Annotated in this window: 46 protein-coding genes and 1 tRNA gene (2 of these 47 running past the window's edge); 29 read left to right on the plus strand and 18 right to left on the minus strand. The window is 66.6% G+C overall.

The genetic code is table 11. The features are described from left to right. From AC5JBD_RS11500 to AC5JBD_RS11510, 3 genes are all read left to right on the plus strand, one after another. Positions 1-1,537, plus strand: the 3' portion of a protein-coding gene (locus AC5JBD_RS11500) for a M2 family metallopeptidase (RefSeq protein WP_495721932.1). 329 nt of this gene lie to the left of the window's left edge; 1,537 of the gene's 1,866 nt are visible here — the last part of the coding sequence; its start codon lies beyond the left edge, outside the window; its stop codon occupies positions 1,535-1,537. Continuing rightward, positions 1,525-2,265 carry an SIMPL domain-containing protein gene (locus AC5JBD_RS11505; protein WP_495721933.1) on the plus strand — a complete coding sequence of 247 codons (741 nt, stop codon included), beginning with the start codon at positions 1,525-1,527 and terminating at the stop codon, positions 2,263-2,265. Before AC5JBD_RS11500 ends, AC5JBD_RS11505 begins: the two co-directional genes overlap by 13 nt. 109 nt (positions 2,266-2,374) lie before the next feature. Then, the gene (locus tag AC5JBD_RS11510) at positions 2,375-2,875 is read left to right on the plus strand and encodes a YbjN domain-containing protein (protein ID WP_495721934.1); all 501 of its coding nucleotides are present in this window, start codon (positions 2,375-2,377) and stop codon (positions 2,873-2,875) included. On the opposite strand, the gene AC5JBD_RS11515 is transcribed toward AC5JBD_RS11510, so the two are convergent. Both AC5JBD_RS11515 and AC5JBD_RS11520 read right to left on the minus strand, forming a co-directional pair. Then, positions 2,876-4,048 (minus strand): SDR family oxidoreductase, encoded by a 1,173-nt coding sequence (locus AC5JBD_RS11515; protein ID WP_495721935.1) that lies wholly within the window; start codon positions 4,046-4,048, stop codon positions 2,876-2,878. It abuts the gene before it with no gap. Positions 4,049-4,166: 118 nt separating this feature from the next. Continuing rightward, positions 4,167-4,649, minus strand: a complete 483-nt coding sequence (locus AC5JBD_RS11520; RefSeq protein WP_495721936.1) for a peroxiredoxin — start codon at positions 4,647-4,649, stop codon at positions 4,167-4,169. 108 nt (positions 4,650-4,757) lie between these two features. Between AC5JBD_RS11520 and AC5JBD_RS11525 the strand changes: the two genes are divergently transcribed. Then, a complete protein-coding gene (locus tag AC5JBD_RS11525; RefSeq protein WP_495721937.1) occupies positions 4,758-5,318 on the plus strand; it encodes a YqgE/AlgH family protein in 561 nt (186 codons plus the stop codon). A gap of 11 nt (positions 5,319-5,329) precedes the next feature. Here the strand turns inward: AC5JBD_RS11525 and AC5JBD_RS11530 are convergent, their stop codons facing one another. Next, entirely contained in the window at positions 5,330-6,067 is a 738-nt protein-coding gene (locus AC5JBD_RS11530) for a helix-turn-helix transcriptional regulator (protein ID WP_495721938.1), read from the minus strand. A gap of 177 nt (positions 6,068-6,244) precedes the next feature. Here AC5JBD_RS11530 and AC5JBD_RS11535 point away from each other — a divergent pair, with 177 nt between their 5' ends. From AC5JBD_RS11535 to addB, 10 genes are all read left to right on the plus strand, one after another. Further along, positions 6,245-6,892: a PEPxxWA-CTERM sorting domain-containing protein gene (locus tag AC5JBD_RS11535; RefSeq protein ID WP_495721939.1), complete on the plus strand. Its 648-nt coding sequence runs from the start codon at positions 6,245-6,247 to the stop codon at positions 6,890-6,892. Between the two features lie 114 nt (positions 6,893-7,006). Next, positions 7,007-8,419, plus strand: coding sequence for an adenosylhomocysteinase (gene ahcY / locus AC5JBD_RS11540; RefSeq protein WP_495721940.1), 1,413 nt, complete (start codon positions 7,007-7,009; stop codon positions 8,417-8,419). 239 nt (positions 8,420-8,658) lie between these two features. Then, on the plus strand, positions 8,659-11,823 hold the full coding sequence (locus AC5JBD_RS11545) for a TonB-dependent receptor domain-containing protein (protein WP_495721941.1): 3,165 nt from the start codon (positions 8,659-8,661) through the stop codon (positions 11,821-11,823). Between the two features lie 92 nt (positions 11,824-11,915). Then, positions 11,916-13,001, plus strand: a complete 1,086-nt coding sequence (locus AC5JBD_RS11550; protein ID WP_495721942.1) for a TIGR03032 family protein — start codon at positions 11,916-11,918, stop codon at positions 12,999-13,001. 154 nt (positions 13,002-13,155) lie between these two features. Continuing rightward, positions 13,156-16,245, plus strand: coding sequence for a TonB-dependent receptor plug domain-containing protein (locus tag AC5JBD_RS11555; protein ID WP_495721943.1), 3,090 nt, complete (start codon positions 13,156-13,158; stop codon positions 16,243-16,245). A gap of 104 nt (positions 16,246-16,349) precedes the next feature. Next, complete coding sequence (locus AC5JBD_RS11560) at positions 16,350-18,713, plus strand: sensor histidine kinase (protein WP_495721944.1); 2,364 nt, start codon at positions 16,350-16,352, stop codon at positions 18,711-18,713. After that, complete coding sequence (gene tsaE / locus AC5JBD_RS11565; protein ID WP_495721945.1) at positions 18,713-19,150, plus strand: tRNA (adenosine(37)-N6)-threonylcarbamoyltransferase complex ATPase subunit type 1 TsaE; 438 nt, start codon at positions 18,713-18,715, stop codon at positions 19,148-19,150. Before AC5JBD_RS11560 ends, tsaE begins: the two co-directional genes overlap by 1 nt. After that, positions 19,147-20,139 carry an aminoglycoside phosphotransferase family protein gene (locus AC5JBD_RS11570; protein ID WP_495722005.1) on the plus strand — a complete coding sequence of 331 codons (993 nt, stop codon included), beginning with the start codon at positions 19,147-19,149 and terminating at the stop codon, positions 20,137-20,139. Before tsaE ends, AC5JBD_RS11570 begins: the two co-directional genes overlap by 4 nt. A gap of 62 nt (positions 20,140-20,201) precedes the next feature. Further along, positions 20,202-20,900, plus strand: coding sequence for a nucleotidyltransferase family protein (locus AC5JBD_RS11575; protein WP_495722006.1), 699 nt, complete (start codon positions 20,202-20,204; stop codon positions 20,898-20,900). A gap of 28 nt (positions 20,901-20,928) precedes the next feature. After that, positions 20,929-23,895, plus strand: a complete 2,967-nt coding sequence (addB, locus tag AC5JBD_RS11580) for a double-strand break repair protein AddB (RefSeq protein ID WP_495721946.1) — start codon at positions 20,929-20,931, stop codon at positions 23,893-23,895. 22 nt (positions 23,896-23,917) lie between these two features. Here addB and AC5JBD_RS11585 read toward each other — a convergent pair whose 3' ends face one another. After that, the gene (locus tag AC5JBD_RS11585) at positions 23,918-24,301 is read right to left on the minus strand and encodes a hypothetical protein (protein WP_495721947.1); all 384 of its coding nucleotides are present in this window, start codon (positions 24,299-24,301) and stop codon (positions 23,918-23,920) included. A 115-nt stretch (positions 24,302-24,416) separates the two neighbouring features. Then, positions 24,417-25,244 (minus strand): phytanoyl-CoA dioxygenase family protein, encoded by an 828-nt coding sequence (locus AC5JBD_RS11590; protein WP_495721948.1) that lies wholly within the window; start codon positions 25,242-25,244, stop codon positions 24,417-24,419. Between the two features lie 95 nt (positions 25,245-25,339). Here AC5JBD_RS11590 and AC5JBD_RS11595 point away from each other — a divergent pair, with 95 nt between their 5' ends. Continuing rightward, positions 25,340-25,486 (plus strand): hypothetical protein, encoded by a 147-nt coding sequence (locus AC5JBD_RS11595; RefSeq protein ID WP_495721949.1) that lies wholly within the window; start codon positions 25,340-25,342, stop codon positions 25,484-25,486. A gap of 106 nt (positions 25,487-25,592) precedes the next feature. Beyond that, a complete protein-coding gene (locus AC5JBD_RS11600) occupies positions 25,593-26,543 on the plus strand; it encodes a retroviral-like aspartic protease family protein (RefSeq protein ID WP_495721950.1) in 951 nt (316 codons plus the stop codon). Here AC5JBD_RS11600 and AC5JBD_RS11605 read toward each other — a convergent pair. From AC5JBD_RS11605 to AC5JBD_RS11615, 3 genes are read right to left on the minus strand one after another with little or no spacing between them, the layout of a single operon-like run. After that, a complete protein-coding gene (locus AC5JBD_RS11605) occupies positions 26,528-27,007 on the minus strand; it encodes a DUF2382 domain-containing protein (protein WP_495721951.1) in 480 nt (159 codons plus the stop codon). The two genes, AC5JBD_RS11600 and AC5JBD_RS11605, sit on opposite strands and share 16 nt — an antisense overlap. A gap of 57 nt (positions 27,008-27,064) precedes the next feature. Next, entirely contained in the window at positions 27,065-27,241 is a 177-nt protein-coding gene (locus tag AC5JBD_RS11610; protein ID WP_495721952.1) for a hypothetical protein, read from the minus strand. A gap of 54 nt (positions 27,242-27,295) precedes the next feature. Next, on the minus strand, positions 27,296-28,480 hold the full coding sequence (locus AC5JBD_RS11615) for a hypothetical protein (protein ID WP_495721953.1): 1,185 nt from the start codon (positions 28,478-28,480) through the stop codon (positions 27,296-27,298). Positions 28,481-28,637: 157 nt separating this feature from the next. Here AC5JBD_RS11615 and AC5JBD_RS11620 point away from each other — a divergent pair, with 157 nt between their 5' ends. The 4 genes from AC5JBD_RS11620 (at position 28,638) to trxA (ending at position 34,045) form a co-directional block, all read left to right on the plus strand. Further along, a complete protein-coding gene (locus AC5JBD_RS11620) occupies positions 28,638-28,832 on the plus strand; it encodes a hypothetical protein (RefSeq protein ID WP_495721954.1) in 195 nt (64 codons plus the stop codon). Positions 28,833-29,459: 627 nt separating this feature from the next. Then, a complete protein-coding gene (locus AC5JBD_RS11625; protein WP_495721955.1) occupies positions 29,460-30,140 on the plus strand; it encodes a L,D-transpeptidase family protein in 681 nt (226 codons plus the stop codon). Between the two features lie 89 nt (positions 30,141-30,229). Further along, positions 30,230-33,673, plus strand: a complete 3,444-nt coding sequence (gene addA, locus AC5JBD_RS11630) for a double-strand break repair helicase AddA (RefSeq protein ID WP_495721956.1) — start codon at positions 30,230-30,232, stop codon at positions 33,671-33,673. Positions 33,674-33,724: 51 nt separating this feature from the next. After that, positions 33,725-34,045 carry a thioredoxin gene (gene trxA, locus AC5JBD_RS11635; protein ID WP_495721957.1) on the plus strand — a complete coding sequence of 107 codons (321 nt, stop codon included), beginning with the start codon at positions 33,725-33,727 and terminating at the stop codon, positions 34,043-34,045. On the opposite strand, the gene AC5JBD_RS11640 is transcribed toward trxA, so the two are convergent. After that, positions 34,042-34,485, minus strand: a complete 444-nt coding sequence (locus tag AC5JBD_RS11640; RefSeq protein WP_495721958.1) for a GFA family protein — start codon at positions 34,483-34,485, stop codon at positions 34,042-34,044. The two genes, trxA and AC5JBD_RS11640, sit on opposite strands and share 4 nt — an antisense overlap. A 142-nt stretch (positions 34,486-34,627) precedes the next feature. Between AC5JBD_RS11640 and secA the strand changes: the two genes are divergently transcribed. Next, complete coding sequence (secA, locus tag AC5JBD_RS11645; RefSeq protein WP_495721959.1) at positions 34,628-37,354, plus strand: preprotein translocase subunit SecA; 2,727 nt, start codon at positions 34,628-34,630, stop codon at positions 37,352-37,354. 57 nt (positions 37,355-37,411) lie between these two features. On the opposite strand, the gene AC5JBD_RS11650 is transcribed toward secA, so the two are convergent. Then, on the minus strand, positions 37,412-38,044 hold the full coding sequence (locus AC5JBD_RS11650; RefSeq protein WP_495721960.1) for a hemerythrin domain-containing protein: 633 nt from the start codon (positions 38,042-38,044) through the stop codon (positions 37,412-37,414). Positions 38,045-38,269: 225 nt separating this feature from the next. Here AC5JBD_RS11650 and AC5JBD_RS11655 point away from each other — a divergent pair, with 225 nt between their 5' ends. The 5 genes from AC5JBD_RS11655 to AC5JBD_RS11675 all read left to right on the plus strand — a co-directional run bounded on the left by AC5JBD_RS11655 (position 38,270) and on the right by AC5JBD_RS11675 (position 41,541). Further along, complete coding sequence (locus AC5JBD_RS11655; RefSeq protein ID WP_495721961.1) at positions 38,270-39,439, plus strand: zinc-dependent alcohol dehydrogenase; 1,170 nt, start codon at positions 38,270-38,272, stop codon at positions 39,437-39,439. Positions 39,440-39,453: 14 nt separating this feature from the next. Beyond that, complete coding sequence (locus tag AC5JBD_RS11660) at positions 39,454-40,008, plus strand: hypothetical protein (RefSeq protein ID WP_495721962.1); 555 nt, start codon at positions 39,454-39,456, stop codon at positions 40,006-40,008. Between the two features lie 80 nt (positions 40,009-40,088). After that, positions 40,089-40,310 (plus strand): hypothetical protein, encoded by a 222-nt coding sequence (locus tag AC5JBD_RS11665; RefSeq protein ID WP_495721963.1) that lies wholly within the window; start codon positions 40,089-40,091, stop codon positions 40,308-40,310. Positions 40,311-40,379: 69 nt separating this feature from the next. Beyond that, positions 40,380-40,454: transfer RNA gene (locus tag AC5JBD_RS11670), tRNA-Asn, on the plus strand. 148 nt (positions 40,455-40,602) lie between these two features. Continuing rightward, a complete protein-coding gene (locus AC5JBD_RS11675; RefSeq protein WP_495721964.1) occupies positions 40,603-41,541 on the plus strand; it encodes a PAS domain-containing protein in 939 nt (312 codons plus the stop codon). A gap of 7 nt (positions 41,542-41,548) precedes the next feature. Here the strand turns inward: AC5JBD_RS11675 and AC5JBD_RS11680 are convergent, their stop codons facing one another. After that, positions 41,549-42,331 (minus strand): NAD kinase, encoded by a 783-nt coding sequence (locus tag AC5JBD_RS11680; RefSeq protein WP_495721965.1) that lies wholly within the window; start codon positions 42,329-42,331, stop codon positions 41,549-41,551. Between the two features lie 103 nt (positions 42,332-42,434). On the opposite strand from AC5JBD_RS11680, the gene AC5JBD_RS11685 reads away from it, so the two are divergent. After that, a complete protein-coding gene (locus AC5JBD_RS11685) occupies positions 42,435-44,531 on the plus strand; it encodes a putative bifunctional diguanylate cyclase/phosphodiesterase (protein WP_495721966.1) in 2,097 nt (698 codons plus the stop codon). 3 nt (positions 44,532-44,534) lie between these two features. On the opposite strand, the gene AC5JBD_RS11690 is transcribed toward AC5JBD_RS11685, so the two are convergent. From AC5JBD_RS11690 to AC5JBD_RS11710, 5 genes are all read right to left on the minus strand, one after another. After that, on the minus strand, positions 44,535-45,641 hold the full coding sequence (locus tag AC5JBD_RS11690; RefSeq protein ID WP_495721967.1) for a class I SAM-dependent methyltransferase: 1,107 nt from the start codon (positions 45,639-45,641) through the stop codon (positions 44,535-44,537). A gap of 167 nt (positions 45,642-45,808) precedes the next feature. Then, positions 45,809-45,952 carry a hypothetical protein gene (locus tag AC5JBD_RS11695; protein ID WP_495721968.1) on the minus strand — a complete coding sequence of 48 codons (144 nt, stop codon included), beginning with the start codon at positions 45,950-45,952 and terminating at the stop codon, positions 45,809-45,811. Positions 45,953-46,032: 80 nt separating this feature from the next. Further along, positions 46,033-48,651 carry a TonB-dependent receptor gene (locus tag AC5JBD_RS11700; RefSeq protein WP_495721969.1) on the minus strand — a complete coding sequence of 873 codons (2,619 nt, stop codon included), beginning with the start codon at positions 48,649-48,651 and terminating at the stop codon, positions 46,033-46,035. Positions 48,652-48,824: 173 nt separating this feature from the next. After that, positions 48,825-52,259, minus strand: a complete 3,435-nt coding sequence (gene mfd / locus AC5JBD_RS11705) for a transcription-repair coupling factor (RefSeq protein ID WP_495722007.1) — start codon at positions 52,257-52,259, stop codon at positions 48,825-48,827. Positions 52,260-52,357: 98 nt separating this feature from the next. Then, on the minus strand, positions 52,358-52,624 hold the full coding sequence (locus AC5JBD_RS11710; protein ID WP_495721970.1) for an FAD assembly factor SdhE: 267 nt from the start codon (positions 52,622-52,624) through the stop codon (positions 52,358-52,360). 77 nt (positions 52,625-52,701) lie between these two features. On the opposite strand from AC5JBD_RS11710, the gene recG reads away from it, so the two are divergent. Further along, a complete protein-coding gene (gene recG / locus AC5JBD_RS11715) occupies positions 52,702-54,759 on the plus strand; it encodes an ATP-dependent DNA helicase RecG (protein WP_495721971.1) in 2,058 nt (685 codons plus the stop codon). On the opposite strand, the gene tyrS is transcribed toward recG, so the two are convergent. Continuing rightward, positions 54,745-55,977: a tyrosine--tRNA ligase gene (tyrS, locus tag AC5JBD_RS11720; protein WP_495721972.1), complete on the minus strand. Its 1,233-nt coding sequence runs from the start codon at positions 55,975-55,977 to the stop codon at positions 54,745-54,747. The genes recG and tyrS overlap by 15 nt on opposite strands. 92 nt (positions 55,978-56,069) lie before the next feature. On the opposite strand from tyrS, the gene AC5JBD_RS11725 reads away from it, so the two are divergent. Then, on the plus strand, positions 56,070-57,062 hold the full coding sequence (locus AC5JBD_RS11725) for an aspartyl/asparaginyl beta-hydroxylase domain-containing protein (RefSeq protein ID WP_495721973.1): 993 nt from the start codon (positions 56,070-56,072) through the stop codon (positions 57,060-57,062). Here AC5JBD_RS11725 and AC5JBD_RS11730 read toward each other — a convergent pair. Continuing rightward, positions 57,059-57,671 carry the 3' portion of a vWA domain-containing protein gene (locus AC5JBD_RS11730; protein ID WP_495721974.1) on the minus strand. Its footprint extends 566 nt past the window's final position, so the window shows 613 of its 1,179 coding nt (coding positions 567-1,179); the start codon falls outside the window, past its right edge — the gene reads right to left on this strand; the stop codon is at positions 57,059-57,061. The genes AC5JBD_RS11725 and AC5JBD_RS11730 overlap by 4 nt on opposite strands.

Consider the following 57,671-nt stretch of genomic DNA (forward strand, 5'->3'; position numbering starts at 1 on the left):
TCCGGGGCTCAGCTACGACACCAAGCGCAAGCTCGACATGCTGCGCGGCGGCCTCGTTCTGCCGGCGCCCACCACGGAAGGCGCCGCGGCCGAGCTCAGCCAGATCACCACCCGCCTCCAGTCCATGTACGGCAAGGGCAAGGGCACACTTCGCGGCCAGCCGATCAGCGGCAGCGACATCGAGGCGGCGATGGGGACCAATCGCAACCCGGCCGAACTGAAGGAGATGTGGACGAGCTGGCACACCAATGTCGGTGCGCCGATGCGGAACGATTATACCCGCATGGTCGAGATCGCGAATGCGGGCGCCAAGGAGCTCGGCTATGCCGATGTCGGGGCCCTCTGGCGGTCCAAATATGACATGCCGCCGGACGAGTTCGCCGCGCTCACGGATAAGCTCTGGACCCAGGTGAAGCCGCTCTACGACCAGCTCCACTGCTTCACTCGCGCCGAGCTCAACAAGGAGTATGGCGATGCGGTCCAGCCCGAGAGCGGCCCGATCCGCGCCGACCTGCTCGGCAATATGTGGGCCCAGGAATGGGGCAACATCTACTCCATCGTCGCACCGGCCGGAGCCGGCGACATCGGCTACAACCTCACCGATCTCCTCAAGCAGAAGCAGTACACGCCCGAGAAGATCGTCCGCACCGGCGAGAGTTTCTTCAGCTCGCTGGGTTTCGAGCCGCTGCCGGAAACCTTCTGGACCCGCTCGATGATCACCAAGCCGGAGGATCGCGAGGTCGTCTGCCACGCCTCGGCGTGGGACGTCGACAATGTCGAGGACCTGCGCATCAAGATGTGCACCAAGGTCAATGCGGACGACTTCGTCACCGTCCACCACGAGCTCGGCCACAATTACTACCAGCGCGCCTATAACGATCAGCCCTTCCTCTATCTCGACAGCGCCAACGACGGTTTTCACGAGGCGATCGGAGACATGATCGCGCTCTCCGTCACGCCGGAATATCTGGTGCAGACGGGGCTGCTCGAGCGCTCGAAGGTGCCGGCGGCGAGCAAGGATGTTGGCCTGCTGCTTCGCCAAGCCATGGACAAGGTCGCTTTCCTGCCGTTCGGCCTGCTGGTCGACCGCTGGCGCTGGGGCGTGTTCAACGGCGAGATCACGCCGGCCAATTACAACCAGTCGTGGAACGACCTGCGCCGGCAATATCAGGGTATCACCCCGCCGGTGGAGCGGAGCGAGGCCAATTTCGACCCGGGCGCCAAGTTCCACATCCCTGGCAACACGCCCTACACGCGCTACTTCCTCGCTCGCATCTTGCAGTTCCAATTCTACAAGGCAGCCTGCGAGCAGGCGGGCTGGACCGGCCCGCTCCACCGCTGCTCCTTCTACGGCAACAAGGAAGTCGGCCAGCGGCTGAATGCGATGCTGGCGATGGGCGCCTCGCGTCCTTGGCCGGATGCGCTCGAAGCGTTCACCGGCAGCCGTGAGATATCGGGTGAGGCGATGATCGAGTATTTTCGCCCGCTCCAGACTTGGCTGGAACAGCAGAATCGCGGCCGCCAGTGCGGTTGGTAATCGCGGCCGCGCTTGCGGTCGCAGGTGTGGGCGCAGCGACGGCGGCGGGCGCCCAGGCGGTCCAGATTGAGCTGCGGCCGGGCGAGGTCCTGCTCAAGGTCGAGGCGCAAGGCGAGGACCGCTCCCGTCCGGACGTCGTCACGATCGTCGCCGGCGCGGTGACTGCCGGCGGTACGGCGCGAGAGGCGCTTCAGACGAACAATGCGCTCGCCACGCGGCTGATCGAGGCGGCGCGCGCGAGCGGCGTGCAGCCGGCCGACGTGCGCACCGTCGGCCTGTCGGTGACGCCCCGCTTCAACCCGGGCGAGGATGGCCGAGCCGAAATGGAGGGACGCCGGCCCCGCATCACCGGCTACGTCGCCACGAACGAGGTCGAGTTGCGCCTCCGCGACGTCGGCCGCGCAGGCGATGTCGTCGGCGCGCTCTTCGCAGCAGGCGCAAATCAGGTGAGGGGACCGGACTTCTCCCATTCCGATCCCAAGCCTGCGCAGGACCGGGCGCGCAGGGACGCCGTCACCAATGCGCAGGCCGAAGCGAGCGCCTATGCAGACGCGCTCGGAATGCGCGTGAGCCGCGTGCTTCGCGTCAGCCAGCGCGGCAGCTTCGATGAAGACGAGCGCAACGTGATCGTCGTCACCGGCAGCCGAATGTCGAGGGCCCCGATCGAGCCGGGCGAGATCAGCACGCGCGTCAAGGTGTGGGTGGATTACGCTCTGTTGCCGCGCTGACCCTAGGAAAGCCGGTCCGGGCAGGTTAGGCGGGTCGTCGCCGGGGGGCTTTCCGGCATCCTGATCTTTCGAACCTGAGGAGTCGCGCGTGACAGGCGCTGCGCTAGCCATGCTGATTCTGGCGTCCAACGCCGCCGCTCCGGCCGTGCGCTGGAATCCCAAGGCGCCGGAAAACACGCAGGTCCTACCTGCCTTCAGCTTCGCCACGCTGGAGCCGGTGCTGAGCGCAATCGGGGCGCGCTACCAGCGCTCCGGCAGCGCGGCCAAGCCGGAGCTGCTCGTCAGCTTCGCAAACAATCGCAAGGCCGTCCTCATGATGAACGCGTGCGAAGGGGAGAGCGGCTGCAAGGCGCTGAGCATCCAATCCTACTGGACCCCGATCGCCAATTCGCCGGCTGAGCGCACCGCACAGGCAATTGACGGCTTCAACCAGCGTTATGCCTTTGCCAAAGCTTATATCGCGCCCGACGGCCGGCCGGCGCTGCAGCGCTACCTCACCGCGGACTATGGCATCCTCCGCGGCAATCTCGCCGTCAATCTGCTCGTTTTCTCTCGCCAGGCGGACCAATTCGCGGCCGACGTGCTGCGCCCGCTGGAGGCCAAGCGCTGATCAGCGCACCCTGATCGACGGTTCCACCGGCGTCGTCGGCTCCGACAGCGCCCGGGAGGCGGCCAGCGTCGTCGGCTCCGACAGCGCCTGCGCGGCGGCGAGATCGCAGGCGGTGATCGCCGTCTCCATCACCGAGTTCAGGGGCTTCCCCTCGCGCTTGCGAGCGGCGAGCGCGCGTGGGCCGAAGAAGGCGCCGGCGGCGGCCGCAGCCGCGCCGCCGATGATCGCGGCGGTGGCGACCGGATGCATCTGCGCCTTCAGCGTCATGCTGGTGCGGCGGACATATTGGTCCTGATTGGAGTCGATCCGGCCGTCCTTGCGCGGCTCGAACAGATTGTCCTCGGTGCCGGGCTCCGGCGGCTGCGTGGTGGACTGGCCGCTCTCGCCGAAGAAGGTCTCCATCACCTTGTCGGCGGTGCGCGCCATCATGTCGCCGGCTGTGACCATGAAGCCGCCGCCGCCGACGGTCAGCTCGCGCTTCGGGTGCGAGGCCGCGAACAGGATCGCCTCGGCCACGAGGCGGGGATCGTAGACGACCGGCGGCACCCGCGCCGGCTCATCCATCTTGTTGCGGGCATGCTCCGGATAGGGCGTGTCGATCGAGGTCGGCTTGATGAGGGTGACGGAGATCGGCGCCTCCTCCATCTCCAGCTCCATGCGCAGCGTATCGGTGAAGCCCTTCACCGCATGCTTCATCGCCGAATAGGCGCCTTGCACGGGCACAGCCCGCTCCGACAGCACGGAGCCGACGTTGATGATTGCGCCGCCGGTGCTGCGGAGCTGCTCGGCCGCGTAGAGCGACGCTTTCACGAAGCCGAAATAGCCGACTTCGAACACGCGCCGGTGCTCCTCGATGCGGGTGTCCCGGAGCCTCGCGTAGAGGGTCACCGCGGCATCGTTGACCCAGGTGTCGAAGCCGCCGAAGGCCCGGCGCGCTTCCTCGCCGATCCGTGCGGGGGCGTCGTCGTCGGCCATGTCGGCGGCGACGAAGATCGCCTTGCCGTCATTCGCAATCTCACCGGCGATCTCGCGCAGCGCCTCCTCGTTGCGGGCAACGAGCACCACCGATGCGCCGCCTGCGGCCGCCATCTTGGCTGTGGCGAGGCCGATGCCGCTCGAGGCGCCGGTGATGACGATGCGTTGCTGGTCGAGCGGCTTGAGCGAAAGCGCCATGATGCAAGTCTCCTGGAGGCTGGGAATTTTCCCAATCAATGCAGGAGAGTGGGCGCCGGTTTCACTGCCTCAGGCAGGAAGGTGCAGGGCAGGGGCAGGCCGAATCCGGCCCGCCCGGTTAGAGCCGTTCGAGCATGTAATCGGCGCTGGAGACGTTGAAGGCGCCCGGCTCCTCGATGTTCAGCTGCTCGACGACGCCGTCGTTAACGACCATCGAGTAACGTTGGCTGCGGCGGCCCATGCCGAACTTGCCGGCGTCGAATTCGAGCCCGATCGCGCGAGCGAAATCGCCATTGCCGTCGGCCAGCATCGTCACCTTGTCCGTTGCTTCGCCATTCTGCGCCCAGGCGCCGAGCACGAAAGCATCGTTGACGGATGTGCAGGCGATCTCGTCGACGCCCTTGGCCTTCAGCTGGTCGGCTTTCTCGACGAAGCCGGGGAGGTGGCGCGCGGAACAGGTCGGCGTGAAGGCGCCGGGCACGGCGAAGAGCGCGACGCGGCGGCCCTTGAAGAAGCTGTCGCTGTCGACCGGCTTGGGTCCTTCCGCTGTGGCCTGGATGAAGGTGGCCTCGGGGATCCGCTCGCCGACGCTGATGCTCATTTTCCGTTCTCCACCTCTGCAGCCGCGGGCGCTGTAGCAATGCGGTCCGTCGCGGGAAAGGGGCTTGCCCGGTTGTTCCGGCCGCTGCGCCGGGCCTATAGGCAGGCCATGGAAGAGCCGAAATTCCTCACCGGCCAGCTGCTTCTCGCCATGCCCGGGATCGGCGATCCGCGCTTCGAACGGGCGGTGATCGCAATGTGCTCGCATGACGAGGATGGTGCGCTCGGCATCGGCCTGGGGCGGCTGATCCCGCGCATTCATTTCCACGATCTGCTCCGGCAGCTCGACATCGATCCTGGCGTCGCTCCGGACGTGCCGATCCACCTTGGCGGACCGGTCGAGCCGCAGCGCGGCTTCCTGCTCCATTCGCTCGACTGGGGCGGTCAGGACAGCCTGCAGGTGAGCAATCGCTGGGCGCTCTCCGCGACGCTCGACATCCTGCGCGCCATCGCTGAGGGGAAGGGGCCGACCCGCTGGATCGCCGCCTTGGGCTATGCCGGGTGGGGCGCCGGCCAGCTCGAGGAGGAGATGTGCGGCAACGGCTGGTTCGCCACGCCGGGCGACGACGCCTTACTCTACGAATGCGACGTCAATTCGCGCTGGGCAGCGGCATTCAAGAGCGCCGGCATCGACACGCGTCTCCTCACGGCAGAGTCCGGCACCGCCTGAGCGGCGGGCCCTTAGTGGGGACCAGAGGCGCCGAGGAATCGGGCGACGGCGTGCGCGCGATTGACGGCGCCGAGCTTGCGGCGCGCATTGTCGACATGAAAGCGCGCCGTCGTTTCGGATACGCCGAGGATGGTCGCGATCTCCCAGTCGGTCTTGCCCTCGGCAACGAAGCTGAGGCTGTCGCGTTCGCGGCCGGTCAGCGCCGGCCCCGGCTCATTCGCCCCCTCGCTTCGGTCGGACTCGATCAGCTTCTCGACGAGCATCGCTCCCGCCATCCGCAGCATCGGCTCCACATGGGGGCTCATCTCTCTTGTCCCGAAGCCGAGATGCAGGGACGCGATCCGGTCGCCGCTGGCGTAGGCCGTCGCGCAATAGGCGTCGGCGATGCCCGCTTCCCCCATCGCTTCCCAATAGATGCCGAACGCGCGCACATTGTGCGGCGCGAAGTCGCTGAACCGATAGCGAGTGAGGCCGCGACGGATCGCTTCGACCAGGGGATTGCACTCAAGACAGACATAGTTGAAGGCCGCGCTCCCGTCCCACGAGGACGGCGCCTCGCGAACGACGACTCCGCCCGCGCGCAGGTGCGAGTGCGGCGTCAGCGAGCCGCGTGGGCGGCGATAGAGGCGCGTCTGCAGGTAGGTTGCGCCGAACTCGGCGGCCGCAGTCTTGAAGAAAAGGCGACTGGCCCCCTCGGCCGACGCAGCCGCGACGACGGGTTCCATGACGGACATCAGACGGTCGAGCATGTGCCGGCCCCACCCGGAGAAGCATCAAGCCTATCAGCGGGTTAACGACGGGTCAACGAGCCGGGGGCAACCGTCCCGCGGTCGCACAATCTGCTCGGCCTCTCGGTTCCGAGAGGTGCAGCGGCCGCCAGCCCGATGGTAGATTTGCGAAGATCAAGCTCAATCGGGGGACACATCATGACCTGCTCGGGAAATCTCGCCCGCTATGCCTTGCTCGGAAGCCTCGCGTTCTCGGCCGCCGCAGTTTCCATCTCGGCCGATGCCGCGACGATCATCGTCCAGGCGAGCGGGCAGGTCGCGAACACCACCTACGGCTCGTTCGTCGCGAACGGCAGAAGCTACCAGACCGGAACGCTCATCCTCGACCCGCTCGATCCGCTCCCGTTCGAGGTGAATGACGGCGACACGATCCAGTTCTCGATCAGCCTGGACGGCCTGTTCGGCGTGCCGGGCGCAGGCGAGCAGTTCTTCGGGGTCAACTTTTACGGGGCGGAGGATCAGGAGGCTGCCGGCGCCTCCAACGAGGGCTCGATCCTCTTCCAGAATGCATCCGGCCTCCCGGCCAATCCGGTCGATGCCGGTTGCGGCAATTGCCTGTCGCTCATCTATGGCGCGAACAATGCCGCTGCGTTCAGCTTCGATGGGCTGAGCGGGTCGACGCTCGTGTCGCTGTCGACGCCTTATTTCGTCGACCAGATTTCGATCAGCTACCAGGTTTCTGACGCGATTCCCGAGCCGGCGTCGTGGATGATGCTGATCGCCGGATTCGCCATCGTCGGCGGAGTGATCAGGCGACGTCCGCTCTCCCGGGCTGCGCTCGCCTGAGGGGCTGGTCAGCCACATATAAAGATATCTTTATATTTGCATCTCTGATGTGAGGAGGGTAAGGGAGCCGCTCATAGGGCTCACCTTTCCCTCACTTTTGATCAGGAGCAACCCGTGGCGACTCAGCCTCAGCCGACCTTTACCGACTATGTCGTTCGCGACCTCAACCTTGCCGGCTTTGGCCGCAAGGAGATCGAGATCGCCGAGACCGAGATGCCGGGCCTGATGGCGCTGCGCCAGGAATATGGCGCGTCGAAGCCGCTGAAGGGCGCGCGGATCACCGGCTCCCTGCACATGACGATCCAGACCGCGGTGCTGATCGAAACCCTGATCGAGCTCGGCGCCGAGATCCGCTGGGCCTCGTGCAACATCTTCTCGACGCAGGACCACGCCGCCGCCGCCATCGCCGCGCGGGGCATTCCGGTCTTCGCCGTCAAGGGCGAGACGCTCGAGGAATATTGGGATTACGTCGTCCGCATCTTCGACTGGGGCCGCGACCAGACCTGCAACATGATCCTGGACGATGGCGGCGACGCCACCATGTTCGCGCTCTGGGGCGCGCGCGTCGAGGCTGGTGAGGAACTGCTGACACCGGAGAATGAGGAAGAGGAGATCTTCGTCGCGACGCTGAAGCGCTTCGTCGCCGAGCGTCCGGGCTACCTCACCAAGACGGTCCAGGCGATCAAGGGCGTCTCCGAGGAGACCACCACCGGTGTCCACCGCCTCTACGAGCTCGCCAAGAAGGGCAAGCTCCCGTTCCCGGCGATCAACGTCAACGACAGCGTCACCAAGTCGAAGTTCGACAATCTCTATGGCTGCAAGGAGAGCCTGGTCGACGCGATCCGCCGCGGCACCGACGTCATGCTCGCCGGCAAGATCGCCTGCGTCGCCGGCTTCGGCGATGTCGGCAAGGGCTCGGCCGCCTCGCTCCGCAATGGCGGTGCGCGCGTGATCGTCACCGAGGTCGACCCGATCTGCGCGCTGCAGGCGGCGATGGAAGGTTATGAGGTCGTGACGATGGAGGAGGCCGCCACCCGCGCCGACATCTTCGTCACTGCGACCGGCAATGCCGACGTCATCACCGTCGATCACATGCGGGCGATGAAGAACATGGCGATCGTCTGCAACATCGGCCACTTCGACAGCGAGATCCAGATCGGCGCGCTTCAGAACATGAAGTGGACCGAGATCAAGCCGCAGGTCGACGAGGTCGAGTTCCCGGACGGCAAGAAGATCATCGTCCTGTCGAAGGGCCGCCTCGTGAACCTCGGCAACGCCACCGGCCATCCGAGCTTCGTGATGAGCTCCAGCTTCACCAACCAGGTGCTGGCGCAGATCGAGATCTGGACCGGCGGCGACAAGTATAAGAACGAGGTCTACGTTCTGCCGAAGCATCTCGACGAGAAGGTGGCCGCGCTCCACCTCGAGAAGCTGGGCGTGAAGCTCAGCAAGCTCACCGAGAAGCAAGCCAGCTATATCGGCGTGCCCGTCGAAGGGCCGTTCAAGCCGGATCATTACCGCTACTAAACGTCTCTCTGGTTCGACAAGCGGCTGTCGGCGCACCAGCGCCGGCAGCCGTTTTGCTTTGCTTTAAGAGGCCTTTGTCGCCGGCGAGCGGCCGTCTGTCGAAATATGCCGGAGGTTTGTCGAAACGCACCGTGCATCGCCCATGAAATGAGCGCCACTCGAAACATCGCCTTCGCAGGTGGTCAACGAGGGGATTGAAGATGCGCCGATTGCCAGGGATATCAGCCGGTTCCGTTTCCATGCTCGCCATCGCCCTTGCGAGCGTGGCCACGCCGGCCGCGGCGCAGACGGAGGAGCAGCAGGTCCAGGCCGCGCAGACGGCTGAGGCCTGCGACGATCTCGCGGGCGCCGAGCGCGACGCCTGCCTCTCCGCCCTCGGCACGGCGCCGCCCCCAGGCGATGCGCAGGAGGAAGGTTCGATCGTCGTTACCGGCTCGCGCATCCCGCGCGCCAATTTCGACTCCGCGCAGCCAACGGTCGTGCTCGGCAGCGAGCAGATCGAGACCCGCGGCTACACCAACATAGCCGACGCCCTGCAGGAGTTGCCGGCGTTCGGCGTGCCCGGTTCCAGCCCCGTCGGCGCCGGCCAGGGTGGCGCGATCGGCTCCGGCCAGAGCTTCGTCAACTTCTTCGGCCTGGGTGATCAGCGCACGCTGACCACCGTCAACGGCCGTCGGTTCGTCAGCTCGAACACCGCGTCGATCTTCGGCCCCAGCGCCGGCGGACCCGGTGGTCAGGTCGACTTCAACGTTATTCCCACTGTGATCGTCGACCGCGTCGAGACGATTGCGATCGGCGGCGCTCCGATCTACGGCTCGGACGCGATCGCCGGCACGGTCAACGTCATTACCAAGCGCACGTTCGAGGGCTTTCAGCTCGATGGCCAAGCCTCGATCTCAGAGCGCGGTGATGCCCACGACTACCGCATCCGCGGCGCGATCGGCACCAACTTCGCCGAAGGCCGCGGCAACATCATGATCGCCGCGGAATATAACGAGACGGGCGGGCTCGATTTCGAATCCCGCCCGGGCTCCGGCCTGAACCGCTTCTTCACGATCCCGGCCGATCCGGACGCGCCGTTCGAAAATGAGCTGTTCAACGACCGGCGTATTCCGTCGATTTCGGAGAACGGCATACCGTCGGTCACGAACTTCATCGTTCTGTCGCCAACGAATGCCGGAGCCTTCGGCATCCAGGCCGGCATCACCGACAATCCTGCGGACCCGCTGAACGGCAATCCGCTGATGTTCGCGCCGAACGGCTCTTTGGTGCCGATCGACTTCGGCAGCCGCGAGTCGGGAGATCTCATCACCTCCGAGGGCGGCAGCGGCTTCGCTTTGCCTGGCAACCTGCTGTCGCCCACCCGGCGCTATATCGGCGTCGCGCTGGCGCAATTCCAGGTGACCGACAACATCCGGCTGTTCGGCGAAGGTTGGTATGCCAACAGCAAGGGCACGCAATTTCGCGCGCAGCCGGAATATAATCTCTATCTGTTCGGTCAGCCCCCCGGGGCGCCGGGCGGGAACTTCGTCGTCAGCGTCGACAACCCGTTCCTCGATCCGGCGGCGCGCGAGCTGATCATCGCCAACCTTGCCGCCAATCCGTTCTCGGACAGCCAAGATACATTCCAGGTGCAGCGGGCGAATACGGATCTTACCTCGGGCCTCGCTTCTTCGACGATCGAGCTGTGGCGCGTGGTCGGCGGCCTCGACGGCACCTTCGGTGCGTTCGGACGCGAGATGACGTTCGAGCTGGTCGGCAATTACGGCAAGTCCACCAGCGAAGGAAACGGGCGGCAGATCGTCCACCAAAACCTGCTGAATGCGCTGAACTCCGTGCGCGACTCCAGCGGCAACATCGTCTGCGCCCCAGGCGCTGTGAATGCGGCGGTGGCGACCGTGAGCTCGACCTGCGCGCCGCTCAATCCGTTCGGTCGCAACATCAGCCAGGCGGCTCGTGATTACGTCACGGCCATTACCGATCCACGTTCCGTGAACGACCAGTGGGTGGTGACGACGTCGGTCAGCGGGCCACTGTTTGACCTTCCCGGCGGTGCCGTGAAATTCGCGGTCGGCTACGAGCACAGGAAGGAGACCACGGAGTTCGACCCCGGTGCTTATCTCGGGGGCGGGCCCGATCCCGATCCGACAACCGATACGAACGGCGATGGCGATCCCGCCAACGACCGCGTCCAGTTCGGGCAGAACGCGCTCATCGATCCGGTTTCAGGTCGGTTCAACACCGACGAGGTGTTCGGTGAGCTGACAATCCCAATCCTCGGGCCGGACAATGACATTCCGGCCGTCCATTCACTCGAGCTGCATGGCGCGATCCGTTACATCGACCATTCGCTTTCCGGTGCGGACCCGACCTACACGGTCGACCTCACCTATCAGCCGATCCGCGATATCACCTTCCGAGGCAATTATACGCGGTCCGTGCGGTCGCCAGCGATTACGGAATTCTTCAATCCGCGCAGCCAGATCTTCACGACCGCCAACGATCCGTGCGACTCGCGTTTCATCGACGGCGGCCCCAACCCCAGCGTCCGCGCGGCCAATTGCGCGGCCGACGGATTGCCGGCAGACTTCAATTCTAACATCGTCAATTTCACGTCGACAGGCGTGCTGTCGGGCAATGCCGGCCTGATCAACGAAACGGCCGACGCCTGGACCGTCGGCGCGGTGCTGCGCCCGCGGTTCGTCCCCAATCTCACGCTGGCGGTGGATTGGGTGGACATTCAGGTCGACAACGCGGTCCAGCCGCTGACGGCGACCAATGTGCTGCAGGCCTGCTACGACTCGCCTGATTTCCCGAATGTCATCTCCGCTTCAGGCACCAATTTCTGCAATCTGATTACGCGCGATGACGACGGCCAGGTCACCTTCATCGAAACGAACTTCGAGAATGCGGCCCAGCTCAACTTCGAAGGCCTGCTCGCCGAGCTTGCCTATCGCATCGATACCCCTTTCCTTGGCGAACGGAGTTCGCTGAGCCTCGGCGTGAACTATCTCTACAATCACAAGAATACGCTGCGGGTCGGCGCTGCCGACATCACGACTCTCGACGACAGCATCGGCTATTCCAAGCATCAGGCGACGACGAACCTCACGTACAAGAACGAAGGGTTCGCGATGCAATGGCAGTTCGAATATATCGGCGAGACGCTCAACGACCCGGATCAGCCGCTGGAAGCGTTCGAGTTCCCCGAGGTGGACGACCTGCTGCTGGTCAACCTGTCGCTGAGCTACGAAATCGCCCGGGACTTCCGGTTCTCGATCGTCGTCGACAATCTGTTCGACACCAACCAGCCCTTCCCGGTGCCCGGCAATGGCGGCAGCGTGACCTATTTCGATGCGATCCGCGGCCGCTATTTCAGGATCGGCGCAGGCTTCAAGTTCTGAGCTGATGGGAGCATTTTGGGGGCGGGGGGCTTCGGCGCTTCGCCTCTTTTTCTTGTCTTGCCGTGCGCGTGGCGCGCAGACAGGCGATAGCCATGATCGACGACGCAGGCCGCTTCCTCCAGCCGGTCGGGCCGGGACCCGACGAACCGGCCGCGATCAGCGTCTCGCGGGGGATGGCCGCCTGGCTGCTGCGGCACCAGGTCTCGTTGGCCTACACGTCCTACCAGACCGGCAGGCTGATTCTCGCCGGGGTGGCGCCCGACGGGCGACTGGCATTCAGCGAGCAGAACTATGCGCGTGCGATGGGGCTGCACTACCACGCAGGCACTCTCTACGTCGCTTCGCTGTTCCAGATCTGGAAGCTTCGCAACCTGCTGCGGCAGGGTGAATATGCGAACAATGCTCACGATTGCTTTCTCGTGCCTCGCGAGGCGCACACGACAGGCTATGTCGACACGCACGAGCTGTCCGTCGATGGCGATGGGCAGGTGGTCTTCGTCAACAGCCGCTATTCCTGCCTCGCCACGTTGGACGACATGTTCAGCTTCCGCCCCGTGTGGAAGCCGAGCTTCATTTCCGCGCTCTTGCCCGAAGATCGCTGCCATCTAAACGGCATCGCCATGCAGCACGGCAAGCCGCGCTACGTCACGGCGCTCGGAACTGCCGATACGGCAGACGGGTGGAGAGAGGCCAAGGCGCAAGGCGGCGTGCTGATCGATGTAGCGACAGACCGAGTGATGGCGAGCGGTCTGTCGATGCCCCACAGCCCCAGAACTGCAGGCACTGATGTGCTGTTGCTCGACTCCGGCCGTGGCAACATCGTCCGGCTGAAATCCAGTGGCGGAGAACCGGAAGCGCTTGCCTTCTGCCCCGGTTTCCTGCGGGGCATGGTCGTGATTGGAGCCCATGCCGTGGTCGGCGTGTCCAAGCCGCGCCACGACCACTTTGGGGATCTGCCCATCGCGCGGGAGCTCGAGCGGCGAGGGCAGGAGCCGTGGTGCGGCATCCTCGTCGTCGATCTGCGGTCAGGAAGGATCGTCGAGTTCATTCGCTACCACAGCCAGATCGACGAGATTTTCGACGTCGAGCTGCTGCATGGCATCCGCAATCCGATTTCCATCGGACCGGCAAGCGAGGAGCTGCTCAACACCATCCGTTACGATCCGGACTGGCCCTGAAGGCGCTGCCAGCACCCGCGCGGATCAGCTACGGCGGAAGTTGTTGCAGGATTGTCACGGTTTCGAAAATAAGCGTGCCCGATAGGCTGGTTTGCTGTTTGTTTTCCGTGCTCGGCCTGTAGGCAGGGCTATTCAAAAGCTTTGGGGATGAAGCATGCGCCGCACCGATCTCACCGGCAGATTCTGCCTTTCCGCTTCCGTTCTGGCCCTTCTGGCAGCCGCTCCGACTGCGGCCTGGGCGCAGACCGGCCAGCGTCAGGCGCCTCCGGGCGGTTCGGAATCGTCGTTGCAGGACGACGATGCGGCGCAGAGCCCGCAGAGTGATTCCGATGTCAGCGCGACAGCGGCTGAGGTCGCCGGCCCGCTCGAGACGGGCACGGGTCAGAACACGATCGTAGTGACCGGTTCTCGTATCGCGCGTCCGGAACTTTCTTCGCCGAGCCCGGTCCAGTCGTTCACTTCCGAGGCGATCGAGCAATCGGGCGACATCAACATCACGGACTTCCTCGCGGATTCGCCCGCGCTGGTCGGCTCGATCACCAGCACCCTGACCTCGGGATCTAACGGCATCGGACTGGCCCCGTCGGCTGGCCTCAACCTCCTCAACCTGCGCAACCTGGGCTTCGAGCGCACCCTGGTGCTGGTCAACGGCCGCCGCCACGTCGCCGCCTATCCGGGCACGAGCTCGGTCGACGTCAACTCGATACCCAACGACCTCATCGAGCGCATTGACGTGCTCACGGGCGGCTTCTCGGCCATTTACGGCGCTGACGGCGTGTCCGGCGTCGTCAACTTCGTGCTGAAGCGCAATTTCGAGGGCCTGCGCGCGCGTGGTCAGATCGGCATCTCGGAGTCAGGTGATGCCGGCAATCGCTTCGGCAGCATCGTCGCCGGCAAGAATTTCGCTGACGGCCGCGGCAATATCGCGGTCGCCTACGAATATACCAATTCCGACCGGCTGAACGACAAGGACCGGCCGTTCACGGGCGACCCTGCCCGTCGCTTCGAACTGCTCCAGGACCCGACCGAGCGTGGCGCCAGTGACGATCCCAACCAGCCGGACCGGATCCTCTACAATTTCGTTGGCTGGTCGGACAGCGCCCCCAACGGTGCCGTCGACATTGATCTCGACTTCATTCCCGACTTCGAAGGGGACGGCGACGTCTACGATCCGGGTACGTTTCTGCCCGGCACAGGCGGACGCGCGGTCAACGGTTCATCGAACACGCCCACCGCAGGATATTTCGGCGATTTCCTGCCCTATCTGGAGCGTCACAACCTCAACCTGCTCGCCAGCTACGAGTTCAGCCCGGCGGTCCGGCTATTCGCGGAAGCCAAATATGCCGACACGACTGCTTACACGATCTCGCAGCCGTCATTCGACTTCGGGCTATATCTTGCGGGCGACAATGCGTATCTGAACCAGCGCTTCCCGGGTGCAGTCGACGGGGCCTTCGTGTCGCGCGACAACCTTGATTTCGGCATTCGCGGCAACCGCTCGGAGCGCGAGACGCTGCGCGGCGTGATCGGTTTCGACGGCAGCCTCACCGACTGGCTTCGCTATGAAGTCTCCTACAATCATGGCCGATCGCGGGCCAAGACACTGTCGTCGAACGATCGTCTGAGCGATCGCTATTTCGCCGCGCTCGATGCGGTCGTCGACCCGGCCACAGGCCAGATCACCTGCCGCATCAACCTGCCGGGTGAGACGGTCATCGACCCGAACAACTTCGGCGACGTGCCGGTCACGTTCCAGCCGGGTGAGTGCCAGCCGCTGACCATCCTTGGCTCCGCCAACCAGTCGGGTCTCGACTTCGTGCTCGTCGACCACACCGATTTTGCCCAGGTTACGCAGCAGGTCGTCTCGGCCTATCTGGCCGGCGACTTCGGCTTTGCCTTCGAGCTTCCCGGAGGACCCGTCGGCTTCGCGCTCGGCGCCGAATATCGGAAGGAGAAGAGCCGCACGATTCCGTCGGACGTGACTCAGCAGGGCCTCCTCCTCGATTCGTCGGAAATCGAAATCGAGAGCGGCGAGTATGACGTGAAGGAGGTCTACGGCGAATTGAACGTGCCGATCCTCAAGAACGTGCCGTTCGCGGAGAACCTCTCGGTTGGCGCGGCGGTCCGCTTCTCCGACTATTCCACCGTCGGCAGCACCACGACCTATAAGTTCGATGCCGTCTACGCGCCGATCCGCGACATCAGCTTCCGCGGGACCTATTCGCAGTCCGTGCGCGCGCCGAACATCAACGAGCTGTTCGCGCCGCTCTCCGGCTCGTTCGCTTTCATCACCGACCCGTGCGACGCCGAGAACAGGGACCAAGGCACGTCCACCCGCGCCGCCAATTGCGCGGCGCTTCTCGCCAATCTCGGGCTGACGCCGGCCCAGATCGCGGCCTTCAGCCCATCCAGCGATCCGGAGCAGAGCACCAGCCGACTTGGTCAGACCGGCGGCAATCCGGACCTTCAGGAAGAGACCGCGAAGACGATCACTGCCGGCGTCGTGCTCCGGCCGCGCTTCATTCCCGGTTTCTCGGTCGCGCTCGACGGCTACGACATTAAGATCAGGGACACGATCAACACCTTCACGGCCCAGCAGGCGTTCGAGCTTTGCGTAGACCAGCCGACGCTGGAGAACCCCTTCTGTCCGCTGACCTCGCGCGACACCACGCCGGGACCGACGCTTGGCTTCGCCAATGGCTTCACGGTCACGCCGCAGAACGTCGCCAAGTTCCTGGTCCGCGGTGCCGACCTGACGGTGAACTATCGGTTCAATCCCTCGCCGGATCTCGGGACCTTCAATGTGCGCCTGGTCGGCGGCTATCTGGATCGGTTGACCTTCATCAACACGCCGGGCGCCGAGCCCGACGAGGATGCCGGCGAACTCGATCTGGCTTCGGCTCCGAAATGGGTCGGCACGTTCGACCTCACCTGGACCAAGGGGCCGCTGACGGTGAATTACGGTCTTGCCTGGCAGGACAAGGTCCGCCGCTACACCCGCGAGCAGACCCGGGCCGACCCGGATCGCGCGGCGCCGAACTTCCTGCGCTACAAGGAGCGCTGGGAGCATGACATCCAGGTCGGCTACGACGTGGACGACAATTTCAACATCTATGCCGGCGTCAACAACTTCACCGATCAGAAGCCGTCCGTCTCTTCCGGCGGCGCCTACCCGCTGAGCCCGGTGGGTCGTTACTTCTACGTCGGCGTTAGGACGGACCTCGGCGCGCTAACCGGCTTCTAAGTCCGCTGTCGATTAACTCAGGGCGGGGCGCCTGGTGGCGCTCCGCCCTTTTTCATTTCCGTCCCTTTTGCTGATCGTCGGATCGCCCTAGAGCTTGGCCGAAGATGGGCTTCGTCGAAATTTCCCGCACGGCTCTGGCGATCATTGCGTTGGTGTCCGGCCTCTGGCTGGCACTGGCGCTGTGGCTCGTCGTTCGCGGCGCGCGGCGCAGTGCTGCCGGCGCGGCAGCGTCGGCAGGCCGACAGATGTACCAGGCGCTGCTCGACGCAGGTCCGCTCGTCCCTGCGGTGGTGCATGAGGATCAGGGGATCGAGGCCGGGCAGCGTCTCGCCGACATGCTCGGCCTGCCTGAGGCGCCGGCTTTTTTCGGCAGCCTTTCCGCCGGCGAGACGGGGCTCAGCCAGCGCGATCTCGATGCGCTCGGCATCCGGGTGCGCGAGGCGGCGACGACGGGGGCGAGCTTCTCGTTGCCGCTTCGGCCGCAGGGGTCAGCCCGGGTGCTGCGGGTGGAAGGTGGGCCGGCGCCTCCGCCTTATCCGACCGGCTCGGTCCTGCTCTGGTTCAACGATGCCACCACGGCCGAGGAGCAGACGACGTCGCTCGGTGCCGAGGTCGAGCGGCTGAGCAGCGCGCTTAACGGCCTCTCCTCGCTCATCGAGGCCGCGCCCTTCCCGATGTGGCATCGAGGGCCGGACCTCAGGCTGGCGATGGTCAACAGCGCCTATGTCGCGGCGGTCGAGGCGCAGGACGGCCTGGCGGTGATCAAGGCCGGTATCGAACTGGTCGACGAGAGCGAAGGCCGCACCCCGCTCAGTCAGGCCGCTGCGGTCCGCGAGAAAGGCGAGGCAGTCGCTCGCACCGTTCCCGCCACGATCGCCGGCGAGCGCCGGATGATGCGCGTCGTCGAGGTGCCGCTCGGCGCCAATGGCGTCGCGGGATATGCAATCGACGTCGAAGATCTGGAGCAGGCGCATGCGGAGCTGGCCCGCTTCGCCCGTGCCCAGCGGGACATGCTCGACCGTCTCTCCGCCGGCGTCGCGCAATTCGGCCGCGACCGCACCTTGATCTTCTACAACCAGCCGTTCGCCCGCCTCTTTTCGCTCAGGCCAGACCTCCTCGCCGACCATCCGGAGTTCAACCGCGTGCTGGACAGCATGCGTGAGTCCGGAAACCTGCCGGAGGTCCGCGATTACCCGGACTGGAAGCAGGAGCGCGGCCGCTGGTTCACCTCGGGACTTGCCGCCCACGAGGAGGATTGGCTGCTTCCCGGCGGCAAGCATCTGCGCGTCGTGGCGCAGCCGCTCCCCGATCGGGGCCTGCTCCTCATCTTCGAGGACCGGACGGAACAGATCCAGCTCGCCTCCGCCCGGGACACGTTGCTGCGCGTGCGCACCGCCACTTTCGACAATCTGTTCGAAGCGGTTGGCGTGTTCGCGTCTGACGGCCGCTTGCATCTCTGGAACAACCGTTTCCGCGAGATCTGGCAGTTCGAGGAGGAGCATCTCGCCGAGCATCCGCGGGTCGACCAGCTGACGCCGCACATCGCGTCCAAGCTCAAGAACCCCAATCATGCCGGGATCGTGCGCGAGCTGGTGCGCAGCGCCACCGTCGAGCGCAAGCAGAGGAGCGGGCGCGTCGGCCTCTCCGACGGCCGCGACTTCGAATTTGCCGCGGTGCCGCTGCCCGACGGCAATGCGCTCTTCACGATGCTAGACATCACCAGCAGCCGGATGATCGAGACGGCGCTGCGCGAGCGCAACGAGGCCCTGGAGGATGCGGACCGCCTGAAGACCGCCTTCGTTGCCAATATGAGCTACGAACTGCGCACGCCGCTGACGTCGATCGGGGGCTTCGCCGAGATGCTGGCGGAGGGCTATGCTGGCGAGCTTCCCACTCAGGCATCCGAATATGTCCTCGCCATCCTCCAGTCGGTCGCCCGCCTCGGCGCCCTCATCGACAATGTCCTCGATCTCACTCAGAGCGACAGCGGCAGCCTGCTGCTGGCCGAGGACGCGGTCGACCTTCAGTCGCTGAGCCTGGAGGCGGCGAACGAGGTGCATGGCCTAGCCGGCCAGCGAGGCATCGAATTCGCGGTCGAGGTGGAACCCTCGGTCGGTACGGTCGCGGGCGACCGCCGCCGCCTGGGCCAGGCGATCGGCAACGTGCTCAAGAATGCCGTCGATTTCACCGGCTCTGGCGGGCGAGTACTCCTGCACGCCGCCGGTAGTGCGGACGAGGCCGCGATCACCATCTCGGACAATGGCCCGGGGATCGCGCCGGCTGACCAGACCCGCGTCTTCGACCGCTTCCACCGCACCCGCGACGGCAGTGCTGGACGGGAGGAGGCGATCGGCCTCGGCCTGCCGCTCGCCCGCCAGTTCGTCGAGGCCCATGGCGGCACGATCGAGCTTCAGTCTCAGCCGGGGGAGGGGACCACCGTCACCATCCGCCTCCCTCGCGGCCGCTGATGCGGCTCGGCTCGGCGGAGGAGACGGAGGCGCTGGGCCGGGCGCTGGCCACTGCGCTCCGGCCCGGCGATGTCATAGCGCTGTTCGGCGACCTGGGGGCGGGGAAGACGACGCTGACTCGCGGTCTGCTGGCCGGCCTGGGCTTCGAGGGCGAAGTCGCGAGCCCGACCTTTCCGATCATCCAGACCTATGAGGATGTGCAGGTGCCGCTCTGGCATGTCGACCTCTACCGGATCGAGGATCCGTCGGAGCTGGACGAGCTTGCGCTCGACGACGCGCGGCAGGATTTTGCCCTGATTATCGAATGGCCTGAACGGCTCGGGTCGAGCCTGTGGACAGACGCCCTGCGGCTTCATCTGGTCGTCGCGGAGGGGGGTGTGCGCGCCTTGACAGCCCATGTGTCCACGGCTTGGGAAGGGCGATGGCCTCCCCGATGATTCCGCCCGCGTCCGCGCCAGCATTCCTTGCCGCTCATGGCTGGGCGGGCGCAGAGATCCGGCCGCTCGCAGGCGATGCCAGCTTCCGCCGCTATTTCCGCATTCTCGACGGCGAAAGGCGCGCTGTGCTGATGGATGCGCCGCCGCCGCACGAAGATCCGCGGCCGTTCATCGCCGCGGCGGAATGGCTCGTCCAGGCAGGCCTGTCTGCGCCGCGCATCCTCGCGCGAGACCTAGACCAGGGACTGCTGCTGATCGACGATTTCGGCGACACGAGGCTGCGCGAGACGCTCGACGTGACGCCGGAACGGGAGTCGGAGCTCTACACGCTCGCCGTGGACCTCCTCGTCCATCTCCATCGCCACCCGCCGATGCCGAGTCTGAAGCCGCACGGGCTGGATCAGTGGCTCGACGAGCTCACGCTTTTCCCGGACTGGTATTGCACGACATTGGGTCTGGATGTGGATGTCGAAGCCTATCGCGATGCGTGGCGCACCGTCCTCGGGCGGGTCGCCGAGGACGGGCTCGGACCCGTCACCGTGCTGCGGGACTTCCATGCCGAGAATATCATGCTCGTCGATGGGCAGCAGGATGTCCGCCATTTCGGGCTGCTCGATTTCCAGGATGCGGTGGTGGGGCATCCTGCTTACGACCTTGCATCGGTGCTGGAGGATGCACGACGCGACGTGACCCCCGCGGTCGAGCGGGCGATGCTGGACCGCTACAAGAGCGCGATCCGGGACGGCGACGCGTTCGAGCGCGCTTATTGGGCGCTCGCCGCACAGCGCAACACCCGCATCCTCGGCGTCTTCACGCGCCTTTGGAAGCGGGACGGGAAGCCGCATTATACCGGCTTTCAGCCGCGCATGTGGGGGCTGCTGGAGCGCGACCTTCGGCACCCGGCGCTGGCGCCGGTCAGCGCATGGTTCGATCAGAACGTGCCGGCTGCGAAGCGTGCCGCCGTCTGGACGACGGGCATCGCGGCGTGACCCGGGCGAAACGCCAACTCGCGCTCAGGCCCGAACCGAAGGGGCAACTCCCCGAAGTGGCGATGGTGATGGCGGCAGGCCTCGGCAAGCGCATGCGGCCGCTGACCGCCACTCGGCCCAAGCCGCTGGTGACGGTCGCCGGCAAGACTTTGCTCGATCACACGTTCGATCATCTTCGTGCAGCGGGCGTGAAGAAAGCCGTGGTCAACGTCCATTATCTCGCCGACGCACTGGAAGCGCATCTGAAGAACCGCGTCCGCGGGATCGACATCGTCGTCTCCGACGAACGCGACCAGCTGCTGGAGACGGGCGGCGGCCTCGTCCGTGCGCTGCCGCTGATCGATGCCGATCCGTTCCTGGTCGTGAACTCGGACAATTTCTGGGTCGACGGCCCGGTCGACAGCCTCCGGCTGCTCGCCTCGAGCTGGGACGATGCGAAGATGGACGCCTTGCTCCTGCTCGTGCCGCAGGCGCATGCCCATTGCCATAGCGGGCAGGGCGACTTCCACATGAGCGCGACCGGAGCGCTGAAGCGCCGGAAGCCGGGCTCGGTCGCGCCGTTCGTCTATATCGGCATCCAGATGATCTCGAAGCGCCTGTTCGAGGGCGAGCTGCCCGAGGGAGCCTTCTCGACCAACCTGCTGTGGGATCGGGCGATTGCTAACAAGCGGCTGTATGGCGCGGTCCATCAAGGGCTCTGGTTCGACATCGGCGCCCCGCCCAACATCAAGAAGGCCGAAGAGATATTGGGGCTCGCGTGAGGCGAGCAGCAGCGGCTAGGCTGACGGGGTGAGTTCCTCCCGCCCCGCCGTCTACACTATCCCGCCACACAGGGCCTTCGCTGACGCACTAGCGGCGGGGCTGATCGCACGCTTTGGCGCGGAGAAGACGGGGCTTGCGCGCGGCCTGATCCTCGTTCCGAACAATCGCGCGGCCCGGGCCATCGCCGATGCCTTCGTACGGCGATCGGAGGGTGGGCTGCTGCTGCCGCGGCTCGTGCCGATCGGCGATCCCGAGCTCGACGAGCGGATCGGCGGCGCTCTGGAGCCGCTGGGGGAGGGGGAGGCGATCCCGCCCGCGATCGAGCCCGTCGAGCGACTGATGCTGCTCGCCAGACTGGTGCAGCGGCACATGCCCGGTGAAATCGATGCCGCCGAGGCGCTGCGCCTGGCAGCCGACCTCGCCCGTACGCTCGACCAGTTGCTGATCGAGCAGGTGGAGCCGGCAAGGCTCAGGGACTTCGCGGCCGATCTGCCGGACCTGTCGCTCCACTGGCAGAAGTCGCTCGACCGGCTGACTGTGATCCTCGACGACTGGCCGGCACTGCTGAAGGAGCGTGGCAGCATCGATCTTGCCGAGCGCCGCAACAAGCTCCTGGCTGCCGTCGCGAAGCGCTGGACGACCAAGCCGCCGCCGGGCTTCGTGGTGGCGGCGGGCGTCACCACCACCGCGCCTGCGGTGACCGGGCTGCTGCGGGTCGTGGCGCGGCTTCCGGACGGGTTTGTCGTGCTGCCGGGACTCGACTCCGACATGCCAGACCGCGAATGGGAGGCGCTGGGCCCGCACGAACCCGATCCCGATACCGGCCGCCGTCGCCCTTCGATCGAGACGCACCCACAATTCCATCTCAAGCTGCTGCTCGATCGGATGAGCATCGGCCGCGGCGAGGCCGAACGCTGGCGCTGGGGAGGGGGCAGGGACGCGCCGGCGGTACGGAGCCGCGCCATCGCCAATGCGCTCGCGCCCGCTTTCTTCACCGCCAAGTGGCAGGAGCTGAAGCCGGCCGAGCGTCGCCTCAGCGGCGTCCGGGCGCTGGAGCTGGCCGATCCGGCGGAGGAAGCGCAGGCGATCGCGGTTGCGTTGCGCGAGGCGCTGGAAACGCCGGAGCGAACCGCCGCACTCGTGACTCCGGACCGCAATCTCGCCCGCCGCGTGTCGGCGCATCTGAAGCGCTGGGGCATCGAAGCCGATGACAGCGCCGGACGGCCGCTTTCCCAGACGCCGCCCGGAACCCTGCTCATCGCGCTGGCTTCGGCGGCGGCGGAGCGCTTCGCGCCGGTCCCTTTGCTGTCGCTGCTGAAGCATCCGCTGGTGATGAAGGGAGAGGGGCGGCTCGACTGGCTGGAAGGTGCGCGCGCGCTGGACCTGGCTTTGCGGGGGCCGCGGCCGCCGGTGGGGCTGCAGGGCGTGACAGACTTCCTCTCGGACTGGACCGGCCGCGAGGGCGAGCGGCGCAAGCGTGCGTCGGAATGGTGGCGCGGCGTCGTGCCCCTGCTTCGTCCGATCGAGCGCGTGTTTGCCGCCGAGCGCCCGAGCCTCGCGGGCCTTGTCGCGGCGCTCCGGGAGGCCGCCTCCACTTTGTCGGGGAATGAAGCGTGGGCTGGGCCCGCTGGTCGCGAGGCCGCCGATCTCCTGACCTCGGTCGAGCCCGCGGCGGCACATGGCCCCCACCGCGTCCAGCCTGCCAACCTGCCCTCGATGCTCGAGCAGTTGATGGCGGAGCGGGCGGTGCGGCCGCCGTTCGGTCAGCATCCGCGCATCTTCATCTGGGGGCTGCTCGAAGCTCGGCTGCAGCATGCCGACCTGATCGTCCTGGGGGGACTCAACGAAGGCACTTGGCCTGCTCTCCCGACGCCCGATCCCTGGCTGGCGCCGCGCATCCGCCACCAGTTCGGGCTGCCATCGCTGGAGCGGCGGATCGGGCTTGCCGCGCATGATCTCGCCGGCGCCCTCGGCGGCCGTAACGTGCTCGTGACCCGGGCGCGCCGCGACGCGCGTTCGCCTGCAATCGCCTCGCGTTTCTGGCTGCGGCTGGAGGCGATGACCGGCGGCCTCACCCGTTCGCCGCTGCACAAGGTCTGGGCGGCCGCGCTCGACAAGCCGGAGGCGCATCGGCCGTCCCGGCGCCCTGCGCCCAGCCCCCCGGCGGCGCAGCGGCCGCCCAAGATCGCAGTGACGGACGTCGACCGGCTCAAGGCGGACCCGTTCGCCTTCTACGCCCGCAAGATTCTGGGGCTGAGCGCGCTCGACCCGATCGATGCCGATCCGAGCCCGGCCTGGCGAGGCACTGCGGTGCACGAGGTGCTCGAAGCCTGGATGAAGGAGGATGATTGCGATCCTGCCAAGCTGCGGCCGCGTGCCGAGGCGCTGCTCGCCGGCAGCGACGCCCACCCGCTGATGCGCGCGCTCTGGCAGCCGCGGCTGATGGAGGCGATCGACTGGATCGCCGAGGAGGTGGCGAACAATCGCGCGGCGGGGCGGCTGCCGCTCAAGGCGGAAGTGTGGGGCGAGACCGAGATTGCGGGCGTCACATTGGGCGGCAAGGTCGACCGCATCGACCGCGCGGCCGACGGAAGCCTCGTCATCCTCGACTACAAGACCGGCACGCCGCCTGGCCCGAAGGCGGTGGCGGAGGGCTATTCGATGCAGCTCGGCCTGCTCGGCCTGATTGCGGAGCGCGGCGGCTTCAAGGATGTCGAGGGGATGCCCGCCTGCTTCGAATATTGGTCGCTCGCTCGGAAAGCCGGCAAGCTCGGCTATGTCGCGAGCCCCGTCGGCGGCCGAAACGGCATCGATCCGGCCGAGTTCACCACCATCGCCGCGCGCAACTTCATCGCCGCCGCCGACAAGTGGCTGACGGGCGACGCGCCGTTCACCGCCAAGCTCAACCCGGCCTACGCGCCCTATGCCGAGTTCGACCAGCTGATGCGGCTCGACGAATGGTACGGCCGCGACGAGGCGCCGGCGCAGCCCTGAGCCGCGCCTGCGCCCGCGTCAGCTACATGCCGTCGTAGTGATAATCCTCGGCATAATAGTCCTCGGGCTCGTCCTCATAATAAGGCTCGTAGGCGGCATATTCGTCGTCGTCCGCCGTCCAGTCCTCGGGCTCGGGAGCCTGGTCGTCCCAGACCGCATAATCCTCTTCCACCTCGACCGGCTGATACGGTCCGCCCATCGCTGCGAGCCCGACGCCCGCGCGATCGGGGCCGAGCTGCTCGTTAAGGGCGAGATTGGTGCGGGTGGCCACGCCCGGCTCGTAGAGCTGGATGCAGCTGTCGGTCACGGTGGCGGAGCAGGGCGGATAGCCGCTGCCGGTATCGTAGGGCGCTGCGCCGACCAGCGTGAGGACGCAGACGGCGGAGAAAATGCCAATTCTCTTCATATTGGCCTCCAACAAACCGGCTTTCGCCGGCGGCAAGCCCCCGCATGGTTAACGTCCAATGCACGGCTTAGTGGCGGCGATGGCGCGGCCCGGCGCGCGGCGCCCACCTTTCGGCTCAGTAGACCGGCTTCAGCAGTCCCTCGATCGTGTGATGCTGCACAACCGTCTCCAGCTCGTCGACCACGCGGTAGATGAGGTGGTCGCGCACCCGCGCCGGCAGCGAGTCCAGATAGCCCGGAGTGACCTGGAGGTCGTGATGGGCCGAATTGGTGGCGTCGGGCGCGTCCACCCCCACCACCAGCACCGGCCGCGACTCGTTCGAGCGGTTGGCGGTGCCGCGATGGATGGTGAGGGCTGAGCGGGCGGAGATGTCGCCCATCTGCGGCAGCTTCTGCACCGCACGCTCGATGTAGCGCGGCCAGAGCGGCTTGGGCGGGAACATGCCTTTGGGGCAGCCTTCGAACTGGTCCCACTGGGTGCCTGGCGCGACTTCGAACGGGCCGTGCTCGGGCCGCGTGTCAACGGTCGTGAGGTTGAAGGCGAGCGAGTTCAGCCGCCGGCCTTTGGTGGTCGCCTCAGGCACGAAGAAGTCGCGATGCCAGGGCTGGTCGGCGGCGCCGGGGAAGGGGATGTCGAAGCCGATTTCGACGATCCTGTAGTCGGGGCCGAGCACGGCCTCGCAGACGGCGACGAACCAGGCATGCGTCGCGATGTCGACGAAACCGCCGATGCGTTCCGGCTGCACCTCGACATAGAAGCGCTCGGGTCCGCGCGGAAGGGCGCCGCCGGCAACCTGCCGAGCCTCCTCGTAGAGCGTCTCAATATCCTCCCGCAGCCGCTCGACCCAGTCGCGCGGGAAGGCGCCTTTGAGACCGATGATGCCGTCGCCGTAGAGGCCGCCCATGATGTCGGCCGGTTCGTAGGTCGGGTGCGCGCTCGCCATGCGCCTCGTTTTAATCACCTTCCTCATGGGAGGCGAGGCGGAACAGCGCCGAAGCAACAGCGTTTCACCCCTGTAACAATGTCGGAGTATGAGCCATGACTGATCCGGATCGCCGTGAGGCGCTGACTGAGAAAGAGACGGTGATCGTCGAGCGTGGCAGCGGTGGCGGCCTGCTGGCCGGCATCGCCCTGCTGATCCTCGTCGTCGCCGTCCTCGCTTATTTCGGGATGCTGCCCATCTAGGCCGCTGGTGCGGACGCGGGGCCGTTGCTCCGCGTCCGCGACTCCCCTAGGCTTGCGGTCTCCCGGTGGAGGTCGCGATATGAAGGTCGTCCGTCTTCCTTGTGTAATGGTGATGGCCCTCCTGCTCGGCGGCGCGTCGACGCCCCAGAGCATTGACCCTGCCGCCGCGCCTCCGGGCGAGAGTGGCGAAGAGATCGGCATCGCCGAGGACGGGCGCGACCGCATGACCGTCTCGACGATGATCGACGGCAAGGGTCCCTATCAGTTCCTGATCGATACTGGCGCGGAGCGCACCGTGATCTCGGCGGAACTCGCCCGGCGCCTTGCGCTCAGCGCGGGCAAGAGCGCCCGGCTCCACAGCATGACTGGAGAGACGCACGTTTCGACCGTGGTCATCCCGAAGCTGCAGGTCAGCAAGAAGCCGGTGCACCAGATACACGCGCCTGCGCTCAAGCAGGAGAATCTCGGCGCGGCAGGGATGCTGGGCATCGACAGTCTACAGTCGCAGCGCGTCACCTTCGACTTCGAGCAGCAGAAGATGACGATCGTGCCGTCGCGCGTGGCGGAGCGGGTGAAGGAAAAGGATACGATCGTCGTCACCGCCCGCAACCGGCTGGGCCGGCTTGTGCTGGTCGACGCCAGCCTTGAGGGGCAGAAGCTGAAGGTAGTGCTCGATACAGGTTCGGAAGTCACGGTGGGCAACGAGGCGCTCCGCCGCAAGCTGATCGGCAAGAAGCGGATGGGCAAGACGGTGCCGATCGGGCTGATCAGCGTCACCGGCGGCAGGATCGAGGCCGATTATACGCAGGTGAAGCAGGTCCGGCTCGGCGGCGTGATGATCAACGATCTGCCGGTCGCCTTTGCCGAGGTGCACCCGTTCCGCCAGCTCGGCCTTGACGACGAGCCTGCCTTGCTGCTCGGCATGGATGCACTGCGGCTGTTCGAGCGGGTCTCGGTGGACTTCGCCAATCGCAAGGTGCGCTTTACGCATTCCAGGATTTCAGGGCTGGACGGCACCACGCGGATGGCGCTCCGCCAATCTCAGTCGGTCGGATAGGCTTCGTCCGAGCGCAGGCCGTCCGGACCGAGGCGCTCGACCTCCACCTCAGTCCTGCGGATGGTGTCATGCACGATCTCGACATGCTGCTCGGCCGTGCGGCGCATTACGATCTCCTCGCGCACGGCAAGCTCCTTCTCCACGACCAGCCGCTCGGCCGTTTCGCGGAAGATGAAGCTTTGCTCGGTGATCTCGCGCGGCGCGCTCTCACCTGCCTCGGCCCGTTCGACGATCCGCGCCGCCTGCTCCAGCTCGTCAGGCTCGACCTCCGCGGTGAGCCGGACGAGCGACCTGGCTTCAGCCACGATGAGCCGCGCCAGCTTGTCGAACACCCCGGGCTCGCGCTCCTGAGATTCGTCTGTCATCCGGATACAGGCTGGATCGACCCCGATCGCGACGAGTCTCGCACGCACTCCTTCTGCCTCGGCGCGGCTGTTGTAGAGGGCGGTCACGCTGCGCGTCATTGGGCTTCTCCCGTGAAGCAGGTGCCGCCTGAACCGGCGCCTCGCGCCGGGGGTTCCTCAGTCCGGGTCGCGCTTCGACCGATTGGTGTAGAGCAGGGCCGCGACGAGCGCCGCCGATCCGATCCCGACTGCCACGCCCGCGGTCACCAACCCCTTCTTCCGCTTGGCCGCCGCGGCTGCGGCTGCCGCCTGCACGGCTTCGCCGCCGGCTTCCTCGGGCTTGTCATCGGACATGAAGGTCTCCGTCTGTCGTGAGGCGCATGACTTAACCGGGGTGCGGCCGCCCCGCTAGACCGCGCGCGCCAGTGCGCTGGGGCGCTGCCCTACCTGCCGGTAGATGCGGGGCCCGAGGTCGAGCCGGAACGGCGCCATCTTCTGCGACGGCTGCTCCGGCTCGCGGCCGACGATGTGCGAGCTGCAGGTCTGGCCGGTCTTGTCGCGCCCCCAGGCGTAGAGCAGGTTGAAGGCGACCGTTGGGATGAAAAGAGAGCGGCCCTGCACCTTGATCTCGCGCATCTCGGCGCGCGGCATGCTGACCGTGCTGGCGATCTTCACTTCGGTGCGGGGAAGGACGGTGAGCGGTGCGGCACCGCGTTCGTCGACGCCGCGGGCGAAGAAGGCGGCGATCTCCTGGTCGAGCTCCGGCCCGGCATTGAACATTCGGGCAGCAAGGCGGACGTTGCGCGCCGGCGCGTTCCCGGTGTTGCGGATGATCACCTCATATTGGACCCCGGCGCCGTCCGCGGTGGCGGTGGCGCGGTCGGGGCGGAACTCGAGCTCGAGCCAGGGGCGCATGACGATGCCGATGCCGCCGGCCGCGGGGGCTTCGGCAGGGGCCGGTTGCGGCGCCGGCTCAGGCAGGGGAGCAGGCTCAGGGGGCGGAGGCGACTTGGCGATCGCGAAACTTTCCGTGGGCTTCTCCAACCCCGTCGTCTGAAGCTTGCGCCAGCCAAGGAAGCCGAGCGCCGCCAGTCCGGCGCCGATCAGCAGATAGAGCCAAGGGAAGCCGCCGTCGGGCTCCTTCAACGGCTCCGCCTGAGGCGGCTTTGCGACGGGAGCGGCCTCGGGCCGCGGAGTCGTGGCCTCAGGCACAGGAGTGGTCAGGACTGGCGGCAGCGCTTCCTGCAGGACTTCCGGCTGGGGAAGCGTAGCCGCTGGGGCAGCCTGGCGCGGCGCCGCCGGAGCGAGCGCTGTCGGAGCGCGCGTGGTCGCGGTCGGAGTGGGCGTTGGCGCGGGTGCGGCGGCGGTGGGCGCCGGAGTCGGCGTCGCTGCAGGCGTTTGGGGCTGCGCGACGGGCGGCGTGACCGGCGCGATCGTCGGTTCCGGTTCGGGCCGGGGCGGAGGAGTGCCCGGCAGCGAGAAGTTCCGGATCTCCTCGGGGCCGACCGTATTCGTCTCCTGCGCCTGGAGCGCGGACGCGGGCGCGGCGAGAGCGACCGCGAGGAGTATCGGCAGGAAACGAGAGCTGATCATCGGTGGTAGAGGCGCCAATTTCATCGAGGGTCCGCCGCATCCCAGCCTGGGGCGGAGCGGCTGAGCCTGGGATTAACAGCGTTAACCACGGGATGGGAAGCGGGATCGAACCTGCGGCCGAGTTTGTTAGTCGGGCCGTGGACAAGGAGCAACAGCCATGACCCAGAGCAGAGGCGACGACAATCGCAACAGCGTGAATTCCGGACCTTCCCCCAAGAAGCCGGAGACGGATGAGTTCGACATCACCGGCAACGTGCGAAAGAAGGGCGAAGACCCGTCGCCGGACGATCGCGAGCGCGGCGAATCGACGAGCATGGACAGGAACTCGCCCGTCGATGTCGAGAACGGGTGAGGCCGGACGTCGTCTCTTGCCAGCACATCGGGTGTGTTATATCTATAACACAGAAGGAGACGATATATGGACTTCATCAGGACCATGCAGCCCAAGGACTGGATGATCGCAGCGGTTGCGTTCTTCGCGGGTGCGCTCATCTTCTGATACCCTGTTCCCGGGCGGGATAGGTTTGGGGAGAGTCGCCATGCATTTCGTCGTCATTGGCAAGGACAAGGGGACGGGGCGCTACGACGCGAGGAGCGGCCGGCGCATCTCGAATATGTCGCGACTGCCAGCAACTGATCCTCCATGCGGGCCCGTTGCTGGAGGGCGGAAGCATATTCATCTTCGTTCCCGACCGCGCCGCGCTCGACGCCTAACTGGCGAACGACCCTTATTTCACCCGCCCGATCTTCGAGACGATCGAGGTCTACGAGAGCCCGCGAATGGTGCCCGAGGGGGAGCCGGGTTTCCTCCTGCGGAGGCGGAGCGGTCGCGCGCCGCCTCCTGATTGGTTCCCTCCGACTGGCTTCTTCAGCCTCTTATTCCCACTCGTCCCGGGAAGGGACGCGGTAGAACACCCCCTTGGAAACAAGTCTTAAGATTCGGTAAAGAGGCGCCCCGAAGCAATCAGGACGCTCGTATATGTTGGAAGCGCTGACCGGCCGCTGGACCTGGATCCATTCCAAACTCGCGCTGGCTGCCTTCGCAACCTTCCTTGCCGCCTCGCCCGTGCCGGCGCCCGAGGCAGAACCTGCTCCGGCAGCGACGGCGGCACCTGAGTTTGCTCCGGCTCCGGCAGCTTCATTCGAGGCGCCTGCGGCAGCTTCGCTGGTGAGGAAGGCCGCGCTTCCGGAGCCGAATACGGGCCTCGTCGTCAACGGCGTGCTCGCGCTCGAGCGGCCGCTGGAGCCGGCGGAATATGCCTGGAACGAAGAGGGGGTACCGGCGGGGCGCACCATCGTCGTCGTCGATCTCGGCGCCCAGGTCCTCTACGTCTACCGCGCCGGGATCGAGATCGGCCGCACCACCCTGATCAAGGGCGCCGACGACATGCCGACGCCGGTCGGCACCTTTCCGATCCTGCAGAAGCGCAAGGACCACGTCTCCAACCTCTACGATGCGCTCATGCCCTATATGCTGCGCCTCACCTGGGACGGCGTCGCCATCCATGGCAGCGTAGTGGGGGAGGGGAACGTCACCCACGGCTGCATCGGCATTCCGGAGGAATTCGCCGAGCTCCTGTTCGCAAACGTCAAGGTCGGCGACCGCGTGCTGGTGACCAGGACCTGGAGCCCGGCGGCGACGCGGACCACGACAGCCTGACGCTGGCGCCTGACGCTGGCGAAAGCCGCCGCGCATCGCCTATAGAGGCAGCGTGCGGGATGCTCTGATTGCCTAAGCGCCTGAAGCCGTTGACCCGTCTCGACGGCGAGCAGAAGCTCGCCTCCAGCCCGCGCGACCATGCCGCGCTCTCCGCCTCCGCCGGGACCGGCAAGACCCATGTGCTGACGGCGCGGGTACTGCGGCTGCTGCTGTCGGGGGTCGATCCGTCATCGATCCTGTGCCTCACTTTCACCAAGGCCGGCGCGGCCGAGATGGCCGATCGCATCCACGCGCGACTCGCTTACTGGGTGCGGCTGAAGGATACGGAGCTCGGTGCCGAGCTGATGGCGCTTGGCGAGGATCCGGGGCCGGAGATGCGGGAGCGGGCGCGCACCCTGTTCGCTTGCGTGCTCGACGCGGCGGGCGGCGGACTGCGGATCCAGACCATCCACGCTTTTTCGCAGGGGCTGCTTGCCGCCTTTCCGGCAGAGGCAGGGCTGGTGCCGGGTTTCCGGCCACTCGAGGGCCGCGAGGAGCAATTGCTGAGCCGCGCCACCCTAGCAGACCTGCTCGTGCGCGCCGAGGCGACCGGCGACCATGGGCTGGTGCGCGACATGCAGGCGCTGAGCCATCGCTTGGGCGAGGGCGGGGCGGAAGGATTCCTGATGTGCTGCGCGCGGGCGCCTCGCGCCATGGCGGCAATCGGCCCGCGAGAGGGAATTGAGGCGCGGCTGCGGCATGCGTTCGATCTTCCTCTGGGCAATATCGAGGAGGGGATCGAGGCGGCCTGCTGCGACGACGTCTTCGATCTCGAGACGCTGCGGCGGATTGCCGCAGCGAATCGCGGCTGGGGCACCTCCACCGGTCTCAATTGCTTCGACGTCATTGCCGCTTGGCAGGCTGGCGACGGAAGGCATCGCGCGGGCACGCTCTCGGAGCTGGCCGGCATCGTCCTCAAGAAGGATGGCGAGCCGCGGTCGATTTCCGCTGGCCTGCTGAAGGCCGATCCCGATTATGCCGGTCATGCCGCCAGGCTGGTCGACTGCTGTCAGCGGCTGCTGACGATGCGTCGTGTGGCCGAGCTGATCGCGCAGTTCGCAGCCGGCCTCAGAGCCGGCCAGAGCTTCGCCTTTGCCTATGCGGAGGCGAAGCGGGCGCACGGCGTGGTCGATTTCGACGACCTGATCGCGGGCGCGGAGGCGCTGCTGCTCACGCCGGGCATGGGCGACTGGGTCCGCTACAAGCTCGACCAGTCGACCGACCATATCCTCGTCGATGAAGCGCAGGACACGAACCAGCGGCAGTGGAACATCGTCAGTGCGCTGACCGAGGAATTCTTTGCAGGCGAGGGGGCAGTCGGCCGCCATCGCACCATCTTCACGGTCGGCGATTTCAAGCAGGCGATCTTCCGCTTCCAGGGCACCGATCCGCGACAATTCGAGCGCGCGCGCAGCTACTTCCAGTCGGCCGCGCGGGAGGTGCGGACGTCCGCGGAGGAGATGGGCGCGCGCGACGTGCCGCCTGACTTCCTCGACCTCTCGATGGACAGGAGCTTCCGCTCCTCGCCGCCCATCTTGCAGCTGGTTGACCGGGTGATCGGCGATCTCGGTCATGAAGCGCTCGGCCTGCCGCGCCGCCCCAACCCGCACGAAAGCTTCCACTCCTCCCGTCCCGGCGCGGTGACGCTCTGGCAGCCTTATTCGGAGGAGTCCGACCAGGATGAGGAAGGCGGCGAGGAAGGCTGGATCAGCGACACGACTCGTCGTTACGCCGCACGCCTCGCCAGGCAGATCCGCCAGTGGCTGGATCATCCGTTCGAGCTCGGGCCGCCGGGCAAGCGCCGTCCGGTCCGGGCCGAGGACATCCTCGTCCTCGTGCGCCGCCGCGGCGATCTTGCCTCTTTGCTCGTGGCGCGGCTCTATGCCGAGGGCGTGCCGGTAGCGGGTGTCGACCGCCTGCTGCTGAGCGCGCCGCTCGCCGTGCAGGATCTGCTCGCCGCCGCGCGCTTCGCAGTCCAGCCGCTTGACGATCTCAATCTCGCAAGCCTGCTCGTCTCGCCGCTCTTCGGTTGGTCGCAGGACGAGCTCTATGCGCTCGCTTTCGGCCGGGGCAAGGTGCCGCTCTGGCAGCAGCTCCGCACCGGCTCAGCGAATATTCCGCGCCTGCCGGAGACGCTGGAGGACCTGCTCTCGATCCTCAACATGGCCGACTATGCGACGCCGCACCAGTTCCTGGAGACGATCCTGTCGGGTGCGCTTGACGGTCGTCGCAAGCTGCTCGAGCGCCTTGGCGCCGAGGCGCGCGACCCGATTGAGGAGCTGCTCGCCAGCGCGCTCGAGTTCGAGAGCAACGGCACACCCTCGCTCCAGCCCTTCCTCGACTGGTTCGCCAGGGGCGACGTCGAGATCGTCCGCGACCCCTCCGCTCCGCTCGATGCGGTGCGGGTGATGACCGTGCACGGCTCCAAGGGCCTGCAGTCGCCGATCGTCATCCTCGCCGACGCCTGCGTCGATCCGGCCCGCGCGCGCGGCAGCTTCACCAGCTTCCAGATCGACGAGGAGACGCGGCTGCCGATCTTCCGCCCGCGCAAGGACGAGCTGGCCGAGCCGCTCAAGTCGCAGATCGAGCTGCAGGACCGGCTCGACCGGGAGGAGCATTGGCGGCTGCTCTACGTCGCGCTGACCCGCGCCGAGGAGCGGCTCTACATCGGCGGCTCGCTCGGTCCCGCCGACAAGAAGGGGCCGCCGCAGACGAGCTGGTACGCGGCCTGCGAGGCGTCAATCGACGGCCTCGGCTCTGCATGGGAGGACGACCCGGTCTGGGGCCGGTCCCGCCGGTTCGGCGACCCGGAAGCGCCGGCGAGGGCTGCTTCCCTCGGAGCGCCAGCGCGTCGGCCCGAAGCGCCTGCCTGGCTGAAGCACCCCGCCCCCGCGGAAGCCCGGCCGCCGCGACCGCTTGCACCGACGGCACCGGGCGAGGACGAAGCCGCCAGCCCGCCACCGACGCCCGAAATGCGGGCGGCAGCGCAGCGGGGCAAATGGTTGCACCAGTTGTTCGAGCGCCTGCCGGGCATCGAGTTGGGGGAGCGGGCGCGGCTGGCGGACGACTGGCTGCTGCGTTCCGCCGGTGTGCTCGACGAGAGTCTGAGGCGGAGCCTGGTCGAGGACGCCTGCGGCATCATTTCCGACCCGCTCTATGCCGACATCTTCAGCGCCGACGCGCTGGCGGAGGCGCCGATCGCGGCGGTGACGCCGGACGGCTCGGTGATCTCTGGGACCGTGGACCGGCTGCTCGTCCTGCCCGACCGGATCCGTGTGGTGGACTTCAAGACGGGGAGAGCGGTCCCGCGTTCGCTTGCCGAGCTGCCGCCGTCGCACTTGAGGCAGATGGCCGCCTATGTCGCCGCACTCGAGGTGATCTTCCCGGGCCGAGCGATCGAAGCGGCCTTGCTCTACACGTCCGGCCCGGCGCTCCACCCGCTCCCTCGCGACCTGCTCGAGCCCTTCCTGCCTCGCTCCGCTGCGGCGGCTTGAGACCGGCCGGGGCGCACCTTACATCCCGTTTCGAACCCTCAGGAGATTTTCATGGCTACCAAGACCGTTACCGACGACTCCTTCCACAGCGACGTGATCAGCGCCTCGGGCCCGGTGCTCGTCGACTTCTGGGCGGAATGGTGCGGCCCGTGCCGGATGATCGCTCCGGCGCTGGAGGAGATCAGCAAGGAACTGGGCGAGCAGGTGACGATCGCCAAGCTCAACATCGACGACAATCCCGACGCGCCCGCCCGCTACGGCGTCCGCGGCATCCCGACGATGATCCTGTTCAAGGACGGCCAGCCCGCCGCCACCAAGGTCGGCGCCGCGCCGAAGAGCGCGCTGCAGAGCTGGCTGCAGGGTCAGCTCTAAGCCGGCGGCTCCGTCCCCTCCAGCCCGCGCGTATCCGGCCGGAACCGCGCGTGGCGGGGGAGGTCGTCCGTCGTGTCGAACCAGGCGATCCGGCTTTCGTAGAAGATATGAAAGCCGGGTTTCACCCCATCCGGGTCGTCGAGCGTGGCGACGCTGAAGTCCACGGTTTCCGGCTGGTGGTCCACCTTCATCGTGAAGGGCGTCCCGCAGTCGCCGCAGAACTCGCGGTGCCCGAAGCTGCTCGACTTGAACTTTTTCACCCGGTCAGCGCCCTCGATGAAGACGAGATCGCCGGCGGGGACGCTGGCGAACACCATTGCCGGTGCGCCCGAGTTGAGCCGACAGGTGGTGCAATGGCACCAGCCCGCATCGAACGGCGCGCTCGCTAGCCGATAACGTACTGATCCGCAGGCGCAGCCGCCTTCAAGTCCTGCATTCATGACCGTTCGGCTAGGCTGCGTCAAAGGCTGCGTCAATTGACTTGACCGGGGGCCGAACCTACATCGCCACGGCTATTCCCGCCCTTCCCGGCGGGCTGGCGGCGTGCGTGCGAACACGCCTCATTTAACGACAGGAACGCTCATGTTTGGCGGCTTGGCCAAGACCATTTTCGGATCGGCGAACGATCGCTACGTCCGCTCCCTCCAGAAGATCGTCGACGGCATCAACGGCTTCGAGCCGACCATCTCGGCCATGACCGACGATGAGCTGCGCAATCAGACCATCATCTTCCGCCAGCGCCTCGAAGGGGGCGCGGACCTGGACGACATCCTGCCGGAAGCCTTCGCCACTGTCCGCGAAGCCGCCAAGCGCACGCTCGGCCAGCGCCATTACGACGTGCAGATGGTCGGCGGCATGGTGCTCCACCGCGGCTCGATCGCGGAGATGCGCACCGGCGAGGGCAAGACCCTGGTCGCCACGCTCGCCACCTACCTCAATGCGCTGGAAGGCAAGGGCGTCCACGTCGTCACCGTGAACGACTATCTCGCCCGCCGTGACGCCGAGTGGATGGGGCAGGTCTACCGCTTCCTCGGCCTCACCGTCGGCGTAATCGTGCCGAACCTCAGCGACGTGCAGCGCCGCGCCGCCTATGCCTCCGACATCACCTACGGCACGAACAACGAGTTCGGCTTCGATTACCTTCGCGACAACATGAAATACGACCGCGCCCAGATGGTGCAGCGGCCGTTCAATTTCGCGATCGTCGACGAGGTGGACTCGATCCTGATCGACGAGGCGCGCACCCCGCTCATCATCTCCGGCCCGACGGACGACAAGTCCGAGCTCTACATGTCGGTGGACGCGCTGGTGAAGCAGCTCGTCCCCGAGGACTACGAGGTCGACGAGAAGCAGAAGTCGGTCGTCCTCACCGAAGACGGCACCGAGAAGGTGGAGCGGATGCTGGAGGGTGCCGGACTGCTGTTCGGCGCCAACCTCTACGACTTCGAGAACACGCAGGTGGTGCACCACCTCAACCAGGCGCTGCGCGCGAACGTCATCTTCCGCCGCGACATCGATTACATCGTCAAGGACGACAAGGTCATCATCATCGACGAGTTCACCGGCCGCATGATGGACGGCCGGCGCTGGTCGGACGGGCTCCACCAGGCGGTGGAAGCCAAGGAAGGCGCCAAGATCGAGCCCGAGAACCAGACCCTCGCCTCGATCACCTTCCAGAACTACTTCCGCCTCTACCCGAAGCTGTCGGGGATGACCGGCACGGCGCTCACCGAGGCGCCTGAATTCTACGACATCTACAAGATGAACGTGGTGACGATCCCGACCAACCTGCCGGTGCAGCGGATCGACGAGGACGACGAATTCTACAAGAATATCGGCGACAAGTTCGCCGCCATCGCCAAGGCGGTGAAGGAGAAGCAGGAGATCGGCCAGCCGGTGCTGGTCGGCACCGTCTCCATCGAGAAGTCCGAGATGCTCTCCGAACATTTCAATCGCGAAGGCGTGAAGCACGAGGTGCTGAACGCGCGCTATCACGAACATGAAGCGCATATCGTGGCGCAGGCGGGCCGCTACGGCGCCGTCACCATTGCCACCAACATGGCCGGCCGCGGCACCGACATCCAGCTCGGCGGCAATGTCGACTTTCGCGTCGAAGACGAACTGAGTGCGATGCCTGAAGGGCCGGAGCGCGACGCTGCGATCGCCAAGATCAACCAAGAGGTCGGTGAGGAGCGCGAGCGCGTGCTCGCCGCGGGCGGCCTGTTCGTGCTCGGCACCGAGCGCCACGAGAGCCGACGCATCGATAACCAGCTGCGCGGCCGCTCAGGCCGCCAGGGCGATCCGGGCCTCAGCCGCTTCTATCTCAGCCTCGACGACGATCTGCTGCGCATCTTCGGCCCGCAGACCATGTTCGCGCGGCTGATGAACAAGAATCTCGAGGATGGCGAGGCGATCGTCAGCCCGTGGATTTCGAAGGCGATCGAGACTGCGCAGAAGAAGGTCGAGGCGCGCAACTACGACATCCGCAAGCAGGTCGTCGAATATGACGACGTTATGAACGATCAGCGCAAGGTCATCTACGAGCAGCGCGCCGACATCATGGACGCGGAGACGGTCGGCGACGTCGTCATCGACATGCGCGCCGAGACGGTCAATTCGATCGTCGGTGAGGCGGTGCCGCCGAACAGCTATCCCGAGCAGTGGGACATCCCGCTCCTCAAGGAGCGCGTGGATCACGTGTTCGGCCTGCAGCCGCCGATCGACGATTGGCTGCAGGAAGAGGCTGTGGAGCCGGAACTGCTGGTCGACCGTATCCGCGCCGCCGCGGACGCCCAGATCGACGACAAGGTGAAGGATCTGGAGCCCGACAGTTACATCCAGATCGAGAAGAGCATCCTCCTCCAGTCGCTGGACCATCACTGGAAGGAGCATCTCGCGATGCTCGACGCGCTACGCCAGGTCGTGCACCTGCGCGCCTACGCGCAGAAGAAGCCGATCGACGAGTATAAGCACGAGGCGTTTGCGATGTTCGAGCGCATGCTCGGCCAGATCCGCGAGGACGTGACCCGCACGCTCGCCTTCGCGCAGTTCAGCTTCCAGCAGCCGGAATTCCCGGAGATGCCGGACTTCATCACCCATCACATCGATCCGTTCACCGGCGAGGACGACAGCTACGACATGGATGCCGCCACGGGGAACATCTTCTCCCGCCTGCCGCCGCTCCAGATCGGCCAGCCGATGATCCCGGACGAGTTGATGGTGGAGGAGGCGCCGCCGGTCAGCCGCAACGCCCCGTGCCCCTGCGGCTCAGGACGGAAGTACAAGCACTGCCACGGGCAGTTGGGATGAAAGAAAAGGGCCGGTCCACCAGGGCCGGCCCTCTTCACATTCAGGCTTGCGCCGCCGTCAGGCGAACTTGAAGCCTTCCTTGTTCATCATCGAGCTGATCTTGGCGTTCTGCTCGTCCGACAAGCGGCTGCGGAAGCGGGGGAAGATGTCGTTCTCCTCTTCCTCCATATGCTCCTCGATCATAGTCCGGAAGTCGCGCACCCGCGCCAGCCATTCCGGGCTGTCGTTCGGCAGCGTCTCGAGCTCGTAGAGATAGGTCTTCACATAGCCGTGCTCGGAGCTGAGCTCGTCCGCCTCTTCCGTGAGGCCGGCCTGGCGGAGCGCCGGATAGACCACATTCTCCTCCTCGAGCGCGTGCTTCGTCAGCGCATATTTGAGCTTCGCCAGCAGGTGCGAGCGCATCATCGTCTGGTCGTCGGCGGTGGCTTCGATCTTGTCGAAGATGGCGAGCGCCATCTCATGCTCGGTGGTGAGCGCATCGACCCAGTCGCCGGTCGCGCCGCTCATCATCTGCACGAACAGCTTGCGGCCCATATTGGCGGCGAGTCCGACCGCGGCGCCGGCGACGGCGGCGCCGACCAGCACGCCGGTGCTGCCATTGTCCCAGTCGAACAGCTTGCCGCTGCCCGACGCGGTCGAGCGGCGATTTGCGCTGCTGCTTCCGCCCTTGTTCTCAGTCTTGGTTGCCATGGAATGCTCCTTCGTAAACCTGGTCTGAAAACCCACGGCCAGCGGTCAATGTTCCGGCTCGGCAACCTTCGACGACTGCGCGAAACGGGTCGCCACGGGCTGAATTGCTAAGCTGAACCAGCGTCAGCCGGAACGTCGCGACGAACCGAAAAAGATTTGCGGCTGGCCGGAACCCGAAATGGCGCAGGTCGCGTTCAGGTGGCGAACCCCGAGAGGAGCCAAACGATGAAAGCCCTGGTCTGGCACGGCAAGCAGGACATAAGATACGACACCGTGCCCGATCCCGAGATCGAGCATCCACGCGACGCGATCATCAAGGTATCGAGCTGCGCGATCTGCGGCTCCGACCTTCACCTCTTCCACAATTTCATACCGGCGATGAAACCGGGCGACATCGTCGGCCACGAGATGATGGGCGAGGTGGTCGAGCTCGGATCCGAGAACAATGCGCTGAAGAAGGGCGATCGGATCGTCGTGCCTTTCACCATCTTCTGCGGCGAGTGCGACCAGTGCAAGCGCCAGAACTTCTCGGTCTGTGAGCGCTCCAACCGCAATGGCGAGATGGCCGACAAGGTGTTCGGTCACCGCACTGCCGGCCTGTTCGGCTACACGCACCTGACCGGCGGCTATCCCGGCGGGCAGGCGGAGTATCTTCGCGTGCCCTTCGCCGACACTACGCACATCAAAGTGCCGAGCGGCCTCACCGATGAGCAGGTGCTGTTCCTCGGCGACATCTTCCCGACCGGGTGGCAGGCCGCGGTGCAGTGCGACATCCAGTCAACCGACACCGTCGCCGTCTGGGGTGCGGGACCGGTCGGACAGTTCACGATCCGCAGTGCGATTCTGCTCGGTGCCAGGCAGGTGATCGCCATCGATCGCCTGCCCGAGCGGCTCAGCATGGCGGAAGCGGCGGGCGCGATCACGATTAACTTCGAGGATGAGAGCGTCGTCGAGCGCCTCAACGACCTCACCGAAGGCAAGGGGCCGGAAAAGTGCATCGACGCGGTAGGCATGGAGGCGCACGCCACATCGACGCCCGACGCCTTCATCGACCGGGTCAAGCAGATGAACATGCTGGAGAGCGACCGTCCGCACGTGCTGCGCGAGATGGTCTATGTTTGCCGCCCGGCCGGCATCATCTCGATCCCGGGCGTCTATGGCGGGCTCATCGACAAGTTCAATTTCGGCATGGCGATGCAGAAGGGCCTGACGTTCCGCATGGGCCAGACCCACGTGAACCGCTGGACCGACGACCTGCTGCGCCGCATCGAGGAGGGGCAGATGGACCCATCCTTCGTCGTCACTCACACCGTACCGCTGTCGGAAGGACCCGGTATGTACCGCACCTTCGAGCATAAGCAGGACGACTGCATCAAAGTCGTGCTGAAACCCTGACAGGAGACCCAGTGATGGCGCGTGCATCCACTCTTACCGACAACAATCCCGAGCGGAGCCTCACCACGGCCGACAGGATGGCGCGGGGTCTCGGCTGGTTCAGCCTCGGCCTCGGCCTGGTCGAGCTGGTCGCGCCCGGCAAGCTCGCCCGCACCTTTGGCCTCGAAGGCAAGGAAGGGCTGGTGCGCGGTTATGGCGCGCGCGAGGTGGCGGCGGGCGTCGGCGCCCTCTCGGTCGATGCCGGCCCCGCCATCTGGAGCCGGGTCGCCGGTGACCTCGTGGACCTCGGCACACTCGCGGTCGGCATGCGCAGGGGCGATGACGAGCAGCGTCGCTATGCCGGCTACGCCATCGCTGCGGTGGTCGGCGTCACCGTGGTCGACCTGCTGGTCGCCAGCACGCTCACCAGGCAGAGGAGTCGAAGCCGCGGCGAGACTCGGGACTATAGCGACCGTAGCGGCTTCCCCGGCGGCGTGGCGAAGGCCCGAGGCGCAGCCAGCGACTTCCAGACGCCGCCCGACATGCAGGCCGCCCCGCTCATCCCCGGAGCTGTTGGCGCCACCGGCTAAGCACCGACGGCCGCATCTTTTCATCCCTCCAGCCAGGCGCTAGGCTCGTTTCCAGACCGGCTTGAGGGATTGTCGTGCCCGTGAAGCTCCCGCTTTTGCTCCTGCTCGCGCTCGCCGGTTGCGCCACCCAGGTCTATCATCCGACCCGCACCCGCGCGGAGCAGGAGCGCGATATCAGGATCTGCTCGGATCATGGGAAGCTGGTCGAGCCGATTGAGCCGATCGCAGCCCTCAACGTCGCCTATGAGTGCCTCGAGAAGAAGGGCTACAAGCGCGGCAAGGCGAAGCCGGCGTTCGGCTGACGTCGCGGCCGTAGGCGCTTGCGAAGCTGAAAAAATTGCTGCTATAGGCGCGCCTCGCCTGATGGCTGCTCCCTGGTAGCTCAGCGGTAGAGCATTCGACTGTTAATCGAATGGCCGTAGGTTCGAATCCTACCCAGGGAGCCACTTCTCCGAGCCTCGCCGCATAACGCCGCCCCGCAGCCATAGTTTACCGCTCGTCAACCGCCCGCCGCTAAAGCTGCCGGTGCACGGGAGGCAAAGGTTGGCGCTGCGGGATTCGAACATTCTCCATCTTCTACAGGCGGATAGGGGAATGAGCGCCGATGTCCGCCGGCATCTGGTGGCGACCTTGTTCGCATCTCCCGCGAGCCTTGCTATCGGTGCGGTCGCCGGCGGCGCGGCAGGCATATCGGCCGCCAGCCTCTCCAATGATTCCGCCACGATCTTCGTCGGGCTCGCCGTGCCAGTCGCGGGCGCGGCGCGTGTCGTGCAGGCGTCGCTGATGAACCGGGCAGACCCAGCGCAGCCGTCGGTGGTCCGCGCCGAGGTCCATTACGAGATCGGCGCCTGGCTGTTCTCGGCCCTGCTCGGCCTGCTCGCCTTCCTCGTGCTCACGCGGAGCAGCGATGGCGGGCTTCAGTTGCTCGCCTCGTGCGTGGCGCTGGGTTACGCCGCAGGGATCTGCGCTCGGAATGCGGGGCGACCCACGGTGGCGCTCGGACAGCTTACCCTGTCGGCCTTGCCGCTGACGGTCGGGCTCGCTCTGTCGGATGATCCGACGCGCTGGGTGCTTGCGATCGTGAATGTCCTCTTCATCCTCGGCATGTCCGACATCACCCGCAGGACCTATCTCGCCTTCCAGTCCGCCGTCGCGGAATCCCGGGCCCGCGAGAATGATGTTCGAGAGCAGCTCGATCACCTCCCCAACATGATCTGGTCGGCTGATGCCACCGGGCGGATCACCTTCCGCTCCTCTCGTTGGAAGGAGTTTACCGGCCTCGACCTCGATCAGTGGGAAGCCGGAGCATTGCTGGTGCACGCGGCCGACCAGGCGGCGGTGCAGGCGGCCTGGCGCCGGTCGGTCGAGAGCGGAGCTCCGTTCGAAGCCGCCTTTCGCCTCCGCCACAGGAGTGGGGAGTTTCGGCGCGTGCTGAACCGCGCGCGCCCGGAGCGCGACGCCGCGGGCGGCGTGCTGCGCTGGCACGGGGCCTGCGTCGACATTCACGAGCACGCCTTGGTGGCAGCCGCCTGACCAGCGGTCAGACTGCGAACTGCTCCATTGTGATGCGCTCGTCCAGGGCGTGTTCGGGATCGAAGAGCAGGGTCAGTGCCTGGCTCCTGTCTACACAGACTTCGACCGTTGCTACGTCGCGAACCTCAAGTTGGTCGGCGACCGCCGAGACCGGCCGCTTGGTCGGATCGAGCACGCGGAACGAGACCTTGAGATCGTCCGGAACAAGGGCGCCGCGCCAGCGGCGAGGACGAAAGGGGCTGATCGGCGTCAGCGCCATCAGCTTCGAGCCCAATGGCAGGATCGGCCCCTGCGCCGAGAGGTTGTAGGCAGTCGAACCGGCGGGTGTCGCGACGAGCACCCCGTCGCAGACCAGCTCCGGAAGCACGACGCGGCCGTTGAGCGAGATCTCGATCGAGGCGGTCTGCCGCGTCTCGCGCAGCAGCGAGACTTCGTTGATCGCTGGGTTGCTGAGCGTATCGCCTCGCACTGTCACCGCGTCCATGCGGAGCGGCGCGACAGTGAAGGTCCGGGCGTTGTTCACCCGCTCGCGGAGGCCTTCGATGCGCCACTCGTTCATCAGGAAGCCGACCGTACCCCGGTTCATCCCGAAGACGGGGCAGAGCGCGCCGCGCTTGAGCATCTCGTGCAGCGTGTGGAGGAGGAAGCCGTCCCCGCCGAGGGCGATGATCTGCTCGGCTTCGGCCAGCGGCACGAAGTCGTAGCGCTCGCGGAGCATCGCCTCGGCCGCCTGCGCCGCCTCGGTGGGTGACGCGACCAGCGCCGTCGGTCTCGATGCATTCCCCGCCATCTTCTCTTTGCTAAGCCGCCGCCGCCTCCGCGGCAAGGCGCCGCATGTTCCACCCCGGGGCAGTCCCAATCTCGTCCGTGAAAGCCAATTGATAAGGATTTGCATGGGAGTAGAGCTTGAAGCTTCGGTCGACGGGGCGGGAAGGGAGCGTGAGACGATGAGTGCCGGGGCGCCTGCGCCTGTCTTCATCCTGTCCTTTCGCCATCGCGACGAGCTGACCGTGCTCGCGGAAGGTGCCGGATGGCAGCCGATCGCCGCCCGGCGCGTGGTCAGCGCCGAGGGACGGTTCGTCTCCTCCGGCGCTTCGGTCGCCGTGGTGGACGCGCGCGGCGCGCTGGCGGACGGGCATGAAGGCGTCCGTGCGCTCGCCGACCCGGTGGAGGCCAATGCCGCTGCCCTGCTGGTGCTCGTATCGAAGGGCGATGCCGGCGCGCTCGACCAATTCTATTCGGAAGGCGCGACCCACTTTCTGGTGGGCCCATTCAGCGATCAGCAGTTCGTCCGCGCCCTGATGTTCGCCGAGCGCCATGCCGAGCGCGTCGGCGGCGGCCATCGCCACGTCCGCGCGCTCGAGGAGGAGCGGCAGGATCGGGCAGGTTCCTGGCGCTGGAAGCCGGGGTCGCAAACCGTAGAGCTCAGTCCGGCACTGGCGCGCAAGGCGGGTCTGGGAGACGATCAGGGGCAGCGAATCAGCCTGATGGACCTGTTCCGAAAGCTCGATCCCGAAGGCCGCCGCGCCGCACGCGAGGCGGTCGAGCGGCTGATGTCGACCGGCCGCTCGACCGCCTTCGCGCACGAGGACGGGGAGGGCGGCGCCCGCCTCGCCCATCACATGCGGGTGAGCGGCGGCGGCGGACAGATTGTCGGCCGCACCGAGACGATCGCGCGACCGCTCGCGCCGGAACTCCAGTCGCGCGACCCGCTGACCGGCCTTCGCGACGCCCGCGCAGGGCGCGCGTGGATCGAGAAAAGGCTCGGCCGCGCTGGCGACAGCGACCCCGCTCTGGTGGTGCTCCTGCTCGCCGTCAGCCGGTTCGACGCGATCAATGCCGCCTTCGGCCGGACCACGGGCGATGCCGTGCTGCAGGCGGCGGGACGGCGCATCGAGCGGCTGGTGGATGCCGACGGACGCCGGCGTTTCGTCGCGCGGCTCGCGGGTGCGGAATTTGCCGTCATGCTGGCGGCGCCGACGAGCCTCGGCGAGGGCCGCTTTCTCGCGGGACAATTGGTGGAGGCGCTGGCACGTCCCTTCATGTGCGGCGATCATGTGATCACCCTCGGCAGCCGGGTCGGCGTCGTCGCCTCCGCACCGGGCGACGACGCGGCGGGGCTGCTGCGGCGGGCAAGCGCGGCCCTGGTCGACGCCAAGGGCGCCGAGGCAAGCCCGATCCGGGTGCTCGATGCAGGCGCGCAGAGCGATACCGCGTTGGGCGATCGGCTCGAGGTCGACCTTCGCCGGGCGCTCGACAAGGACGAGATCGAGATCCTCTTCCAACCCCAGGTCTCGATCACCAGCGGCCGCATCGTCGGCGCCGAGGCGCTCGCCCGATGGCGTCACCCCACCTACGGCGAGCTCGGCGCGGCCACCTTGTTCAATGTCGCGTCCCGATCGGACTATCTGGTCCAGTTGTCCTACCATGTGCAGCGCACCGCAGTCGCCGAGGCTTCGGCATGGCCGGCGGCGCTCGGGCGGTTGCGCGTCGCCGTCAACATCACCGCGGCCGATATCGTCCGCCCCGGCTTCGCCTCCCAATTCCTGCAGATGGTGGAGGAGAGCGGCTTCGACCGGCGCCGCCTCACCGTAGAAGTCACCGAAGGCGGCCTCATCGAGGATCTGAACGCCGCCGCCTATCTGCTGGCGCGGCTGCGGGAAGGGGGGCTGCGGGTCGCGATCGACGACTTCGGCACCGGCTATTCGAGCCTCGCATACCTCAAGGCGCTGCCGCTCGATTATCTCAAGATCGACAAGCGCCTCTGCGAGGACATCACCGGCTCTGCCCGCGACCGGATCGTGGTCCGGAGCGTCATCGACATGGCGCGCTCGCTCGGCCTCGCCGTGATCGCCGAAGGCGTGGAGACCGAGGAGCAACTCGGCCTCCTCGCCCAGGAAGGCTGTAACCTCTACCAGGGCTATCTCTGTTCGCGACCGGTGGATTCAGCGGCACTCGCAGAGCTCGTCGCGCCCCGCCTTCACGCCTGATCGCTATTTGTAGGCGATGGCTGCGCTTGCCGGACCGGCCAGAGGCAGGATCTCGCACCTCTTGAAGCCGGCCTCCAGGCACCAGGAGGTGAAGTCGGCCCCGGTGAAGTCGAAGGCGTCGCCGAACTCGATCAGCATGTTGAGCGACATCATCAGCCCGAACGCATTCTCCCGGCGCTCGTCGTCGATGATGTTCTCGATGGCGACGAACGCACCGCCTTCGGGCAGCGCCTGATAGGCCTTGCGGATGAGCATCTTCTTGCCCTCGAGATTCCAGTCGTGGAGGATCATGCCCATCGTGATCAGATCCGCCTTGGGGAAATCCTCCTTGAGGAAGTCGAGCGTGCCCGCGGACACGCGCTCGTAGAGGCCGGTCGCGCGGATGCGGCGTTCCGCGATCGGCTGCACGACGGGCAGGTCGAAGGACCGGCAGCTGAGGTGCCGATGTCGGCCGGCGACGATGCAGGAGAGCTGGCCCGTGGCACCGCCGATGTCGGCCATGCTGCGATACGATGAGAAGTCGAACTTCTCCGCGAAGGCGTTGAAATTGCCCATCGAGACGCCGCTCATCGCGTCCATGAACTGCTCGAGCCGCCGTGGATCGGCATAGAGCTCGTCGAACATCGGCTTGCCCGAATGCTTGACCTCATTCTGCGGCTTGCCCGTCTTCAGCGCCGGCGTGAGGTCCGACCAGAAGGGGTAGAGACGGGCATTGGCCATTTCGAGGATACCGCCGACATAGTTGGGGCTGCCTCGAACGAGGAAGCGGCCGGTCTCAGCCGTGTTGCTGTATGCCGCGCCAGCGCCGTCGCCGTCGCGTTCCAGCAGGCGAAGCGCGACCAGTGTGTCGAGGAAGTCGTAGGTGCCTCGCGGATGCAGGCCGAGCGCCTGCTCGATCTCGCCTCCGGTCCTGGCGCCGTCGGCCAGCAGGGTGAAGACGCCCAGCTCGACGGCGCTCAACAATGTCTTCGAAGCCCAGAAACCCATCCCGACCTGAAGGATATGTGCCGGCGACGGCGCGGCGGCGGGCATTGAGACCGTATCGGCCGAGGGTTCTGTCTCCGGGCTGATCCCCGGCTCCGCGACTAACTCTAGAATAGCTTCGCTCATCGATGATGTCCCTCCCTTGCAAGCCGGAGGCTCTAGGAAGGAGACAGTGCACAAGCCTGCGTCTTTCGACGGAAGCGTCGCTTGCGGAGACGGCGAAGCAAGAGCGCTGCGGAACCGGCAATGGCTGCGACGAAAGGTGTCGGGAGCGCGAGCTCACCCGGTGTTCGTCAGCCCCAGCTCCAGTCGAGGGCGGCGAACTCGCTCGCGGCGACTCCCGCTTCGCGCACGAGCTCCTTACGGATCATGCTCTCCCATGCCACGGCATCGAAGGAGACCAGAGTCGCCAGGGATATCAGAATGGCCTTGAACATGGCCCGCAGATTAGCCGCCCTTCGTTTACAGATGGTTGCTGTCTCACGTTAACCGCAAGGCAGCAGCAACCTGCGTTTCGTCAGAAGAAGAGCTTGCGGATGCTGACCGTGACCGAGCGCCCGAGCGGGTCGAGATAGCCGGGCTGGTAGCCGATCGGCACCTCGCCAGCCGTATTGCGCACGTCCAACCGGCTGTCGAACAGGTTGTTGACGTTGAGGCTGACCCGGGTCCCCCGCAGCCAGGGATATTTCTGCACCAGCGACCGCTGCTGCCCCAGCTCCGCGAACAATCTGAGATTGATCGTCGTCAGGTCGGAGAAGGACAGGTCCTCGGGCGTCGACCCGCCGCCGATGCCGCCACGCACGGTAGTGCCGCTCTGCCAGTTGGCGCTGAGACGCGCTCCGAAGCCGTTGCGGAAGTAGCCGGCCTGCGCCTCGATCTCGTGACGAGGGCGTCCGCCATTGTTGCCGACGGCCGAGCCGTTGAGCAGATCGAGCTCCGGCACGCCCTGGCGAATGAGGATGGAATCCTCCAGTCGCCAGGTATGGTAGAGCGCGAACTGCATCCGGCCGCCCCGGCCGCCGCCGCCGCCAAAGCCGCCGCGCCCGCCGCCGAAGCCGCCACGGCCCCCGCCGGCGCCTTGACCACCGCGGCGACGCTCACCCGCCTCTGGCAGCGCGCCTGCCGGGTCACCTGCCGTCGGCGGAGTCGTGCTCTCGGTCGGCGGAGCAGCGGTAGCGCCAGCCTCGCCGCCCTGCGCCTCGGCGCGCCTGCCGCGGAAGCCGCCGGGCGGCGGCGCGGGGCCTATCCGCTTCGAGAAGTTGACGCCCCAGCGTATCTCCGACCGGTCCGACCGGGCGAAGTTCACCGGGCGACTGTCGATCTGGAACAGCCGCCCTTCATCGTCGCGCAGGAACCGCTCCGGGAACGCCGCCTCGATCTCCGCCGTCGCCGAGGGAAAGGAGGCGATGGGGTTGCGGATGCGCGTGTTGGTGTAGTTGGCGGTGATCGACAGATTCTCTTCGCTCAGCGGCTTGGCCGTGATGCCCAGCTTGAACACCCGGCGGTTGTCCGCGGCCAGGCCCGCATTGCCGCCCTCGATCCGCGTCACATCCACCGTCTCGCCGCGCGTGAAGTCGAACACGCGCACGTTCGGCGTCAGGATGGTCGGATCGCCGAGTTGCTGCACACTGGGCGCGCCGTCCTCGTCGGTGATGGACGCGATCACGTCCACCTCGGGGATCGGCTCCCAGTTAATGCCGGCGCCGAGCGTGCGCAGGGTGCCGAAGTCGGAGAGATGCTCCACCTCCGCATTGGCGTTGAGCGACAGATCGCCGATTGCCGCGAGCACGTCGTTGCGCCGGCTGGCGATCGGCACGTCCACATTGACCTGCGCGTTGCCGCGTCCGCGCGAAAGCTCACGGGCGGTTTCGATGTCGTCGCGCAACGTCTCGCTGCGGATGCCGAGCCGACTGGCGCCGATCCTGACGGTGGTCGAGACGTCGCCGGCGGGAAGGGGGATCGGGGAGCCGTTGGCGACAAGCTCCGCATTGGCATCGTCCCGTATCGAGAAGGCGCGGTTGCGCTCGCGAGGATCGGTGAGACTGTCCGTGTCGGTGAAATTGGTGTTGCTGATGCGATCGTAATTGCCGGTGAGGGACCAGCGCCAATCACCCTGCTGGCCATTCATGGCGAGGCCGAGATGGCCGGTGCGGCTGCTGCTGTCCCGGGTCAGGGGCCGCGGAACGTCGCCAAGCGGATTGTCGAGGAAATCGGACGGAAGACCGAACAGGCTGCGGCCTTCGCTGCCCTCGACGCTCGCATTGAACGTGGTCGAGATGTCGCCGAAGAGCGTCCGGTTGAGCGTGCCGTTGAGCGAGAACTGATCGCTCGCGCCCAGCAAAGTGCGGAACGGGGACACGTCGAACAGCGCATCAGGATCGGACTGGATGATGTCGCGCTCGCTCTCGAGCAACGCATTGTTGTGCTGATATTCCGCGTCGATGTTCCAGCGGCCGGTCGGGTCGATCCTGAGGATGTTGGCGTCCGCCTCGTAGACGCTGCGGCCGCCGGCCGTCGCCTGGCCGTATTCGGCCTCCGCCGTCACCGCATTGAAGCGGCGCCGGGTGACGAAATTCACCACCCTCTGGTCGGCACGATAGCCATATTTCAGCGCCACTTCTTCAGGCAGCACTTCCATCCGGATGATCGCTTCGGGCGGGATGCCGCGGATCTCGCGGAAGCCGGAGATGCGCTGGCCGTTGAGCAGCACCACCGGCCGCTCGCCGCCGCGTCCCCGGCCGCTGCTGGTCTGCGGCGCGATCGCGTCCAGCAGCTCGGCCAGCGTGCCGGCCCCGAACGAGCGGATGTCCCCGCGGTTGAACACGACCTCCGGCTCGATATTGCCGATCACAGAGCCGCGCTGGCGCTGGCCGGTGACGACGATCTCCTCGCCATCCTCCTCCTCTTCGACGAAGTCGGGATCGGCCGGCTCCGGCGCGGCATCGGTCGGCTGGGTATTGTCGTCGACGGAGGCGGTCGGGGCGAGCGTTTCGGCCGGCGCCGCTTCCTCGGGAGGCGGCGCTTCCTGGGCGAGCAGGGGCTGGTGAGCGACGCCGGCGAGCAGAGCCGCCAGAGCCAGGCGCGAGAGGGGATTGGGGGGTGTCCTTCTCGGGGACTCGGGTACGCACGTCTTCATGTCACTGCTCTCCGCGGGAACTCGGCCGGACTGCCGTCCTACAAGAGCCTCGCTATGCCCCGCCTGTCGCGCAAACGTGCCGCGGCGGCGGGAAAATTGTCGCAAAATGTATCGCCTGGGCGCCGCTGCTCCCGGGCGACTGAACATCGAATGTATCGATTGGTTGCGCCGCGTCAGGCGGCGACGCGGGCGAGGCCGGTCGAAAGCTGCAAAGCGGCATTGATGCGCGCCTGTGCGTCCGGCCAGCTGCGGGTGACGACCAGCTTGCTGTCAGGCCGGAGCTTCGCAGTGCCCTTCAGCCGCTGCACATAGCCGATCAGCCCTTCGAGATTGCCGAACTTGTCGCCGTGGAAGCTTACCAGAGCGCCCTTGGCCCCGACATCGAGCTTCACGATCCCCGCCTTGCGGCAATTCAGCTTGGTCTCGATCACTTTCAGAAGGTTTTCGGTTGCGACCGGGAGCTTGCCGAACCGGTCGATCAACTCGGCCGCGAACGCCTCGATCTCCTGCCGGCTCTCCAGCTCGTTCATCCGCCGGTAGAGGCCCATGCGCAGGTCGAGGTCGGGCACATAATCCTCGGGCAGCATGATCGGCGCGTCGACCGTGATCTGGGGCGAGAATTCATCCGGCCGATCCAGCCCCGCGCCGCCGGCCTTGGCGTCCATGATCGCATCTTCCAGCATCGACTGGTAGAGCTCGAAGCCGACCTCCTTGATATGTCCGGATTGCTCGTCGCCGAGCAGGTTGCCGGCCCCGCGATGATCGAGATCGTGGGCGGCGACCTGGAAGCCGGCGCCGAGGGTGTCGAGATTGACGAGCACCTGCAGGCGCTTGTCGGCGGCCTCAGTCACCACTCGCGTCGCCGGCGTCGTGAAATAGGCATAGGCGCGGGTCTTGGCGCGCCCGACGCGGCCACGAAGCTGGTAGAGCTGGGCGAGGCCGAACCGGTCGGCGCGATGGATGATCAGCGTGTTGGCGGAAGGGATGTCGAGCCCGCTCTCGATGATCGTGGTCGACAGCAGCACGTCATATTTGCGGTCGTAATAGGCCGACATCCGCTCCTCGACCTCGGTCGGCGACATCTGGCCATGGGCGGTGATGAACGTCACTTCCGGGACCTCGTCGCGCAGGAACTGCTCGATGTCCGGCAGATCGGCGATCTTGGGCGCGACGAAGAAGCTCTGGCCGCCGCGATAATGCTCGCGCAACAGGGCCTCGCGAAGCACCACCGGATCCCACGGCATGACATAGGTGCGCACGGCGAGACGATCGACCGGCGGCGTCTGGATCACGGACAGCTCGCGCAGGCCCGACATCGCCATCTGCAGGGTGCGCGGGATCGGGGTGGCGGTGAGGGTGAGGACGTGGACGTCGGCCTTCATCGCCTTGAGCCGCTCCTTGTGAGTGACGCCGAAGCGCTGCTCCTCGTCGACGATGACGAGGCCGAGCTGCTTGAACTCCACCGATTTGGCGAGCAGCGCGTGGGTGCCGATGACGATGTCCATCTTGCCCTCGGCCGCCTTTTCGCGCGTCTCCTTGGCCTCGGCGGCGGGGACGAGCCGGGAGAGGCGGCCGATCTCGATCGGGAAACCGCGAAAGCGCTCGCAGAAGTTCGTGTAATGCTGGCGCGCGAGCAGGGTAGTGGGGGCGACCACCGCCACCTGCATCCCCGCCATCGCAGCGATGAAGGCGGCCCTTAGTGCGACCTCGGTCTTGCCGAAGCCGACATCGCCGACCACCAGCCGGTCCATCGGCCGCCCGGCGCCGAGATCGCCGATCACGTCGCCGATGGCGCGGTCCTGGTCCTCGGTCTCCTCATAGGGGAAGCGGTCGACGAAGGCGGCAAAGCCGGTGTCGGGCTCGGCTACCCGTCCCGGACGAAGCGCGCGGGCGGCGGCGGTCTTGATGAGGTCGCCCGCGATTGCTCGGATGCGCTCCTTCATCCGCGACTTGCGCCGCTGCCAGGCCTCGCCGCCGAGGCGGTCGAGCGCGACCCCGTCGCTGTCGCTGCCGTAGCGGGACAGGATGTCGATATTCTCGACCGGCACGTAGAGCTTGTCGCCGCCGGCATATTCGAGCGCGACGCAGTCGTGAGGACTGGTGCCGACGGGGATCTGGGTCAGTCCTTCATAGCGGCCGATGCCGTGATCGCCGTGGACGACCAGGTCGCCGGGGCTGAGCGTGGCAAGCTCGGACAGGAAGGCGTCGGTGCTCTTCTTGCGCTTCTTGCGGCGGACGAGCCGGTCGCCGAGCATATCCTGCTCGGTAAGCAGCGCGACCTCCGGCGTGGCGAAGCCGTGATCCAGCTGGACGACGGTGAGCGTGACCTGGTTGCGGTCGGCCGCGCCGAGCGCCTCCTGCCAGGAGTCGGCTTCGACCGCCTTGGCGAGGCCGTGCTCGGCGAGCAGCCCCTTCAGCCGCTCGCGCGAGCCGCGGGAATAACTGGCGAGCACGACCTTCTTCTTCGCCCGCCGCAGCTCCGTGACATGCGCGACCACCGCCTCATAGACATTGGCGTTCTGCGACCGCTCGGGTGCGAAGTCCCGGGCCGCATCGACGCCGAAGTCGATGACGGTCGCGCTCTCCGGCTCATGGAAAGGTGTCGCGAGATGCAGCGGCCGGTCGGCGATCGTCCGGTCCCATTCCTCTTTGCCCAAATAGAGCGTCCCCGGCTCCAGCGGGCGATAGCTTCCCGGATCGGAGGACTGGGCGCGGACGCGATTCTCATAATAGTCGGCGATGGCCTCGAAGCGCGCCTCGGCCGCGCCGGCATCTCCTGCATCTCGCACGACGATATCGTCGGGCGAGAGATGGTCGAACAGGGTCGCCAGCCGCTCCTCGAACAAGGGCAGCCAGTGATCGAGGCCGGCGAGGCGCCGTCCTTCCGAAATCGCCTGGTAGAGCGGGTCGCCGGTCGCAGTCGCGCCGAATTTCTCCCGATAGCGCGAGCGAAAGCGCTTGATGCTCTCCTCGTCGAGCAGGGTCTCGGAAGCGGGAAGCAGCGTGAAGCCCTCAACACTGCCGGTCGTGCGCTGAGTGGAGGGATCGAAGCTCCTGACGCTCTCGATCTCGTCGCCGAAGAAATCGAGCCTTAGCGCGTGATCCTCGCCGGAAGGATAGAGATCGACCAGGCCGCCGCGCACGGCAAACTCCCCGGCGTCCGCCACTGTATCTGTGCGAACATAGCCATTCGCCTGGAGCAGGGCCGCGAGTCGATCACGGTCAATCCGCTCGCCCGGGGCGAGTCGCGCCACGAGCTGGCGGATGCGGAACGGCGTCAGCGTCCGCTGGGTCGCCGCATTGACCGTGGTGACGAGGAGCTGCGGCCTGTCGCTCTTGCGTTGGAGCGCATGCAGCGTCGCCAGCCGCTCAGACGATGAGCGCAGGGAAGGGGAGGAACGATCGTAGGGAAGACAGTCCCAGGCGGGGAAGCTCAGCGTCTCCAGCTCCGGCGCGAAAAAATGCGCCGCATCGACGATATGGCGCATCGCCGCCTCGTCCGGCGCGATGAAGACGGCGCGCCCCTTCGCGGCCCGCGCAAGATCCGCCGCCAGCCAGGGCACGAACCCTGCCGGCGCGCCGGCCAGCGTCATCGGCTCGGAGGCCATCAGGATGCGCTGCAGGCTCAGACCCTCACCCTTGGCAGGCGGAGCGGCCCGCGAGCTCTCGCGGGGAGGGGGAGGGGCAAGCTTGGTATCGTCCACGTTCAATCCGGAAACTTGATGTAATCCACCTGCTTCAGCTGCCGCATCAGCTCGCCCTCCCAGCGCGCGGGGACCGGCTGCGTTCCCATCGCCCAGGCGAGGATGTCCACGTCCTGCTCCTCCATCAGTGCTTCGTACCGGGCGATCTCTTCGTCACCCCACGTGGCGCTGTGCCGGTCGAAGAAGCCGCCGACCAGCAGATCGGCTTCCCGGGTTCCACGATGCCAGGCGCGGAAGCGGAGGCGTTTCAGGCGATCGGTTCGGTTCATGCTGCCCCCAATGCAGGATGGGCCGGGCAGCGCTGGCGAAGCGCTCCGGCTTTGGATATCGGAGGTGTCACCTAGGTATGCGGCCCCAAATCCTCAATCCCCTGTTCGCCGAAGTGGAGGTGCTGAAGGGCATCGGTCCTGGCCTCGCCAAGCCGCTCAAGCGCCTCGGCCTGGAGCGGGTTGTCGACATCCTCTTCCACTTGCCGGTGAGCTGGATCGAGCGGAAGCGGGTGGAGGTGTTGGACGAGGCCGATGCCGGCCGCATCATCACGGTCGAGGTCACGCCCCGCAACTATAGGCAAAGCGGCGGCCGAGGGCCGTTTCGGGTCCACGCCGCAGACAAGGCCGGCAATTACCTAACGCTCACCTATTTCAACAATCCCGGCTGGGCGAAGAAGCAGCTCCCGCTCGGCGAGCCCAAGATCGTCTCCGGCCGGCTCGACCGCTATGGTCAGGAGCTGCAGATGGTCCATCCGGATCATGTCCTCCCTCCTGCCGAAGCCGCTTCGCTGCCGGAGCGGGAGCCGGTCTATCCGCTCTCCGAAGGTCTCACCAACAACCGGCTCGGCCAGCTCGCCGCGCAGGCGCTCGCCCGCGTGCCGGCGCTGTCCGAATGGATCGAGCCGAGCCTGCTCGAGCGGCGCGGCTGGCCGGACTGGGCGCAGTCGCTCCAGCTCGCCCACCGCACCCACGACCGCGACGCGGCGCGCGAGCGGCTCGCTTATGACGAGGTGTTCGCGAACCAGCTCGCCTTGATGCTGGTCCGCGCCCAGTCGCGGAAGCGGCGGGGTGTGCCCCTCAGGGGCGACGGCCGCCTTCGCGACAGGCTGTCGCTGCCTTATTCCCCAACGGGCGCGCAGCAGCGCGCCATTGCGGAGATCGAAGGCGATTTGCAGCAGGAGGTGCCGATGCTCCGCCTGCTCCAGGGCGATGTCGGCTCCGGCAAGACACTAGTGGCGCTGATGGCGCTGCTGACCGCAGTGGAGGCCGGCGCGCAAGGCGCGCTGCTCGCCCCTACCGAGATCCTCGCCCGCCAGCATTTCGATACGCTCTCGCGTCAGCTGACCGGCCTCGGCGTCAGCGTCGCCATCCTCACCGGACGCGAGAAGGGCCGCGCCCGCGACTCCACCCTGATGGGCCTAGCCGACGGATCGATCGACATCCTGGTCGGCACCCACGCCATCTTCCAGCAGGCGGTCACCTACAAAAGCCTCGGCCTCGCCGTCGTCGACGAGCAGCATCGCTTCGGCGTCGCCCAGCGCATGATGCTGGCGAGCAAGGCCGAACGCCCGCCCCACTTGCTGGTCATGACCGCTACCCCGATCCCGCGCACGCTGAAGCTCATGCACGAGGGGGAGCTCGACGAGAGCCGCCTCGACGAGATGCCGCCGGGCCGCCAGCCGATAGAGACCCGCGTCCTCAGTAGCGAGAAGCTGACCGACGTGATCGCCGGTCTCGGCCGTCACATCGACACCGGAGGCCAGGCCTATTGGGTGTGCCCGCTGGTCGAGGAGAGCGAGGCCTCCGACCAGGCCGCCGCGGAGGAGCGTGCCCAGATCCTTAAGCTTCGCTTCGGCGACAAGGTCGGCCTCGTCCACGGCCGCATGAAGGGTCCGGAAAAGGATGCCGTCATGGCCGCCTTCCAGCTCGGCCACATCGCCGTGCTCGTCGCCACCACCGTTATCGAGGTCGGCGTAGACGTCCCCAACGCGACTCTCATGATCATCGAGGGCGCCGACCGCTTCGGCCTCGCCCAACTCCATCAGCTCCGCGGCCGGGTGGGGCGCGGCACCGGCAAGTCGATCTGCCTGCTCCTGCGCGGCGAGGCGCTGAGCGAGACCGCCCGCGCCCGCCTCTCGCTCATGCGCGAGACCAATGACGGCTTCCGCATCGCCGAGGAGGACCTGCGGCTGCGCGGCGGCGGCGAAATCCTCGGCACGCGCCAGTCGGGAGAAGCCCAGTTCCGCCTCGCCAGCGCCGAGCAGATCGGCGAGCTGATCGCCACCGCGACCGACGACGCCCGCCTGCTCGTCGACCGCGACGGCGGCCTCACCGGTCCACGCGGCCAGGCAGCGCGGACCCTGCTTTACCTGTTCGAGCGCGACGCCGCGGTGGGTCTGCTACGTTCGGGTTAGCAGCCCGTGCCTCTTCTTGCCGAGGCTGAGCTTCAGCGGCTCGTCCGTCTCCAGCGTGACGACGAAGCCCGGATCGGCGATCACCACGCCGTTGAGCCGCACCGCGCCTTCCGCGATCTTGCGCCTCGCCTCGCCGTTGGACGCCGCGAAGCCGAGCACCGTCAGCGCGACGACGATGCCGATCCGGCCCTCGTCGACGCGGAGCGAGGGCAGGGCCTCGCCGGCCGATCCTTCCTCGAAGGTCCGGCGCGCGGTCTCCGCCGCCTCCACGGCCGCGGCCTCACCGTGGGCCAGCCTGGTGGCCTCGTCGGCGAGCACCTTCTTCGCCTCATTGATCTCGCTGCCCTGGAGCCCCTCCAGCCGCAGGATCTCGTCGAGCGGCAGGTCGGTGAACCGCCGCAGGAACTTGCCGACGTCGGCATCCTGCGTGTTCCGCCAGAACTGCCAGTAATCGTACGGGCCGAGCTGATCCGCATTCAGCCAGATCGCCCCGCGCTCGGTCTTCCCCATCTTGCCGCCGTCTGCGGTGGTGAGGAGCGGCGTCGTGAGGCCATAGACCTGGGTCCCGTCCACCCGCCGGGCGAGCTCGATGCCGTTGACGATATTGCCCCATTGGTCCGACCCGCCGAGCTGCAGCCGGCAGGCGGCTCGCCGCGACAGCTCCAGGAAGTCGTAGCCCTGCAGGATCATGTAGTTGAATTCGAGGAAGGAGAGCGACTGCTCCCGGTCCAGCCTGAGCTTGACGCTGTCGAAGCTCAGCATCCGATTGATCGAGAAATGCTGCCCGATCTCGCGCAGGAACGGGATATATTCGAGCTTGTCGAGCCATTCGGCATTGTCGAGCATCACCGCGTCGGTGGGGCCGTCGCCGAACCTCAGAAACCGCTCGAACACACGACGGATCGAAGCGATGTTGGCGTTGATCGTCTCCGCCGTCAGCAGCTTGCGCGCCTCGTCCTTGAAGCTCGGATCGCCGATCTTGGACGTGCCGCCGCCCATCAGGACGATCGGCTTGTGCCCCGCCTGCTGCATGCGCCGCAGCATCATGATCTGGACGAGGCTGCCGACATGAAGGGAGGGGGCGGTCGCGTCGAAGCCGATATAGGCCGGCACGATCTCTTTCGCCGCCAAGGCATCGAGGCCCTCGGCATCGGTCAGCTGGTGGATATAGCCGCGCTCGTCGAGCAGGCGGAGAAGATCGGACTTGTATTGGGCCATGGCGCGGCTCGTTACCGTCGCCGCCTCTCTCCCGCAATTGCCCCGGCAGCATGCGCTTGATTTGCGCTGCGACGCCGCTCATCAGCCTCGACATGGCGCTCAGCGAAAAGGAAGTCGACCGCCTGCTGGAACGGCAGCCAAGTCATGTGCCCGCGCTGGTGCGAAAGGGCGACCTGCGCATGGAGGCAAGGGACGGCCGTGCCGCCTCCGCTTTCTACAAGGCGGCGCTCAGTGCCGTTGCCGGAGTCCATCCGTTGCCGGTCGAAGCACAGCCGTTCATCGAGCGTGCCCGCGCCGGCCTGTCGCGCGCCGGGCAGCTGTTCGAGGATCATCTCGAAAGGAGATTGACGCGAGCAGGTCTGCCGCCTGAGCGCTGCCCGCGCCGCTTCGCGGAGTCGCTCGAGATCCTCACCGGCCGTCGCGCGATGCAGTCCGATCTCCAGCGCCCCGCCGCCTATTTCTTTCCAGGCTTGCCGCAGCGCCGTTACTACGAGCGCTCGGAGTTCTCTTGGGTCCCGCGGGTCGAAGAGGCGGTGCCTGCCATTCGGGACGAGCTTTCGCGCCTGCGGGTCGAAGACGAAGCGGGCTTCCGCCCTTATCTGGTCTCGGATCCGAGGCGGCCGAGGCGCGACTTCCATGGCCTCACCGACAATCCCGACTGGAGCACGCTCCATCTCTGGGAGAACGGCGCCCCCGTCGCCGAGAATGCGGAGCGCTGCCCGGCCACCTTCGCGACGATCCGCTCGCTCGATCTGCCGTTCATCACCACGCGGGCGCCCTCCATCCTCTTCTCGCGCCTGCGCGCCGGCGCCCGGATCCCGCCGCATAGCGGCATGCTCAACACGCGGCTGATCTGCCACCTGCCGCTCGTCGTGCCGGAAGGCTGCGGCTTCCGCGTCGGGGGAGAGACGCGCGAGTGGCGCGAAGGCGAGCTGCTGATCTTCGACGACACGGTCGAGCACGAGGCCTGGAACGACGGCTCCAGCGACCGCATCGTCCTGATCTTCGACATCTGGCGCCCGGAGCTGAGCGAAGAGGAGCGCCGCGCCGTGACGGCGATGTTCGAGGCGATCGACGCGTACTAGCTCTTGCGGCTCAGTGTCCGCATCGCATCATCGAGGCCGTCCAGCGTCAGCGGGTACATCCGGTCGTGCATCAGCTCGCGGATGATGCGGATCGAGTGACTGTAGCCCCAATATTGCTCCTGCATCGGGTTCAGCCACACGGCGGCGGGATAGGTGTTCGCCATCCGCTGCATCCAGACGGCGCCGGCTTCCTCGTTGAAATGTTCGACCGAGCCGCCGGGGTGGGTGATCTCGTACGGGCTCATCGAGGCGTCGCCGACGAAGACGACCTTCCAGTCGTGGCCATATTTGTGGAGCACGTCCCAAGTTGGCGTCCGCTCCTGGAAGCGGCGGCGATTGTCCTTCCACACGCCTTCGTAGACGCAATTGTGGAAGTAGAAGAATTCGAGATTCTTGAACTCGGACGTGGCCGCGGAGAACAGCTCCTCGCAGATTCGGATATGAGGGTCCATCGAGCCGCCGACGTCAAGGAAGAGGAGCAGCTTCACCGCATTGTGCCGCTCCGGCCGCATGCGAATGTCGAGCCAGCCCTTGCGCGCGGTGCCGTCGATCGTCTCGTCGAGATCCAACTCCTCGGCCGCGCCCTCGCGGGCGAAGCGGCGGAGGCGC

The sequence above is a fragment of the Allosphingosinicella sp. genome, assembly GCF_059502505.1.

What these genes read in the sequence shown, in the direction of transcription:
- AC5JBD_RS11600 (WP_495721950.1), top strand. Translation starts at nt 25,593, where the DNA reads ATGGTGATGGCCCTCCTGCTCGGCGGCGCGTCGACGCCCCAGAGCATT.
- tyrS (WP_495721972.1), bottom strand. Translation starts at nt 55,977, where the DNA reads ATGGCCCAATACAAGTCCGATCTTCTCCGCCTGCTCGACGAGCGCGGC.
- AC5JBD_RS11520 (WP_495721936.1), bottom strand. Translation starts at nt 4,649, where the DNA reads ATGAGCATCAGCGTCGGCGAGCGGATCCCCGAGGCCACCTTCATCCAG.
- AC5JBD_RS11625 (WP_495721955.1), top strand. Translation starts at nt 29,460, where the DNA reads ATGTTGGAAGCGCTGACCGGCCGCTGGACCTGGATCCATTCCAAACTC.
- AC5JBD_RS11555 (WP_495721943.1), top strand. Translation starts at nt 13,156, where the DNA reads ATGCGCCGCACCGATCTCACCGGCAGATTCTGCCTTTCCGCTTCCGTT.
- AC5JBD_RS11620 (WP_495721954.1), top strand. Translation starts at nt 28,638, where the DNA reads ATGACCCAGAGCAGAGGCGACGACAATCGCAACAGCGTGAATTCCGGA.
- AC5JBD_RS11640 (WP_495721958.1), bottom strand. Translation starts at nt 34,485, where the DNA reads ATGAATGCAGGACTTGAAGGCGGCTGCGCCTGCGGATCAGTACGTTAT.
- AC5JBD_RS11675 (WP_495721964.1), top strand. Translation starts at nt 40,603, where the DNA reads ATGAGCGCCGATGTCCGCCGGCATCTGGTGGCGACCTTGTTCGCATCT.
- recG (WP_495721971.1), top strand. Translation starts at nt 52,702, where the DNA reads ATGCGGCCCCAAATCCTCAATCCCCTGTTCGCCGAAGTGGAGGTGCTG.
- AC5JBD_RS11585 (WP_495721947.1), bottom strand. Translation starts at nt 24,301, where the DNA reads ATGAAGAGAATTGGCATTTTCTCCGCCGTCTGCGTCCTCACGCTGGTC.
- AC5JBD_RS11690 (WP_495721967.1), bottom strand. Translation starts at nt 45,641, where the DNA reads ATGAGCGAAGCTATTCTAGAGTTAGTCGCGGAGCCGGGGATCAGCCCG.
- AC5JBD_RS11655 (WP_495721961.1), top strand. Translation starts at nt 38,270, where the DNA reads ATGAAAGCCCTGGTCTGGCACGGCAAGCAGGACATAAGATACGACACC.
- AC5JBD_RS11650 (WP_495721960.1), bottom strand. Translation starts at nt 38,044, where the DNA reads ATGGCAACCAAGACTGAGAACAAGGGCGGAAGCAGCAGCGCAAATCGC.
- AC5JBD_RS11685 (WP_495721966.1), top strand. Translation starts at nt 42,435, where the DNA reads ATGGGAGTAGAGCTTGAAGCTTCGGTCGACGGGGCGGGAAGGGAGCGT.
- AC5JBD_RS11710 (WP_495721970.1), bottom strand. Translation starts at nt 52,624, where the DNA reads ATGAACCGAACCGATCGCCTGAAACGCCTCCGCTTCCGCGCCTGGCAT.
- AC5JBD_RS11695 (WP_495721968.1), bottom strand. Translation starts at nt 45,952, where the DNA reads ATGTTCAAGGCCATTCTGATATCCCTGGCGACTCTGGTCTCCTTCGAT.
- AC5JBD_RS11535 (WP_495721939.1), top strand. Translation starts at nt 6,245, where the DNA reads ATGACCTGCTCGGGAAATCTCGCCCGCTATGCCTTGCTCGGAAGCCTC.
- AC5JBD_RS11660 (WP_495721962.1), top strand. Translation starts at nt 39,454, where the DNA reads ATGGCGCGTGCATCCACTCTTACCGACAACAATCCCGAGCGGAGCCTC.
- AC5JBD_RS11575 (WP_495722006.1), top strand. Translation starts at nt 20,202, where the DNA reads ATGGTGATGGCGGCAGGCCTCGGCAAGCGCATGCGGCCGCTGACCGCC.
- AC5JBD_RS11525 (WP_495721937.1), top strand. Translation starts at nt 4,758, where the DNA reads ATGGAAGAGCCGAAATTCCTCACCGGCCAGCTGCTTCTCGCCATGCCC.
- AC5JBD_RS11515 (WP_495721935.1), bottom strand. Translation starts at nt 4,048, where the DNA reads ATGGCGCTTTCGCTCAAGCCGCTCGACCAGCAACGCATCGTCATCACC.
- AC5JBD_RS11605 (WP_495721951.1), bottom strand. Translation starts at nt 27,007, where the DNA reads ATGACGCGCAGCGTGACCGCCCTCTACAACAGCCGCGCCGAGGCAGAA.
- trxA (WP_495721957.1), top strand. Translation starts at nt 33,725, where the DNA reads ATGGCTACCAAGACCGTTACCGACGACTCCTTCCACAGCGACGTGATC.
- AC5JBD_RS11680 (WP_495721965.1), bottom strand. Translation starts at nt 42,331, where the DNA reads ATGGCGGGGAATGCATCGAGACCGACGGCGCTGGTCGCGTCACCCACC.
- AC5JBD_RS11595 (WP_495721949.1), top strand. Translation starts at nt 25,340, where the DNA reads ATGACTGATCCGGATCGCCGTGAGGCGCTGACTGAGAAAGAGACGGTG.
- secA (WP_495721959.1), top strand. Translation starts at nt 34,628, where the DNA reads ATGTTTGGCGGCTTGGCCAAGACCATTTTCGGATCGGCGAACGATCGC.
- AC5JBD_RS11530 (WP_495721938.1), bottom strand. Translation starts at nt 6,067, where the DNA reads ATGCTCGACCGTCTGATGTCCGTCATGGAACCCGTCGTCGCGGCTGCG.
- AC5JBD_RS11610 (WP_495721952.1), bottom strand. Translation starts at nt 27,241, where the DNA reads ATGTCCGATGACAAGCCCGAGGAAGCCGGCGGCGAAGCCGTGCAGGCG.
- AC5JBD_RS11615 (WP_495721953.1), bottom strand. Translation starts at nt 28,480, where the DNA reads ATGATCAGCTCTCGTTTCCTGCCGATACTCCTCGCGGTCGCTCTCGCC.
- tsaE (WP_495721945.1), top strand. Translation starts at nt 18,713, where the DNA reads ATGCGGCTCGGCTCGGCGGAGGAGACGGAGGCGCTGGGCCGGGCGCTG.
- AC5JBD_RS11510 (WP_495721934.1), top strand. Translation starts at nt 2,375, where the DNA reads ATGCTGATTCTGGCGTCCAACGCCGCCGCTCCGGCCGTGCGCTGGAAT.
- AC5JBD_RS11545 (WP_495721941.1), top strand. Translation starts at nt 8,659, where the DNA reads ATGCTCGCCATCGCCCTTGCGAGCGTGGCCACGCCGGCCGCGGCGCAG.
- AC5JBD_RS11550 (WP_495721942.1), top strand. Translation starts at nt 11,916, where the DNA reads ATGATCGACGACGCAGGCCGCTTCCTCCAGCCGGTCGGGCCGGGACCC.
- AC5JBD_RS11700 (WP_495721969.1), bottom strand. Translation starts at nt 48,651, where the DNA reads ATGAAGACGTGCGTACCCGAGTCCCCGAGAAGGACACCCCCCAATCCC.
- AC5JBD_RS11725 (WP_495721973.1), top strand. Translation starts at nt 56,070, where the DNA reads ATGGCGCTCAGCGAAAAGGAAGTCGACCGCCTGCTGGAACGGCAGCCA.
- AC5JBD_RS11570 (WP_495722005.1), top strand. Translation starts at nt 19,147, where the DNA reads ATGATTCCGCCCGCGTCCGCGCCAGCATTCCTTGCCGCTCATGGCTGG.
- AC5JBD_RS11590 (WP_495721948.1), bottom strand. Translation starts at nt 25,244, where the DNA reads ATGGCGAGCGCGCACCCGACCTACGAACCGGCCGACATCATGGGCGGC.
- AC5JBD_RS11560 (WP_495721944.1), top strand. Translation starts at nt 16,350, where the DNA reads ATGGGCTTCGTCGAAATTTCCCGCACGGCTCTGGCGATCATTGCGTTG.
- mfd (WP_495722007.1), bottom strand. Translation starts at nt 52,259, where the DNA reads ATGGCCTCCGAGCCGATGACGCTGGCCGGCGCGCCGGCAGGGTTCGTG.